The sequence below is a fragment of the Pedobacter westerhofensis genome (assembly GCF_900182595.1).
GTDB lineage: Bacteria > Bacteroidota > Bacteroidia > Sphingobacteriales > Sphingobacteriaceae > Pedobacter > Pedobacter westerhofensis.
The window spans coordinates 1-57,671 of record NZ_FXTN01000016.1; the positions used below are offsets into that span (position 1 = coordinate 1).

Consider the following 57,671-nt stretch of genomic DNA (forward strand, 5'->3'; position numbering starts at 1 on the left):
AACGACTTAAAGCCTTCGGCGACTTCTTCCTAGGTGGAGGCTGACCGCCTCCACCTAGGAAGAAGTGGTGTTGACACAGTTCGCTTTACACTCCCCCGTGTTCTCTTAAAACAGGATCTTTCAAGTACATACCACCATGTCTAGACTGAAAAATGTAGTTACTTAATGTCAAACTATCAACTGCAGACACTTCAGAATAGGTTGGAACTTGTGGGTACAATCTCTTCTCATCTTCGTGATGACAATTTTTACACCCTGTTTTGAATATAAGATCTGAACCCATATCACTTTCAGGCAGGTATCTTTTGTACTTTTTACAGTTGACTCATGTCTAGCGATCTTACTATTATGATTTGTACATGAATTAAAAATGAAAATTATTAGTATGCTACCTAAACTTAACTTTATTATATTTAATTCCATTAGTTGGGGTATTTCAAAACGTTCGTAATTTATTCGGAGTATTGAGACTCTGATTAGAATATGAACCGGAAGACATTTTCTCTAACTCGTGCATAATATAAACATTCATTTTGGTCCGTTCTTGTTGTGATATTTCCGTTCTATTACTGCCACCAATATTATACATTAGACTTTTAGTTTGATTTTTGTTGTAAAGATCAGCTAAACCTGGTGTATGAAAAAATTCATGCGCACCTATATTCGGCTATGCATTACAATTAGGATATACTACTGTGGCCGGGCTTCATCAATTACCATTTCACCTGCATATAATTCACATTATTTTCCTTCGAAGAAGTGACAGCAATACCCGCTCCTGAACTTCCGGTAAAAGCAAATCCTTCCAGTTCATCAGCCCTATCAGTATCTGCCTCGGCAATTACTACCTGCTTGCCGGAGGCTATTGATTTTTTCAGGTCGACATAGGTAAAGTGCCATTTACGGCCTTCTACCTGATTTTGGATCAGTACGATAATTCCTTTATCAGCAATCCAATGAAGGTTCTGGACCCACGGTGTACAGCTAAACTTTTTATATAACACCCCTTTTTCACTCGTTTTAGATGCTTTACTTAAAGCTTCCGGATCATATAGCCTTACCTCGTTCCCGTTATTTCCATAATCTGCAGTAGCTACATACCACTTTTTATTATACTCTACATATTCCGGTCTTGTCCCCTGGATACAGGCATCATCTTCAATGGTACGGATCAGATTACCGTCAAGGGTACCTGTTTTTAAAAGCCCTTCCCAGTTTAAACAATAAATTATCGCTTTCCATTTACCGCCCGGTACATCTGGCTTTACTGAATTACCTATAAAGCTGGGCTTGCCGGCATGCTGTGCAATACCAGTTGGATGATTGATTACATCTTTCCCCTCAATGGTCAACCTGAATTCTTTATGCAGATCTACCAGGGTGTCCCGCTTCATAGCGTACTCCCTGATCATTCCTACCTCCCGGTCTCCATACAAAAAAACACGTCCATTCTGATAAGAGATCCCCTGACATGCACCCAGTGAATCTACTGTCGTAGCCCTGGATAAGCTCATCATGATGTGTTCAGATACGTAAGCAGACAGGAATATGGGCAGTGCGAGCAGCACAATAATCGTTTTTCTCATATACAAAAAACACCTTTATATATGAGATGAAGATTAACAGCATATTATTTAATATGTATATCCTTCTGAAAAGGAACCGCTATACCTCCGTCCTGTCCCCATGCGATTTTGGTTCAGAAACCACCAAAAACTCCAGATCTGCTGTACCCTGATTTGCAATGCAATGCTTTTTACCCTTCTCCACATGGATGCTCTCCCCTGAATTCAATAAAAACATCTTATCCTCTATTTCAAAATTCGCCGTCCCCGACAGCACATAAAACAACTGCTGCGCTGTGCTATGGAAATGCCGCTTTTCTGCAGTACCAGCAGGCATCCTCTCCTGAATCACACTTAAGCTGTCACTCTTCAGCAAATGCCAGCCATCGCAGCCCTCGCCCCATAGATAATGCTCAGCATTCTTAATCGATTTTATCATGATCACCTGTTTTAAAAACCAAAGATGATAAAAACAACGCTTAAGAATAAAATTACAACAGCTATTGTGGGCTAAGTGATTATTTCTTAATTTGTTACCACCAAATTAACTCCCCCCTCTCAAATGAAAACTCTCAAACTACTTACCATCTCGGTACTGCTATCGGTTTTGTTAACCAACTGTAAAAACGAACCTTCAGCTGATGACCTCCGGCTGGAAACAGCCGACAAGCAATTAAAAGCAAACCTGAAAATGTACACCTCCACCTGGGACGAAATCATAAACAAAAGAAAAATAGACCTTATCAATGATACTAATTTTGATCACAATATAACCCTCGTCAGCAACCCCAAAAACATCGTTGGGATCAAAGAATTTAAAGCTTACTATCAAAACTATCTTACTGGGTTCTCACACGTTACATTTACCATCACAGATGTTTTTGGTCAGGGCGACAAAATCGTAAAACACTGGAACTTCAAGGGGCAGCATACGGGCGATTTTTTTGGAATACCTGCTACCGGAAAGGAAGTAAACATTGACGGCGTTACACTTGTAAAAATGAAAAATGGGAAAATCGCACAGGAGCAAGACTTTATGGATAACCTGGAATTTATGCAACAGCTCGGTATGATTCCGAAATAATCCCAAAACAACACCTCTTCATGTCACGACATTTATACGTAAAAAAAATCACTCCTTAATAATGTCTTAATTCTTAAAAATATTCGTTTTAGCGAGCATAAGGATGCTTTTGTCAAAACTTGGCGTTGTATTCCAAATTAAATACAAGCAGCAATTCAGTAATTTTGTAATATTATACTCCGTTATGTAATCAGCCATACTTAAAAAGCTATTCCAGACGAAGGAAAAGTATATCCTGGCCTCAGTTTTTGATATTTAAAATATTATATTAGTTAATGCAGCAAATGAATCGTGCAGTCTCCCCGGGAGGCAAAGTAAACCATGATAAACTCCCCAAACAGCCCAGTATCACCACTTCCTACTGGAATGTAGGGGTATTGCTTCATTTCTCTGTAATCCTGTTTGTCATGGAGTCCTGGTTTTACTGGACAAAATTCAGGGATGCTTACGTCGAAGAGTCTCCGTTTTTTATCATCTTCTGGTTCGGATGCGTATTGTTTGCCTTTACCCACATCTTCCTGGTCATCATGGATGCATGGTCCCGCTTCCAAAACTATAAAAGGATAAAAGATAACCTGTACCTGCACGGCTTCAGTCCCAAGCTGGCCAACCCTTATACAGGCTCAAAATGTCAGCGCACTGCTTTTATGGTTGCAGCAAAAGAACTGGGGATGGAACAGGAAGTGACCAACTATTACCACAGGATCGGTATCAAATGGTACCACTTCATCCCTAAATTTATGATTCAGGACCCCTTGTTCCTCTTCAGAAAATCATTTGTTTCACGTACCTTTCTGGAGAAATATTACAAGCCGAGATTCAACTTCCGCGAACAGGGCATCAATTATAAAATAGCTGAATAATGCTTACAGGAACTAATTTAAGTAAAAGCTATCCTTCCGGAAAAGCATTGAACAGCGTATCAATTCATATCCCGCCCGGACAAATCTGCGGGCTGCTGGGGAGAAACGGCGCCGGCAAAACCACGCTGTTCAAGATCTTATGCGGGCTCGTAAAGCCTGATCATGGACAAGTGATCATCAATTCCAAACGTTCTAAACCTGTGGGCGGGATCATCGAACGCCCGGGGCTCTATAATTATCTGAACGCATATGATAATATCAAAATCTTCGCGGGCATACAGGGAGCGCCAACAGATAAACAGGCCATTGAACAAACATTATTAAAAGTAGGCTTGCCGCTGGACCGTAAAGACCCTGTCAGGAATTTTTCCCTCGGTATGAAACAACGCTTAGGCATCGCTATCGCACTGATCAATGATCCGGAATGCCTGGTGCTCGACGAACCCTTTTCGGGGCTCGATCCTATCGGTGTTGCTTCACTGATCGCCCTGATCAGAAAACTGGCAGAGGAAGAAAATATTGCGATTCTGCTGTCTTCACATATGATGGGCGAGATCAGCAAATGCTGTCATTTCCTCTATGTAATCGAAAAGGGCGAAATTGTCAACTCAGGAACAACCAATGAACTGATCAATGCACATATTACCAGTTTCAGCATCACAGCATCCAACCTCAGGCGCTCAGAAACCTTAAAAAATTATGAGGTAGAAATGGGCACCAATGATGCCAGGGTGGTCTGCGATGCCAGGGACATCCCCTCTCTATTGACAGCGCTTCTCAGCGAAGGAATCCAGGTAACCGCCTGCACACCTGTCTTAACACTGGAACAACTAATTCAAAAGGCCCATTCATGAGATTACTGCTGTCAGCCGAACTTTTAAAGCTTGTTAAACAAAGCAAAACCTACTATGCACTGGGCTCGATCATGGTGATCGAAACGCTGATCCTGATCACCGCCTATTTTCAGGGAAGCACCATCCTTGATCTGCTGCTCGACAACCTTAAACAGTCCTTTTATTTTGAAGGCAGCCTGTTAAACGGAAACCTGATCATGTACATTGTGCTCAATTCTCTCTGGTTTAACGTTCCTCTGATTTTGATGATCGTTACCTCAGGTATCGTAACCGATGAATATAAAGATGGCACAATGCAGACTGTCATGCTGCAGGCCGTTGATAAGTGGAAGTTCATCTTATCAAAATATATTATCGCCGTACTGTTTACTTTGCTGGTGATCGGCTTTATGATGTTAAGTACCTTTATTTTATCATATTCTATCTTCGGAACCGGAGATCTGGTGGTGTACCTTAATACACTTAACTTCTTTGAAGCTGAGGATGCTTTCCACCGGATCTGCTGGGCTTTTGCTTCAGGGGCACTGACGATGGTGTTCTATTGTGTTGCCAGTCTTACCCTCGCCATTTTTATCAAGGAAGCAGCAAAAACATGGATTGCGGCAGCCGTTTTCCTGATTATCACTACACTCCTGTTAAAGGTTGATTTCGTAGTTCCCCTGATCAACACTTACTTTTTTCCAAAGCTGATCGATACCTGGCAGCAGCTTTTCTACTACCAGCTGGACTGGAACCAGATTTTTATTAATAATGCTATACTCATACTATATACCATTGCTTTTGCAGCAGCAGGTACATATGTATTCCACAAAAAAGACATCGGATGATCAGGACGCTATTCATATTTTTAGTATTTGCCACACAGTTTGCCCATGCACAACAGATAGATCCGGATCTGCTCCGTATCAAAAAGCGTATGGACTCAGTGAAACAGTTTTCTGCATCACTGATACTGGATCTTGATGTGCCTTTTATCAAGATGCCAACCAAAACGGCGAACATCAGTTATGCCACAGGAAAGAAAATGATGTTCACGTCAAAAGATTTTGTAATGCTTCCGAAACGGGGACTTGATTTTTCATTGTCTGAAATTTTCAAATACCCCTTTATCACGGTAGACAGGGGCATTGAAAGGCTAAACGGCAGGCAGGTGAAGGTGATTAATATTATCCCTACCACCAATCAGTCTGATCTCGCCCTTGCTACGCTTTACATGGATACAAAGGCCGTCCGCATTGTACAGTCAGAAATTAACACCCGCAAGGAAGGATCTTACAGCCTGCTGATGAACTACGCATTACTGAAAGACATCCTTCCAAGTTACGTAGAAGCTACGTTTGCCATAGAGAAATTAAAGATTCCGCTTAATTTCATGGGAAAGGGCACCACGATCGACCGTAGGAAAATGCGCAGTATGGAAACCAAAACGGGTAAAATCAAAATGCAGATCAGGAATTATAACATCAAATATTAATAAACTTCCTGTACCTTTGCCGCTGCAAATTACCCGTTTAACAAGCTACTAATCAATCCATATAAACTACATACCTTCAATGAATTTTAATTCTACTCAAATCATCACAGCGATTGTGATCATCCTTGCTGTCCCTTACCTGATTATTGTACTTAGAAGAGCTTCCAGCCAAAATTTTCCTTTTATCAAAGCGCTAAATCCTTTTTACACAAAGGAGATGCAGGAAGCAGATGAACTGAAAAAAAGCATCAGCCCTATCATGGATGAAATAGAAACACAACGTGTTGCTAAATTCATCAAATACTGGGCAGACAAATTCGAGAATAACAGCCTTACCGTACAGGATGTTGAAGCCTTAAATGCTAAACTGGCCAATGGCGAAGCCGATCAGGTAAATGGTATCCTGACTGTTCACCCGGAGGGAAAAGCCATGTTCAACAGGATCAATCACGACCTTAAATTAAGAGCAGCAGCTGTAGTTGTGCCAGCTGAGGCTGAAGAAGCAACTTCACTGGTTTAATACTTTAGTGTGTAAAGTATAATTTGAATTTTTTGGTTTTAAATTTACTTTTATGCCAACTAAATAAAAACCTCATGAAACTGACAAAATTAAAAGCCGGGCTACTGACTGTTGCCTTGCTGGTAATCTCTTACGCGATATGGGCAAAACAAAATCAGCCCAGCCCCGCAGCAACAGCTAAAGGTACTGTCAACGGTGCAAACATCACAATTGAATACAGCAGCCCTGGTGTGAAAGGACGCAAAATCTGGGGCGAATTGGTACCCTACGATTCTGTATGGCGGGCGGGCGCAAATAAAGCTACAACGTTTACAACAGACAAAAAGATTACGGTTGAAGGTAAATCACTTGATGCGGGCTCTTACAGTATCTATACCATTCCGGGAGCAAAAACCTGGAGGATTATTTTCAATTCTGAAACCGGTCAGTGGGGAACCACGCACGACGGAGTAACAACCCGTGTACCTGCCAAAGATGTGCTTACTGTTACTGTTACTCCCACGCAATCATCCGCACTGGAAGAACGCCTGAAATACCTGGTTACGCCTAAAGGTTTCGAACTGGTTTGGGAAAACCTGTCTGTACCTGTTGCCATAAAATAACTCCCGGGATATTGCCTGTGAACTTTCACAGGCAGTACCTGCAATCTAATAAAGACCGTCCTGCCGATGTCAAGTCCCAATGCAAAGTTCTATTCCGATCTCAGGGAAAATCAGATTCCCCTGCAGGAACTGCTGTCGCGCGACAGCCTTTTTCATCAGGTCCCCGAGAACTGGCATGTGATCATCACAGACATCAGAAATTCTACCGCTTCTGTTCAAAACGGGCAACATGAAACGGTAAACCTGATCGCTACCGGAAGTATCGTAACCGTACTCAATGTTACTTTCAGGGCAAATATTACCATCCCGTTTTTCTTTGGTGGCGATGGCGCTACTTTTATCGTTCCGCCTGCAATCATTGACAGCGCGATGAGCGCACTTTTGTTATTCAGAGAGAATACCCTGAAAAACTTTAATATCGACCTTCGTGCAGGTACGATACCGGTAAACAGGATCTATGAGGAGGGGCATGAACTGCGCATCAGTAAGTTTAAAAGTTCCAAAACATTGTATATCCCGGTTGTACTCGGCACAGGTTTAAGCTATGCTGAAAAACTGATTAAGGGCGACGACTACCTGTATCCTGACCGGGCCGTTCAGCAGACGCAACTGGACCTCACGGGGATGTCCTGCCGATGGGATAAGATTGCTCCGCCTGAAAACCATAATGAAGTAGTCACGCTGCTGGCCGTAGCGGGAGAAAATGTAAAACAGGCCGAAGCATTTCGGAAAGTAATCTTATTGCTCGACCAGATTTACGGGAAACCCGAAAAACGGCAGCCGATATCTATCAATAAACTTAAACTGAAAACCACCTTTAACCGGATTGAACTTGAGATGCGCGCGACCTTAAAGGAAGGTAACTTCTTCAAAAAGTTTTATGAATGGTTCACCCATTTGTTAGGCCATCTTTATTTTAAGACAAGAAGAGGAAAAGACTATCTCACACGTTTGGTCAACATGTCTGACACGCTTGTGATCGATGGAAGAATCAACACGGTCATCTCAGGAACGGAAAAACAAAGGTTGCAGCTGCAGGGAAATTTAGATGAGCTGGAACAGCAGGGCATCATTAAGTTTGGTATGTATGTAAGCACAGATGCTGTCATGTCCTGTTATGTGCGCGATCTGCAGGATGACCATATACATTTTGTAGATGGCTCAGAAGGCGGTTATACCAATGCAGCAAGTGTGCTCAAAGTAAAACTACGTGGGTAAGGTTTCTTGTATTGCCGGAGCTGCAACTTTCTTTTCCGGAACCTGAACTGTTCCTGCATACCGGGTATTGGATACAGATTTCCCGTCAGGACTGACAAAGAAAATCCAGGCATGGAGTGTATGGCCAAGAAACAACTGACTAAAGTTCGCACGCATTTCAAAATCGCCGCGATAAGCTGTTTCTCCAGTCAGAGTCACCAACTTTTGCTTTTTTTCACTGTATAACATACAACAGGCTTCATCCCTGCCGGTAAGCTTTATTTTGGATGTTTCGGGCACTTCCCAGGTTATGCGTAAAGCCATAGGCCCAGTCAGTTCAAGTGTAGTCCCCCAGGCCATATCAAGATCCCCCTCACTAAAAATAGCTTTTTGATAGTTAATTGTGAAATTCGGATACTTCCCCAGAACAGCCTTCTTTAAATTCCGTTCAACCGCAGTTTGAAAAGCAGGATTTTTTCTCGTTTTTCTTTCCAGTCCAATCCTGATATATTCCTTGAACGGAGACAAAAAGTGTGTAACAAGTCCCAGTCTGAGACTTTGTTCCTGCTTTGGCGGAGTCTCACCCTTTACTTTCCTTTTCTTTTTCCGCTTACCAGGCGGATCTTTCGCAACTGTCTTATCCCGCCATTTGCTGACAACAAGGCTCCCAACCCGTCCTGAGAAAGTCCCTAATGATCCTTTTTTTATTAAAATTCCCATGGTTCCTACTCCTCATCCCAGATTATCTGCCCCAGATAGATATTGTTTGAAACCCTTTTCCCGTCATCAGACACGAAACACATATAAGTTTCAATGTTCATCTTTTCAGTGAACGATGGTAATTTGATGATCTGCTGCTCTTCTTCCCTTCTGGCTCCATTTCTAATAACATTGAAGGCCTGAAAGCTTTCAGGGAAATAAGCAACGCACATTACCCGGTCATCTTCATCAGTACCATCTGTCTCCAGATCTGCTTCCCAGCTAAATGTTATACGGCCATCTTTCAGTTCTGCCTTTGCATTCAACGGAACAGGTATATCGCCAATTGAAAGTATTACCTTTTCATAATTGATCTCCAGCTTAGGATACTCGCCCATAATCGCTCCGGGATTATTTGAAGAAGTAGCCATTGTATAGGCTGTCCAGGTTTTCTTGGGCTTCGGACTGTACTTCATACCAATGCGGATGACATCCTTAACTGGTTTTAAGAGCGCCGTGATCAACGCCGTTCTCATTTGTACGGCGTATTGTGCCTCAGACCAGTGATCTACTACACCGATCATTCTTGTCACCCACTGTCCATTCAACTGATAAGTGACCACGCCACCTAATTTTCCAACGCTTGTGCCCATGGGCCCATTTATTAGCTTTCCCATAACATATAATATTAAGTTTAACAATATGATTAATTGTATACAAGTTCATAATTCCTTTTTAAAGAAACAATAGTAAAGTTATTTTAAACATATATAGATGAAATTATTAATAAGTAATTGGTAAGCAGTTATTAAGCTGTTGATAAGCTAATATTGCTTATCAACACCTTATCAAAGCCTTACCAACCCCTTATCAATGGTTTAACAACTATAGTTGTTTCATACGTTTGTTATGATTTTAGTATGCATTCTTACAAAAGCATGCATGACTCAGATAACTGCCATATACGCTGCAGTAGGGCTCTTCAAATCATTCACCATGAATAAGGGTTATAGAGGCGATAATGATAATATTGCTTTGATATGAATGCCCTAAATAATAGCTTTGGGTTTTCTATTTAACTCCAACCATGCTTCAATACAGAGACGCTCAATTGTCAGACCTCAATAAAATCGTTGAAATCTATAATTCAACTGTTGCCTCCAGAATGGTTACTGCGGATACAGAGCCGGTAACTCCTGAAAGCAAAATGAAATGGTTTGAAGATCACTCCGCGGATAAACGCCCATTATGGGTAATCGAAGATGAAGCTGATCAGATTATCGGATGGCTGAGCTTTCAGTCGTTCTACGGAAGGCCTGCCTATAATTCTACCGTAGAAATGAGCGTATATCTGGATGAACAGCAGAGAGGTAAAGGCTATGGCAAAGCGGTATTGGCTTACGCGATAGATCAGGCCCGCGAAATCGGTATTAAAACATTGTTGGGATTCATCTTCGCACATAATGAGCCCAGTATCAGATTATTCAGGCATTTTGGATTTGAGGACTGGGCTACATTACCGGATATTGCGGTGCTGGACGGTGAAGAGAGAAGCCTTAAAATACTTGGGAAACGCATCGCATAATCAGGGATATTGCTCTGTTTTTTAGCACAATGCAAAAAACTGTCTGTTAAAATTAAAACTAAACATAAGCAAACATTAGTTATTTTAGCAGAACAAACTCAATGCTAATGGAACGCTCCCACTCATCCAATAGTTTCGAACATCGGTTAACTAATATTAAAAAGATTGCTGATGATCTGCCTGCAGCCCTGATTATCCACCGGGCAGATACACTTGAAATTGTATACATGAACAGTACCGGACTGGAGACCCTGGGCACCACCCTCGAAAAACTACAGGAATTAGGGCCTGAGCAGTATTATGTAAAATACTTCAATACCGAAGACAGCGATGAATACGTGCCAAAACTCATGCACATTATCAAGACGAATACCAATGAGCAAATATCCTACTTTCAGCAGGTGAAGACTCCGCTAAATGAGGAATGGCAGTTATATGTGAGCAATACAAAGGTATTTGCCAGCAATGATGCAGGTGAAGTTACACATGTAATTACTGTTGCAGGGATGTTGGATCCGGTACATCACATCACAAAAAAGGTAAGCCGTTTAATGGATGAAATCAGCTTTTTACGCCAGAATAATCTCTTGTTCTCCAGGCTCACCAAAAGAGAAGTTCAGGTGTTAAAATGTATGGCAATGGCGATGAATTCCGGAGAAATATCCGAAAAGCTTTTCATTTCTGTAGCAACCGCTGATACGCACAGGAGAAATGTGCGCAATAAACTGGGGCTTAAGAACAACTATGATGCGGTCAGGTTTGCCCAGGCTTATAATCTGGTATAAAATAGCTGTGCCTCAATCAGACACAGCTATTTTTGCTCCCGGTGACGAGGGATCATTATCCTCTCAGTAGTGCTACCTGCATTGCAGTACCACAATCGATTCTCCGTCAAGTTTATAAACTAAGCGGTGTTCGGGATTAATTCTGCGCGACCAACAGTCATTGAGATTATATTTTAATAGTTCAGGCTTACCAGTACCCTCAAATGGAGTTCTTCCAATTTCCTTTAACAAGGAATTGATTTTATTCAGGATTGACTTATCCGTTTTCTGCCAATACAATAATCTTCCCAGGACTGACCCAGAAAAATTAGCTTCATTCTTCAATAAGCTTTTTTTCAATTCCTTTACCCTTCTCATAATCGCTTAAGGCCTCCAGCAGTCTTGCCGCATTTTTAGGGCTTTTCAGCAGATAAAATGTTTCTTGCATACTGTCGTATTCTGCTTTAGACATCACTACTACATCTTCACCATTTGTCCTTGTAACAAATAATGGCGAACGGCTTAAGAGGACTTTATCCAGAAATGACTTTAAGTGTTGCCTAAAGGCGGTATAAGTAGTGATTTCCATCATTAAACTATTTCCCATAAAGAGAATATTAAGAGTTGACCTGTACAACTTCTTGTACATAAAAATCTGTTAATTAATCAAATATAGCAATTATACAGATTTAAACAAACTTATGTTTCTTTATATGATATTATTTAAACAGATCATTTACGCATGTCAGATACCCAGGTATTTTTTACACCTGTTTCAGAAGGCTTTTCTGAAGCGGTAATGACCAGCTGCCCTCCTTTCATGATCTCTTCATGCGTAATCCAGGTCCTGTCGAGTATCTTGCCATTCAGCATTACCTTTGAGATATAAGGATGCTGGTCACTATAGTTTTTGGTAGCGATATGAAATACCTTACCGTCTGGCCATGCAAATGAGACCGTAGGAAACAGTGGCACATTCAAATAATAAACCGGCGAGCCCACACAAGCCGGAGAGAACCCACATGCAGCAAATACAAACCAGGCAGAGTTTGCCCCGGCATCATCGTCCATCGTGCGGATATACGCATCGGGTTTGTTCTTATAGATTCTGTCTATGAATGGATCTATACCTCTGCTATTATCATTAAAATAATACTGCACTACAGTATCTACGGCCAGTTTATGTACCAGTGCCTGCGATTTAAAAGGTTGGGACGAGGCGTTATACATATAAGGTGCCTGAATATCGGGTTCATTGGCATGGTTGTACTGATCATTTTCAAAAAAATGATCCAACTGTCTGATATAGGCAGCATCACCACCCATCAGCTCAATTAATCCCTTTAAATCAAATGGGGCAAACCAGCGGTACTGCAGGATAGTACCCTGATACAAACCTCTGGCAGAAACCTGGTCCACATCTCTTCTGGTCACATCTTCAAAGTCCTTCTTCCAGTATGTCTTGTACTCCGCAGCCTTTTTCAGGTATCTAGCACTCAGATCATCCTTCTTCAGCACTTTCAGGATCTGTGACAGCGCCCAGGCATCGTAGCTCGATTCTAAAGCTTTCTCTGGATGACTGTAATCCAAACGGTCCACATCTTTAATCAGGGAATCACATATGCCTTTAAAATCCACTTTAAATCCTTTCCGGTACGCATCCAGAAGCACAACAATCGCATGTTCCGTTCTTACCGTATTTGAGGGTTCATGCTGCGTCGCATAATCTTTTTTTCCAAAGGCATACAGATTGGAAATAGAAGCAGTAATTCCTTTGTACCGTTCAGGTAGGGCTATTGCCAGCAAAGGCAGTTGCGTACGGTAATTATCCCAGATCGCCCAGCCATTATACATGGTCTCTTTTGAATGCTGCAGACTGCCGTCTGTTGCGCGGTAGCTGCCGTCCTTCTCAGAGATTACATAGGGAGATTGCATGGTACGGTACAGCAAAGAATAAAAAAGTTTTTCACGTTCTGCGTCACCTTTCACATAGATATGATTAAGCACTTCATCCCATCCACGCGTACTGGCTGTTTGCATCTGGACAAATTCCCTTTTGTCCAGGGCTGATTTAGCATGCGCCACATCCACTGACGAAAATGACACCCTGATTTCAGCATTGCTCTCTGATGCATCCAGCGTAGCGGTTAACTTATGGTTCGCACTGTCAGCCCATTTTACGGGTTTATCAATAGTGATATAATAGTAAATTTTGTATGTGCCCACATTGCATGTAGTTTTTGCTTCTATATAACCACTGATACTTTGTCCGCCAACTTCATGCTGTTCGCTTACAAACTGATTGGCCAGCGTATGTTTCAGATCGAAATAAAACCCCTTCTCTCCTGCCGGAAAATCATAATGTTCCAGTCCCTGTTTTTCCACTACCGTAAAAGCTGCTTTGATTTTATTGGAAAAGGACACCTGATAATTACCGGGAGCAGCAGATTCTGCAGTCTTGACTAAGGCAGAAGCCGATGGATTATTACCGAGGTAAGGTTTGATCAGTATATTTCCGCCGCTGCCCTGACAGCCCACACCTTCAAACCTGTTATGTGTAAAACCAAGGAAGGTTTTTGCCTTATATTCATACCCTGCATGCAGCTTGGGATAGGTCTGGGGACCTATACTCAGCATACTGAAAGGGTAAGTAGCAGCAGGTGTCATTTGTCCGTGATCTCCTGATGAGCCCAGAAACACATTGACCTTTTCGGAGACAGTGTGTTTGGGACTGGCAGACTGGGCGATTGAAATGAGCGGCAAAAATAACAGGGCAATAAGAAAATGCTTCATAATGTTTGAACTAACGGGAATTATGGCTGAAACCTGCATAAGATTACATTTGACAAAAGATATAAAAAATCTTATGCAGGCGTCATAACCAATAAAATACAAATATAGTCTGATGAAATTTAAAAAATAAAAGGAGAAGAACGCGGGTTTCTTCTCCTTTTAAAGCTCCTGATAGGATTAGTAACCAGGATTCTGGTACATTCTTGCAGGATCAAGCTTATATTCATCCAGAGGTATAGGATAATACCTGTCTTTGGTTGTAAAGTTAGCCAGCTTTGCCAACCCAAATGTAGATTGTGATTTTGCTTTAAAGAAAGCTACCAGTTCAGCTGTTGTAAATGTTCTGATCAGGTCAAACCAGCGTGTGTGCTCAAATGCCAGCTCTACCCTGCGCTCATGTAAGATCGCCAGTTTTAAAGTTGGGTACTTTGAGCTGTATGCTGGATTTGCACTTGCTACTGCGTATGGCGGCACTCCGGCACGGGCACGTACCATATCTAAATATTGGATAGCCAAAGCTGTATTGCCCTGATTGGCATTACATTCTGCCAGCAGCAGGATGATATCTGCGTAACGCATGATCGGCGTGTTGTTTCCGCCATAACCGTTGACAGTTGCAGTTGCAGTGGCGTCGCGGTATTTAGTCACAAAATAATCCAGAACTGCTGTTGCAGCAGCATATTTCACAGAGAATGTTTGACGGGGATCATTGGTTTCATAGTCGTTAACCAAATCTCTTGTTACGTTTCCGCCTACGCCTGGAGTTACCTTCAGCGAGTTGATCGTTTCGCCCAAAGGTTGGTTGTTGGCTGCAATACTGGAACTATACGTCACATTTCCCTGAAGGTTTACAATTTCGAAGATAGCTTCACCATTGGTTGCAGTTTTCTTATTTACATCAAACACATCTGCATATGGAATAGCAGACAGTGTAGTGAACGGGCGCATGTTGTAGCAGGCAGTAAGATAAGTATTTGCATTGGTCAGATTATCTGCTTTACCATCAGTAAGTGTAGAAGCCATGGTTAAATAAACCTGGCCCAGCAAGCCATTGATGGCAGCCTTACCAACGCGGCCTGCATTTGCACCTGTTTGCAGGTTGGGAAGATCACTTGTTAATGCATCTTTTAAATCTGCTACGATTTGTGCATATACCGCAGCTTCTGATTGCCTGTAAGTATAGGTAGAAACGTCAGCAGCAGAAATAAGGGGAACTGTTACTATTGGTACCGGACCCCATTTTCTAACCAGCTGGAAGTACATCAGTGCCCTTAAGAACTTCACCTGAGCCAGGTATTGTCCTTTGGTTGAAGCACTTGCAAATGTAACTTTATCAATATAAAAAGTAACATTATTACATCTTGTAATGGCCTGGTACAGGTTTAGCCAGTGTGATTTTAAATAAGTATTGCCCGGAAGAAGGCTAAAGTCTCCGAACTGGAAAGGCTCACCGGCATTTGACTGTGCATCATCTCTGCCGGTATCGTCAGAACGCTCATCAGTATACAGGCCGCTGCCCTCTCCAATGTTATCTGAAGATCTTAGTGCCGCATATGCTCCATTCACTGCCAGGAGCACATCGCTCTCAGTTTTGAATGAATCAGACACCGGTACTGCATTGGGGTCTGTCTGCTCTACAAAGCTCTTCTTGCAGGAAGTGAATGTCATCAGCGCGACAAGGAATATGATTGTAAATTTTTGTGTTTTCATTGTTATATATTTTTATACCGATGATTAGAATGTTACTTTAAGTCCCAGGGTGAAAGTTCTTGCCAAAGGATAGTTTCCGTAATCAACACCTGGTGCTAAATTCGCTGTACTGGTTTTTGTGCTGCTGTTTGTTGCTGCAATATTGTAGTCTACATCAGGGTTATAACCTTTATATTTTGTCAGTGTAAAAGCATTGTCTACTGAACCATAAACCCTGATATTCTGGACTTTCAAACGGTCGCTCAGGCTTTTAGGAATGTTATAGCCCAATGTAGCGTTGGTCATTCTCAGATAAGAGCCGTCCTGCAGGTAGAAAGAAGAAAGCCTTGTACTGTTACTTTGCGTACCGCCACGTGACGGACGATAATTCAAACCGCTTCCAGGCTGTGCTTCAGAAACATACCTGTCAGCAACTTCAACGTACTGGTTTCCTGACCCTTCAAAGTTGTACAGGTAATAATCCTGTCCGTCTAACACTTTGTTACCGTACGAACCATTGAATGAAGTACGGAGGTCGAATGATTTGTAAGAGAATGACAAGGCAAAACCATAAGTAAATTTAGCGTATGGACTACCAATTACCTGTTTATCAGAATCATTTACCACACCATCTTTGTTTACGTCTTCAAAATATAAGTCGCCTATTTTTGCCGGGTTGGTTGAAGCAGATGAAGATGCTACTTTACCCACATTGTCTGCAGTTAATCTTCCCAGCACCTTGTAACCGTAGAACATACCAATTGGTTGTCCCTCTGCAGTTACGTGAGTGAGGTAAGAACGTTCAGCACCTGTAGTATATATCGTGCTGGCACCTCCAAGGTCTAACACTTTATTTTTGTTAAATGAGATATTACCGCTGGCACCAAAAGTAAAGTCCCTGCCTTTAATGATAGTTCCGTCCAGCTGGAAGTCGAGACCTTTGTTCTGAACCTTACTGTCATTTAAGTTTGTAAGGATACTTGAATAACCGGATACTCCAGAGATTGGCTGAAGGAACAACAGGTTATAAGATCTGCTCAGGTAATAGTTAACACTGAAGGACAAGCGGTTTTTGAGTACTGAAATATCAGTTCCCAGGTTATATTGCTGGGTAGATTCCCAACCGATATTGGCATCTTTGATCGTGTTTGGATAAACCGCAGAAGATACTCCCGAACCAAATACTACACCGGTTGGTGATCCCTGCGTTTGCACTGAGTTGTATTGTCCGATATTGTTATTTCCACTTAAGCCCCATGAAGCCCTGATTTTAACAGAAGATTGCTGACCAAGGAAATCATTGTACCAGTCTTCCTGAGACAATGTCCAGCCTGCTGCCACTGAAGGGAAACTACCCCATTTGTTTAAAGCACCGAACCTTGATGAACCATCTTTACGGAATGAGCCCGTCAGGAAATACTTACCGTTGTAGTTATAGCTGAAACGGCCAAAATAAGAAAGTAAAGTAGATTTGTCTTTGTAAGCATCCGATAATGTAAACAGCGAAGGATCAGCACCCTTGGCCGTAATCTCAGGAACGTTATCATTTGTAAAACCTTTGGCTGTTAACCAGATGAAATCGTTGCTGGTTTCCTGGGCAGAATAACCTCCCAATACATTGAAGTGATGTTTACCTATAGTCTTGTCGTAGTTCAGCGTGAACTCAGCAAGCCTGTCTAACTGTGTAAGTGTTTTTGCCTGCGCATTTGCCGCAGCAATAGATGATGCAGAATATGGGGGATTGCTACCGCCGTTACTTAAACTTGTTGGCAGGTAATAATCATATTTTTCATTGTAAAGCTGCGTACCCAGGTTTGCTTTGAATGTTAAACCATCCATGATATCATACGTTGCATAGGCATTGTAGTTATTTCTGTAGCCCTGTCTTGTGATCTGTGTCTGTTCTGCAGAAGCAATCGGGTTTTCAATTCCCTGGTAACCATATTGTGTTGCAAGGGCATTCTGTGCATATTGAATAGGAACGCCATTTGCATCACGCGCCGGCAAATAAGGCAGATAAAGCAAGGCAGACATCATCGGGCTGAAACGGCCTTCACCAACTTCATGTCCGTTAGTTTGCGTGTATGCAATGTTTGCGCCCACTTTCATGCGTTTGCTCACATTCGCTTCAACGTTAGTCCTAAAATTTACTACTCTATTGGACGTGGCGGTAACAATACCGTCCTGATCCTGGTAGCCGCTGCTCACAAAATACTTGATGTCTTTAGATCCGCCGGAGAATGACAGGTTATGACGTTGAAAGAATGCATTCCTGTATAACTCATCCTGCCAGTCTGTGTTGGTAGTTGGTGCGATCAGTGATTGGGTAGCAAAGTTATAAAGGGCAGGATCAATACTTACAGATCCGCTGTTACCTACAAGCGCAACCCTTGTAGCGTTGGGATCTGAGTACATGGCATCTGTCCATGTTTTTCCTGAATTGACTACTAAATCTTTATAGGCGTTATTATGTGAATTTATTGTCAGTTCGGCAAACTGGGTAGCGTTTAACAATTTAATTTTCTTCGCTAACTGAGATACGCCCATCTGAACATCATATTCAAATTTGCCTTTACCGTCTTTTCCTTTTTTAGTAGTAATCAATACTACACCACTGGCGCCTCTTGATCCGTAGATCGCAGCCGAAGCCGCATCTTTAAGGATATCGATCGTCTCGATATCTTCAGGATTTACGAATACGTTATTTCCTGCAGGATATCCGTCGATTACATACAAAGGATCTGAACTTGCGTTTAGCGATCCGATACCACGAACACGGATTTTTGTACTTGCATATGGAGCACCACTGGTTTGGGAAACCTGTACACCGGCAACTTTACCTACCAATGCCTGTCCTACAGTTGGGGCCGACAAGTTCAGTTCCGAAGCTTTTACGCTGCTGATTGCACCTGTTACATCGGCTCTTCTCACTTTCTGATAACCGATCGCTACAACTTCCTGAAGAGAGTTGCTCGCTTCCTTCATTCTGACGTTTACTACTCTCTGATCATTGATCAGCACATCTTCCCTGTCATAACCAACATAGTTAAAGCTCAGTTTAGCACCTGAAGTGGCGTTGATTGCAAACTTACCGTTTACATCAGTACCTACTTTTCTGCCCGAGGCAATGTCAATAATAGTTACGCCCGGAAGCGGGATACCGTTCATGTCCGTTACCGTACCTGAAACTGGTACATCTACTGCAGGCTTAGTGCTTTTCACAGGGGCTACAGCAACTTTGATTTGCTTCTCTACATTGATGAGCACATGGTTATTGTCCACTTGTGTTACACTGCCTTTGTAGTCTTTCAAAAGTGATCTCAAAACAGCATAGACCGACTGGTCTTTAACAGTTACTGAAACTCTTTTTTTAGTATCAATTACATTATCGTAACCGATCAGGAAACTTGATTTTTGTTCGATCAGCTTAAAAACCTCTTTTAGTGTCAGGTTTTTTGCAGTGAAAGAAACATTGGTATTGTTCATCGTTTGTGCTTCTGCTGCAAAACCCGGAAGGCTAAACTGGATGAAAAAGATGGAAGCTAAGAGTAGTTTAGCCCACCTCGAAAAAGGGATCAGATAAAATTTTCGCATTTTTTGATTTAAGATTACAAGGAGTTTTAAAATTGATTTTTTGGATTAATTATTACTTTTCTTCCGTTCATAGTATAAGTCATGCCCGTCAGTGCAGACAGCACATTCAGCACCTTATCAGGCCGTTCATTGAAGAAACTTAAGGTATACCGTTTGGTGTCCCGGTGATTTGCGTTGAGTGTAACATCAAGATTGTACCAGCGGCTGAGCATCCTGGCAATTTCTTCATAAGAAGCATTATCAAAATTCAGATGATTGGTACGCCAGGCACTGATAGAATCGATATTCACGGTAGTTAATCGGTGACTGTCTTTCACTTTATCATAAACCAGCGCCTGGTTATGTGTAAGTGCTTTTGCATATAATTTTGCTGCGTCTGGTTTCTCTACTTTTACCCTGCCCGTGGCTACACTTACTTTTACATGTTCGTCTTCCGGATAGGCCTTGATATCAAATGATGTGCCCAGCACAGTGGTCTGCAGTTTGCCGGAATGAATGATAAAAGGTTTACTGGCATTGTGGTGTACCTGGAAAAAAGCTTCACCACTTAATTTCACTTCTCTCTTTTGTGCATCAAAACGCGAAGAGATGAACACACTTGAACCTGAGTTAAGGAATACTGTAGTTCCGTCTTTTAAGGTGACTTCTTTCTTTTCACCTTTCAGCGACCTGATTTCGGTAAAAGTTTCGGGCTGTATTGTTTTTTTGCTGAACTTATTCCTGATGAAAAGGCCTGATCCCAGCAGTGCAATGAACATCGCAGCCACCTGCATCCAGCGGAAGTTCAGCTTCCGTGTGATTACAGGCTCATCAGCCAGCATCGCCGAGATCCTTGCATCTAAGTCTTCGAATACCGAAGTTTCCTCGTTGCGGCTTAGCATCCTGCCTTTTTGCCCATAGTGGCTTTCAAACCAGGTTTCTACCAACTGCCGTTCTGCTGCAGTTGCCGTCCCTTCCTGGTAACGTTTAAATAAAGATTTGATATGATCGTCCAAAACTGTGCTTTATTAGAGCTCGCGTTCAAACACAGAATGTCCTTTAAGGAATTGTTAAGTTTAGATTAGGTTTTTGTGCACCCAGGATGATATAGGGAAACCTGCAATCAGTATTATAGAAATGGTGGCCTGCAATTACAGCGAAAAAAGAATTTCAACTGTCAAAGTGTAAGTAAATTGATTTTAATTAAAATAAAAGTACATTTGTTTTCAACAATTTCGCAAAAGGTATATGTTTCAGGAAGATAGTTATAACAAACATAGTGCGTGGTATAATACGCATTTCCCGACTGAAGAATTAAAAAAGGATTATTTTCAAAAATTTAAGGGCTCAGACCAGAATACCATTAATAACTGGCTGCAGAAAATACTATTTTCCTGTGTTGATCCTTTGCTTTCAGCTTCTGTGGCAAGCTGGCTGACCGTGGGCGATGCATACGGACTGGACGCGCATTATATTTGCAATAACAGTTCAGATCACAGTGCGCATGCAAGTGACCTCAACAGTGATTTTCTTGAAGTATCCCAAAAAGAAGGTTTTGTAAACAGCTATTCTGCTGAAAATGCCGAAAAACTATCATTTGAGAACAACTCTTTTGATTACGTTTTATGCAAAGAATCTTATCATCACTTTCCACGACCATATATGGCCGTTTACGAAATGTTGCGGGTAGCAAAAAAAGGTGTTGTAATTATTGAACCGCAGGATCCCATTTCAAAGATGCCCGCATTATTGTTTATGAAAAATATTCTTTCTGCAATTGGCGATAAGACTGCAGGGAAAATCTGGAAAAACAGATTTTCCTATGAGCCGGTTGGAAATTTTGTATACAAAGTTTCTGAGAGGGAGTTTGAAAAATTAGCCGCCGGCATAAATTTACCCTTTGTGGCATTCAAAAAAATCAATCCTAATTTCTATTTCAAGGGAGCTGAAACTGCTCCCGCAAAAAGTAGTAATCCACAGTTTCGTAAATTAAAATTCAGGAAGAGCATATTTGATACACTTGTTAAACTTGGGCTGATCTGCAGCCAGGCCTTAGGTACGATTATTTATAAAGAAATGCCTTCCGAAGAAGAAATTCTGCAATTGGAAGCGGCAGGATTTCATACGGTAAAAATTCCGGCCAATCCATATCTTTAGGACGATTATGTTCAACCCATTCATAAAACACCTACAGGCAACTTTTTTAGTTTGTTTGCTGGCTGCTGTTCATGTATCAGCGCAAGTTGCCGATTATGGGCACAGTATCGTTAAGAAACTGGCATCGCCTGAGTTTAAAGGACGTGGTTATGTAGAAGACGGAGCAAAAAAAGCTTCGGTATTTATTGCCGGAGAATTTGCGAAGGACGGCCTGATCCCTTTCAATTCAGGATCTTATTTCCAGGACTACCACCTTTCGGTAAATACTTTTCCGGGAAAAGTATTTGTTCAGCTGGACCGGAATACGCTCAAAACTGCAGTGGACTATCTGGTGAGTGCCTCCAGTCCTTCTGTAAAAGGAAAGTTTAACGTTATCACGGCAGGCAGGCATGAACTGCTCTCCGCTGAATCAGCAGCTATATTAGCTTTAAGAGCTAAAGACGCCTTTATTTTACTGGACAACAGGCCAGGCGTAAATGAAACACCAGAAGAAACTTCGCGTATTAAAGAAAATGTGCAGCGCCTGGAATACGATGAGCAGCTTGTTTTTAAAGGATTGCTGATCTTTACCAGCGACAAGCTCACATGGACTACAGAAACCTACCAAAGCAGCAGGCCGGTAATCACCATCAATAAAACGGGCCTCGACCTGAAAAGTATTCATGAGCTCAATATAGAGGTTGAGGCCAACCTGGTTCCTGATTACCAGCCGAGGAATGTAGGAGGAATAGTTAAAGGTACTGCGGTGCCGGATTCTATGCTTGTGATAACCGCGCATTACGACCATCTGGGCATGATGGGCAAGAAGGTTTATTTTCCGGGGGCGAACGACAATGCCAGCGGTACTGCGCTTATGTTAAGCATGGCCCGGTATTACAGCAAACATCCAGGCAAATATACGATGGTATTTATTGCCTTTTCAGGTGAGGAGATTGGTATGCTGGGCTCACAGGCCTTTGTTGACCAGCCATTGATTGATCTGAAAAAGATCAGGTTCCTGACAAACTTCGACATGGCCGGGACTGGCGAAGAGGGAATCAGGGTGGTTAACGGCAGCATCTACAAAAACAGGTTTGATCAGCTCGTGAAACTCAATGACAGCTACAAACTACTGCCTAAGGTGGATATCCGCGGAGAATCCTGCAACAGCGACCATTGCCGGTTCTATCAGCGCGGCGTTCCCAGTTTCTTTATTTATACCCAGGGAGGCATCAGGGCATATCATGACATATATGACCGGGCAGAAACGCTTCCGCTAACTGCATTTGAGAATTATTTTAAACTGATGCAGAAATTCTTTGATCAGCTATAAAGCTTTGATCAGCGTTAAGGACTGCAGGTTTTTATTTCAGCAGAAAAAGGAATAATGCGAATATCTCAGGGTGGTTCTCCTTTAAGATGATCCTTAATCGTTTTAGCGCTTCGGAAATATTATTGCGTACTGTTTTCTCTGAAATATTAAGCAGGTCAGCGATTTCCCCGTTTTTCTTCCCCTCATTTTTGCTCAGCTGGTAACACTGGCGGGTAGTATCCGGAAGACGGTCTACGATCACATTGATCTGCTGGTGCAGTTCACGTGCCATTGTATTTTCTTCAGCAGAATGATCAAGCTGATTTAATCCTTCGAGCAGGATGCCTTCGTTCTTTAGCTGGATATTCTTTTTTCTGAAAGCAGAGATCACCTGGTTCCTGGCGAGCACATACAGGTAGGGCTGCATATCGCGGATCGTATGGAGCATATCCCTTTTGAGCCATAACTCGATAAATATCTCCTGCACCACATCCTTCGCATCTTCCAGATCAGGAAGACGGAGGTTCACAATTGCAAAAACACTTTTCTTATGTTCCTGGTAGAATTCCTGAAATAAGTCTTTGTCCATCATGATATTTGTTCAACCTCCCCTTTGCGGTCAAAAGTAGGCTTATCGTATATTCATGAGATTACCCTAATGTTAAGAATAGGTTAAACACCACTGACAGACATATCGATTCCGCTCAGGGATCCATTGGCTCATCGAAATCGATTTGCAGCGATACCGGAAGCGGATAAAATTCTGCTTCAGTGTCTGACAGTCTCTTTCCATTGAGATAAGGGCTATAACCGAGTTCTTTTTTGGATCGTGCCGGCACCACATCTGTGATATAGTAGCTCTGTGATTTTGCGGTAGAGGTGATACATGGTTTATCCATAGGGAAACCATATCTGAAAACCAGTCGCGCACAATTACGCAGGTTTGTAGTGGTATGACGGGCATGCGGTTCCGCTAGTATTGCATATTCCGGTATATGAAGTACCTCCATCAGGAATTTCTTCATTTCCAGCGCTTCGTTAAATTTGGTTTTAAAAGGATGCACACATCCTCCCGAAACCATAATAAAAGGTGCAGCGCCATTATTGTACTGTAATGCCGCAAGCCGGCATCTTAGCATTCCGCCAGCACTAAGAGCGACATCTTTTTCCTCCGGTCCCTCTCCGGGAACAAGGATGAGGGTATATTTATACCGCGACCATTTTAATTTTTTCGCATACTCCAGCGCTGCCTTGTTTACCGTTTCTGTCATCGGCTCGGCATCAGCTACCTGGTTACGCTCGTTCATTTCCAGACCATGTAAAGCAAACAATAGCCCGGGCGAAAAAAACAGGTTATCCTTTTTAGCTTCGCTTAACGAGAGCGCAGCATTTAGAGCAATCAGCTCCGGATAGCTTTTATCCCTGATATTGAAATTAATGGAATCGATCGCAGGATAGTTTGGCTTTTGTCCGCCGTTATAGACACCATTGGTGTGATTAACTGCTTTTGCATCCTGCTCCCAGGCTTTGATCAGCAGTTGGCGGTTATCCATATCCGCATATAAGCTGTAGCAGCCCGATGGAACCAGATGCATGCTAACCAGTTTGCCTAATTCATTATCTGCCCGGTACAGTTCCCCCAGTCTTGTGCCTACCTGTTTGATGTCGTCGTCAGAGAACTCTGCTGCCCTGATATAACAGCCAATATCTTCACCACAGTTTTTGACAGCCTCCGCCAGTTCAACCTGTTTATCGTTTCCAATTTTTGATAATACCTGATCAGCTGACAACAATTTCTTCAGTTCGGGAATATGGCCAAACAACGTGAGCAAATAGTAATTTTTGGAAGCCACATAATCGCCTCCGCTAATTAATTTATACTGAGGGTCTGCTTGCGGTTTCTGGGCAAAACAAGTGATGGAGGAGTAAAAGCAGATCAGGAAAAGGGCAATAGATTTCATGCGCTAAAAATAGCAAATGAGAATATAAAAAGATGTTAATTCCGGATGAACGTAAGATTAAGATTTTATTGTGCATCAGCCCTGATTTTACAAAAAAATGCGTTTGGTTCATCATAAATTAACATCAAAATACAGCGTTACAACACCAAAAATTTTATAAATCATCAAAAAATAAGATTTAAAATCAAAATGAAATATTGCTATTGACTGAAAACAAGCAACTTATAATAATTTTTATTTCTAAAAAAAATATTTTAAAAACTAACCTAAAAATTTTAAAGTGTCAATTTTGTTTTCTAGTTTTAGAAAAAAATTAACGATGTCGACTCTCACTCTCACATTATCCGACGCACATCTGTCTATCATTAAAGCGATATACTTTAATAGGTTAGTCAGTTCTTTGGAGATCAGCAAAGTCACCGGAGCGAGTATTCCTACGATCACCAAACATATTGAAGAACTGATTTCAGGAGGATGGATTGTTGAGAAAGGTTTTGCGCAATCTACCAGTGGCAGAAGGCCGGTGGTGTATTCACTGGTGTCCGACAGGAACTACATTCTTTCGGTAGCGATGGACCAGTTCTATACCCGAATGGTGATCGCAGACCTGAGCGGAACTTTTGTTACAGAGATCGCTGAAACAGAAATCAACCTGAATGATGATCCCTCTGCTTTAGAGAAGTTGATTGCAGACACAAACACATTTATCGAAAATTCCGGGATCCAGCGGGGTAAGATCTTTGCGGCCGGAATATCCATGCCAGGTTTTGTAGACGTACAGGACGGTAACAACCGCAGCTTTTTACACACCGAAGAGATCACCCTGCGGGATAAATTAACTCAGGATCTTGGTTTACCGGTTTTTATCGACAATGACTCCAGCGTAATTGCCCTTGCGGAACTGAAATTTGGTATCGGTAAAACCAACAGCGAGGCTATGGTGATTAACCTGAGCTGGGGTATCGGATTGGGGATGATTATCAATAACAAGATCTACCGGGGCTTCAAAGGATATGCAGGTGAGTTTAGTCATATTCCGATCTTTGATAATGATAAGATCTGCAGTTGCGGCAAAAGAGGCTGCCTGGAAACACAGGCTTCACTGATCACCATCGAAGACAGTGCACTGGAGGAGATCAATAACGGCGCATTTACCAGCCTTAAGATTGAGAACGGCAAGGTTGAGATTACCGCGGTGATTGCAGAAGCAATGAAAGGAGATTCATTGTCTATCAAACTCTTATCCTATGCAGGATATCAGATCGGCAGGGCAATCGCTATTTTGATCCATATCTTAAACCCGGAGAAGATTGTTTTGAGCGGTCGCGCCAGCAAGGCAGGCAAGTTCCTGTTGCCCCCTGTTCAGCAGGCCATCAACGACTACAGTATTCCAACAATCACTGAAGGTACCGAAATCATTATATCTAAAATGGGCTTCGATGCCCAGCTGGTTGGCTCCGCAGCTCTTGCTATTGAACATATCAGTAAAGAGTTTTTCGTATAAACCGCAGTTCACTTAGCAATTACATTAGTCAGAATACCCCTTCAGCCCCCTCATTGCCAATACATTACCCAAATAATAAATAACCAATCAACACAATCCTTTAACTAAATCAATTTATCTAAACAATCAAAAAGTATGCAAAAATTTTACATGTTTTTTAAGTGTACATTAGTGCTGACGCTGGTTTTTCTGGCAAATGCTGCTTTTGCACAAATCACTGTTACCGGAACGGTAACTGATGACGTTGGTCCCCTACCCAATGTAAGCGTTATCATTGTAGGAAAGTCTGCCGGCACACAAACCAATGCCAGCGGAAAGTTTACCGTCAGCGCAGGAAAAGGTGATGTACTGAGATTCAGCGCGGTAGGTTTTGCAGCCAGACAGGTTACTGTAGGCGATCAAACTACCATTAATGTCAAACTGGCTGAAGACAACAGTCAGTTAAATGAGGTTGTAGTAACAGCTTTCGGTATCAAAAGAGAAGCTAAAGCTTTAGGTTATGCATCAAGCACAGTTAGTGCAAAGGAACTGACTGAAGCGGGTAACACTAACTTTGCTTCCGCATTGTATGGTAAGGCGGCTGGTGTGAAGATCAACACCTCTCCAGGTGGTGCCAGTAGTGCGGTAAACGTACAAATTCGTGGTATCAACTCCATTAACTTTAACGCACAGCCATTATATGTTGTGGACGGGGTTATTTTGAGAAATGGCACAAATGGTAGTGCGGCAGGTCCTAATAATGGTGGTTTCTATGATGATCAGCGCGTTAGGGGAAATGGTATCCTGGATGTAAATCCTGAGGACATTGAGAGCCTGACAGTACTTAAAGGTGCAAGTGCAACAGCGCTTTACGGATCTGACGCAACTGCAGGTGTAATCGTAATTACAACTAAAAAAGGTGTTAAAGGCAAAGGGCTTGGAATTGATTTCAATTATTATGGAACAATTGAAAACGCTGCATTTTTACCTGATTACCAGAATGTTTACGGCCAGGGTTATGACAGAGCGACAAATCTTTCAGTTGGCGCACTTGAAGATGGTACTTTTGCAGATGCAGCATCACCAGCTGGGTTCCGTCCAAATTTCAGAGCCTATAACAACTTTGGACCTAAAATGGAAGGCCAGCAGGTAAGATGGTGGGACGGTTCAATTCGTGCATACTCTCCACAACCGGACAATTACAAAAACATCTTCAGACAGGGTTATAGCTCTTTAGCCAATGTTTCAATCTCAAGCCAGTCTGATAAAGTTGATTACCGTTTATCAGCTTCGCGTTTGGACTACAATGGTATCCAACGTGAATCTAACCAAAAGAAAAACACTTTTGCTTTAAACAGTACGATTCACATCTCTCCTAAAGTGAGTATTGACCTGATCGCGAATTACGTGAATACCATTACGCATAACAGGCCATATCTGACAAACAGACTTGCTGCCTCTTATGATGGTTTCTTTGGAAGGGAAGAAGATACAAATCTGATCCTCGAAAAATTCCAGACATCAGCAGGTTACAAATGGGTGCCTTTTAATCAAACGAACAGAAACCCGGCTGAAGCTTTCACTTTTAACGTAAGGCCAAACCTGTATGACTATTTCTGGAGTACTCAAAAAAACACTTACGATGAAAACGAAAACCGTTTATACACCAGTGCCTCGCTAAACTGGTCAGTGGTTAAAAACCTGAAATTCAGAGGCCGTATCGGTAATGATTATACAGGCAAAAACATCGAAGACAGACAGTACAACGAATATCCTGTTGCGTTCAACAATGGAGTAAGTACTGGTTCTTATGGTGTTACAAAAGGAATCTATTCCATTGTATATGCAGATGCATTACTTACTTATGAAAATAAAATTGCTAAAGACCTTAACTTTTCTGCAAGCGGTGGTTTCACAACACGAAAAGAGCGTTACAATGATCAGTCTTCAAGCACCAGCAACGGATTGGTTATTGAGAACTTCTTCTCATTAAGTAACTCAACGGGTATCCTGAATACATCATCTTCCAGAAAAGAGCTGACTAAATATGGTTATTTCGGTATTTTGAACTTCAATTACAAAGATTACCTGTTTTTAGAAGGTACGGCACGTAACGAATCCGCTTCAACTCTTCCAACAGAGAACAACACATATTTCTACCCTTCTGTAAATGCAGGATTTGTGTGGTCTGACGCTTTTAAAACAAGTATGCCATCCTTCCTTAGCTTTGGTAAGCTGAGAGCCTCTTACGGTGTCGTTGGTAATCCAGCAGACATTTATTCTTCCAACGTTCTCTATTCGTTGCGATCGTTACAGACGGTTACCGGTTCCGTTCCTCAATCGCAAATTGACGCTTCCTATGGAAACAGTACTTTAAAGCCTGAGAAAAAATATGAAAAAGAATTTGGTATCGAAACCAGAATGTTTAAAAACAGGTTTGGATTTGATCTGACATATTACAATAACAGGATCAAAAACATCATTCTGGATTTAACAGTTGCACCTAGTACTGGTGCTGGTTCACAAATTGTAAACATTGGTGAAATCGGGAATAAGGGATGGGAACTTGCGCTGAATGGAACGCCTTTAACAGGTGCCTTTAAATGGGATGTAAGAGCAAATGTTGCATTAAATACGACTAAAGCTTACTCATTAGGTAATGGCATTACCGAGATTGGTGTATATTCTGCAGAAAGTAACGCAATTAAAGTTGTGGTTACCCCTGGTGAAAAATTAGGTACAATCCTGGTTAATCCGTTACAAACTGATGCCAGCGGCAGAAACGTGATCAGCTCTGATGGTTTCCATGTGGTTGATGCGTCACGCTATGTCAAAGCGGGACAGGTACAACCTGGTGTAACCGGTGGTGTTGCAAATACATTTGGTTACAAAAACTTCTCCCTGAACGTGATGGTAGATTATCGCTTTGGAGGTCAGTTGGTGTCGTCTCCGCAGAAATATGCATTGGGAGCAGGTATGTATAAGAGCACACTGAAGTACCGTGATACAGAACATGGTGGCTTAACTTACTATGTAAATACTGCTGGTACCTATGCTCAGATTCCTGTTACACAAACTGCTGGTCCTAATGGCGAAAAAGTATACCATGATGGTCTGATCCTTCCGGGAGTATATGCTAACGGACAGCCAAACACGACAATCATCGATGCAGCAAACTACTATGAAAATGAATTTGCTGCCTCAGCAACCTCAAACAATCAGGAAGGAGCTATTTATGATAACAGCTTTATCAAATTGAGAGAAGTAACTTTAGGTTATACTTTACCTAACAGCATTTCTAAAAAAATGGGTATGTCTAACCTGAGAATTTCATTAGTAGGAAGGAACCTGTTGTATTTCTGGAAAACCCTGAAAAATCTTGATCCTGAAACTGTGGTTGGTAACCAATGGTACAAACAGGGTGTGGATGAAGGATCTTTACCAGCAACACGCAGTTATGGTTTCTCTATCAACGCTAAGTTTTAATTCACGATCTTAAAATTATCAAAATGAAAAAAGTATTCTTAAACATATTTCTCCTGCTTTTCATTGCAGCTACCTTTAGTGCCTGTAAGAAAACCCTGGAAGAACAATATAATAACCCTGAGCAATCGTCGGTACAAAGTATCCCGACCTTTTTTACCGCATTACTGAACAATGACCGGATCAGACCGGCATACTGGAATGTACGTACTTTCCTTTTGGTACAACCAGCTGTTTATTCACAAACAGCTTCATACTACAATTCAAATGATTCATACAAACAAAGCGACAGTTATATTAACCAATACTGGAGTGATTTCTATTACAGCGCTGGAAATGGCAGTGGCCCAATGGCTTTATATCGCCAGATGGAAACAACCTACAAAGCACTTTCGGCTGCTGATCAGGCAAGTCAAAGGGTATTTATGGAAGCTGCAAAAATTCAGTTGATTGATCAGGCAGCACAAATGGTAGATCTTTGGGGCGACATTCCTTACTCTGAAACAGGTAGCCTTGAAACATCAAGTACCATCGTTAATCCAAATTTTGACGATCAAAAGGCTTTGTATACTTCTTTCATCAGTGATTTGGATGCATCTGCTACATTTTTCGCTTCAGCAACCACCAATGCTTCATTTACAAAACAGGACATTCTGCTTGCCGGAAGTACAGACAAATGGAGAAGGTATGCAAACTCACTTCGCTTACGTCTATTGATGCGTATCTCCAATGTTGACGAAGCAACGGCGAAAGCTGCTGTAGGTACCATGCTGGCCAACAGTGCGCAATATCCACTGCTTGATGGTGGAAATGTGGCTGCGTACAGCCCGGCTACAAGTGACGTGTTGTTAACACCATTGACTACGAATAACGACAACCTGAACAGTGCATTAACCGAAATCAATAGCTTTTATGCAACTGATTTCCTGTTAAACAAGGTATTGCTTCCTGCAAATGACCCAAGGATTCCGGTAATGTATGATAAGTACGGAAAAACTGTGAATGGTACATTTGTGCCAAACAAAACTTTCAGGGCTATGCCTATCACTTATACAACTGGTCAGACTGACACGGCCTACACATCGTATTCAATCCTGGATTCAGCAACATTCCTTCAGAATAAAAATCTGCCCGGAATAGTTTTCACAGCAGCTGAAACCAACTTCCTGAAAGCTGAGGCTTTTGAAAGATGGGGCGGTGGTGTAGCACAGACTGCTTACGAAACAGCAGTTAAGCAATCTGTATATTTCTATTATTACCTGAACAGCCTGGGCAAAGGATCAACTGTTACACCTACTGATGTAACGACTTTCCTGACTGCTGCGAACGTAGCGTACACAGGTTCAAGTGCGGATAAACTGACTAAAATTTACACCCAGAAATGGGCAAGTTTCAGCTTCCTGCAAAGCAAACAGGCCTGGGCGGAAGTGAGAAGAACAAAAATCCCTGCACTTACCTTCCCTTCTGCCGGTAAACTGAACGGATTTGAAACTCCGCCTGCAAGGTTATTATACCCAACTTCGGAGATTCTTAACAACAGCAATTACTCTAAAGTGAGACCAAAAGACACCAGATTAACCAAAATATTCTGGGACGTAAAATAAATATCCTTCTGGATTTTATTAAAAAGGAGGGGTTGCCGCAAGGCAATCCCTCTTTTGTTTTTACGCTCAATTGGCCCTAAAGAAGAATAAACAAAACTATTTTTTCTTCTTTCCGTTGTCTTTCATGAACTGATAATCAAAAGAAATGAAGAAATACATACATGTAGTGGAGGACAATGAAGATATCAGGTATATCGTAGAATTTTTTCTAATGGATTTTGATTATGAAGTTCGGTTGTCTGCTAATGTAAAACAGTTCGCCGCCAGCCTCAAAGAGCCCCTTCCAGATCTCTACCTGGTTGATGTAATGCTCCCGGATGGCAATGGCCTGGAAATTTGCAGCCACATCAAAAACAACGAAGAGACCAAACACATACCCGTGATTATTATGTCTGCGCATTCAAACGAAGCTGAGATCAGAAGAGAATCACTGGCAGATGATTTTATCAGTAAGCCATTTGACCTCAACGATTTAGTTGCGAGTATTGAAAAACAGCTGCAGGCCACTTAGATAAGAGCAGGCACTAAACCCAACCATATGTACACTGATAGATGTTTAATAATTATTCAATAATACCTACATTTGAAACATGTCCAAATTGATACAGATCATAGAAGATGATGAAGCTATCCGTGATGTGATAGAGTATATTTTACAGCAGTCGGACTACGATGTCCATGTCGCTGCGAATGCCAAGGAATTCAAAATCAATTTACTAAACCTGTTGCCAGACCTGATCCTGATGGATGTAAGGTTACCAGATGGCAATGGTTTACAGTTGTGCCGTAAGCTCAAACAGAGTATTGAGACCAGGGACATACCGGTGATTATCATGTCGGCACATGCAACTGCCAGAGAAAGCAGTATTGAAGCACTTGCCGACGATTTTATTGCCAAGCCCTTTGATCTGAATGATCTGTTAAAGCTTTGTGAGAAACACCTGGCTTAAAAGGGTAAAACTGGAAAGCCCTCGAAATAGAAGTACCCAAAAGGTAGAGACTATTCAGGGGCTTTCCAATATAATTCTACTACTGCTTTCCTGCCCAGTTATCCATTTTGGATTCAAAGACACTCAGGGGCAGTGAGCCATCTTTAAGTACCTGCGTATGAAATTCTGCCAGGTTAAATTTGGCACCCAGCTTTTTCTCATACCTGTTTCTCAGTTCCCTGATCTTCATCGCACCTGTTTTATAACCTAGCGCCTGTCCGGGAATGGCCATATAACGTTCAATCTCTGCAGTGGCATACTGCTCACTGGCAGGCTCATTAGCCATCATATACTTAATTGCTTCTTCCCTGCTCATGTTTTTCGTGTGGATGGCAACATCTACCACCAGCCTGATTGCACGGTGCATCTCGTCACCCAGTGCGCCCATGTACTGATATGGATCAGTGTATAAGCCGAGCTCTTTTCCCAGCGATTCACAATACAATGCCCAACCTTCTACATAGGCATTATGCCCCCCAAATCGGCGGAACTTTGGCAAACTTGTATTTTCCTGGGTCAGTGAAATTTGATAATGGTGCCCCGGAATAGCCTCATGGAGAAACAACGATTCCATACCGGACGTGGTATTGAATGTCTTGGCATCCAGGATCGGTACATAAAAAATTCCCGGGCGCTTGCCATCCGCAGAACCCTGGTTATATTCTGCACTGGCCGATGCCGCACGGAAAGCCTCGGTCTGGCGGATTTCAAATGGCGTTTTTGGCGTTACATTGAACATCTTTTTCAGATTGGGCTCCATGCGTTTATGAATATCGTCGAACGCAGCAAGAACTTGTGCAGGGGTTTTATAGGGCATAAACCTGGGATCAGTTTTCATGTACTCAAAAAAAGCATTGAGATCGCCCTTAAAGCCTGTTTTATTTTTAATGCTGTCCATGATCGAGCGTATCCTCGCCACCTCTTTCAGTCCGGTCTGGTAAATCTCTTCGGGGGTCCTTGTGGTTGTAGTCTGCTGTTTAACAAGATAAGTATACATGTCTGTTCCGCCGGGCATTGACGAATAACCAGATGTAGTACGGGCTTTTGGAAGATATTCGTTTTGAAGGAATTCCCCAAGTTTTTTATAGGTGGGCACAATAACGTTTAGGATAGCGCTTTCATACTCGCCGGTGATTTTCTTTTTATCCGCAGCAGAAAATTCTTTTGGCAGCAAATTTACAGGGCCATAGAACAAGCTCTTTTTAGGATCCTTAACCACCATGCTGAGCAACTGCGGATACATTTTTACCACCAGGGCCTTCGGCAAAACCAGACCCGCAGCCATTCCCTTTCTGAAATTGGCGGTAGCAGTGTCAGCCCAAACTGAAAATGCGGTAACGCGTTTCAGCCAGTTGTCATAATCCTTTACGGTTTTAAAGGGCTGTGCCCCCGTGCCGGAACCAAGCTGACCGATGGTAAGCGGCAAGGCATAAAACTGGTTAAAAGGAAGGTATTCAAAATGATATTTCAGACCTTCCATGTTCATATCGAGCTGATCTTTCAATACATCATATGACAAGGCATCATTTTCATTAAGGGCTGTCCTGTCGTAATTTTTTAAACTGTCTGAATATTGCTGGCTGAATTTCTTCACCGTACTGATATAGGCCGCGGAACCATCATTGGGCAACTGGTCATTATAGCGGTTATCACCAATATAAGTGGCTCCCAGCGGATAGAGTTTAAGCGATCCTTCATAATACTGATCCAGCATTCTGGCAAATTGTGGGTTAGCCGCAACAGTTTCTGTCTTTTGTTTTTGATTGCAGGCCGAGAGTGCGCCGGCAGCAAAAAGGACGAGAGCAATTTTCTTCATTATTCTTAAATTTTATAATAAATCTAAAAAATAATCGCGAGGTATTGCTAATCCACCAGTGTATTTAATTTGGATTCGATATGGTTCCTGGCCTGCTTCTGAAAATCTTCGGGCGAAGAGCCTGTTTGCTTTTTAAAAAACCTGCTGAAATACGGGCGGTCGCTGAACCCCAGATCGTACGCTATCTCCTTTAATGTATTTTCACTGTGGATAATCTGGCGCTTTGCTTCGAGGATAATGCGGTCATGGATCAGCTGCATACCTGTCTTGTCAAGTTTCTCCTTCAATATCTGGTTGAGGCGTTTGGAACTGATTCCCAGCAACGAGGCATAAAAATCAGCGTTGCGCTCCTGCTGGTAGTTTTCTTCCAGCAGCATCATAAACTCATATACCCTTTTCTGATTTACATCCTGCGCTGTAAATACGTGTTCCTTGATTCTGATGAGCTTTAGCAGGAATACTTTAAGCAGGGCTTTCAGGATCAGGAAACTGCCCGACTGCACCAGATACTCTTCCTCCAGCAACAGATAAACCTTGTTCAGCTCTGCTGCGCTGGCAACGGCCAGGGGCAGACAGGAAAATTCACCCTGAATGTTAAACATCTTAAAAAGATCAAGGTAAAATTCTTTATCTTCTTCTTCGAGAAAATCGCGTTTGAAAGAAAGCAGTATCCCATTTTTACCGGCTTTATTCAGCTGATGCACACGGTAGGGCGGAATGAGATAGATCCAGTCTCCCCTGCCGGCTTCTTCCCCCTCCCTTACAGTATGCAGTGGCAGTTCATTCTGAAGCCAGACAATCTCAAAAAAATCTTTTCTGCCGGGATCATTCAGATAACTGGGAGGGCAATTTTCCAGGTTCCTGATATAGATCAATGATTTTTCCAGTGAGGGTGCTTCCGTATTCATTATCCAAAGATACTTTATCCCGTGAGCTTACATTGGACTATCCGGAAATTGAGGTGTACTTATTTCCAAAAGCCTTTTTATTATGGCATTAGGATGATTCGAAAAGGAAGATGTTTCCTGATAGTCCCACATAATGCGCATATAGTATAACGTGAAGGGCCCGGGGCAGAGCTACCTTTGGCGCAGCTGGAGCAAAGGCTATCATCATACAAACGAATATGAGTAAAACCATTCAACAGGAAAACGCCACAGGAATTAAGGAAAATCTGAGGATGATCCTGGAAGAGAACTTTAAACTGGCGGAGCAAATTGATTTTGAGCAGATTGCGCTTCTGATCCCCTATATTGAGAATGCCGACCGTATATTTTTGATCGGCGCGGGCCGCTCTGGCCTGGCTCTGCGCTCGGCTGCTATGCGGCTGATGCACTTTGGACTTACCGTATTTGTAGCTGGCGAAACCACAACTCCAGCAATCAGGGAGGGAGATCTCCTCATCGCTGCTTCGGGCTCAGGAACTACGAGTACAATTGTCAAAGCTGCAGAAAAAGCTGCTGCTACAGGGGCAGTCGTAGCCGCGATATCTACCACTAACACATCGCCACTGGCAACCTTGTCATCCCTGGTGCTGATCCTTCCTGCCGCGCAGAAACAGGATCATGGAAAAACAATCTCCGCGCAATATGCAGGTAGCTTATTTGAACAGGCTGTGCTCTTATTGACAGATGCCATTTTCCAGACACTATGGGCGGCCGACGGCACGCCTGCCGAAGAATTATGGAAAAGGCACGCAAATCTCGAATAACCATACAATTATTAACACATATAAAAACAATCATCATGGCAAAATTACAAGTCGCAATAGATTTATTAACAACGAAAGACGCATTAGAACTGGCTGCAAAAATTGCTCCTTATATTGATATTATTGAACTGGGCACTCCCCTGATCAAAAATGAAGGTATTGCAGTAGTGACTGCAATGAAAGCTGCACATCCGGATAAACTGGTATTTGCCGATTTAAAAACTATGGATGCAGGTGAGCTGGAAGCAGATATCGCTTTCAAAGCAGGAGCAGATTTAGTTACTGTACTTGGAGCTGCAGGTGATGCAACAATCGCGGGCGCAATCAAAGCAGGTAAAGCACATGGAAAAGGTGTTGTAGTGGACACGATCGGTGTAGCAGATCGCGTAAAACGCGCACAGGAAGTAACTGCCCTGGGAGCGGAGTTTGTTGAACTTCACGCAGGTTTGGATGAGCAATGGACTGAAGGATATTCTATTCAGGTATTGATCGACGAAGCAGCGCGTGCTGGTGTACCGGTTTCGATCGCAGGTGGTGTTAACATCAGTAATGTTGCTGATGTAATTAAAGCAGGTGCAATCGTTGCAGTTGCCGGAGCAGCAATTTATGGAGCAGAAGACCCTGCTGCTGCTGCAAAAGCTTTGCGCGAAGCAATTGACGCAGTATAAGCTTAGAATTTTATAAATACAGGGCTGGCAGAGAAATCTGACCAGCCTTTGTTTTGCTTTCTGCTTTCCGGAAATACGCTCTTGCAAAGATTATCCTTCGTGTAACCTGACAGTATCGCCGTTCATTTCAAGTCCGTACTGGAACAACCATTATATTTTGTGCGTTCCGGAAATGCCTTGTCGCAAAGAGCTAATCTTTCATCAATGTAACATCGCAGTATCGTCATTCATTTTAAGCCTGTATTGGAACAATGTTTGATAGCAATTTAGCTTTGGAAAAATATAGGATCAAATATGACTAAGCGGATACACGTACTTGAAGATGATGGCGACATCAGGTATATTATCGAATATTTATTGAAAAATGAAGGATATGAACTGCAGCTTTCTTCATCTGTGAGTGAACTAAAAAGTAAACTCAGGGATGCACTGCCCGACCTGTTCATTATCGATGTGATGCTGCCGGATGGAAATGGCATTGAGATCTGTGACGACCTGAAAAGTGATATGTTTACCAAACATATTCCGGTGATCGTGATGTCTGCAAATCCGAGAAGCAAACAGATGAGTTCACAGGTATGCGCAGACGATTACATCAGTAAACCATTTGATCTGGAAGATGTACTGACCCGGATCAATAACCTGCTCCTGAAAAAGTCGGCCTGATCAGCTTTGGTTTGACCGCCAGTCGGGACCTCTAGCAATCTGATAAACATCTGCCCGGCGGAATACCTGTTCTGATCATACCTTTGCGATCATCAGGACTTTCTCAGGTATTTAGTAATGAGCCTGGCCGTTCTGCCAGAGGCACCGGGATCCCCCATAATTTTAGCTAAATCCATATAGCTTTCCAACATATCCGCTCGTTCGGGCCCATTGAGCAAGCTTTTAAGTTCTGCAGTGACGTTTTCAGTATTGCAGTCATTCTGAATCAGTTCAGTAACCACTTTTTTATCCATGATCAGGTTCACAAGTGAAATAAATCTGATTTTCACCAGCATCCTGGCAATTGCAATTGAAATTGCCCCCCCTTTGTAAACCACTACCTGCGGAACTTTAAACAACGCCGTTTCTAAAGTGGCTGTTCCCGAGGCAACAACAGCAGCTTTTGCCACCTGCAGCAAATCATAGGTTTGCCCGAATACAAGCTTCACATTTTCAGCGCCGTTGAACTGCTCGTAATAAGCAGGCTGGAAACTGGGCGCTGCGGCCACCACAAATTGCTGATCCGGAAAATTACTGATCACGCTAAGCATTACCGGGAGTAATCTTTCGATCTCCTGTTTACGGCTTCCCGGGAGCAGTGCAATAATCTCCGTGTTGTTCAGCCCATTCCTGCTGAGGAAACTGGCATCCGGCACAAATGCCGACTTCTCATCAAGCAAAGGATTACCTACATAGTCTACCTTCATCCCCCATTGCTGATAAAAATCAACCTCAAAAGGCAGGATGCAAAACATCTTGTCGACAACCTTTTTAATTTTTAATACCCGCTTCTGGTTCCATGCCCATACTTTTGGGGATATATAATAACACACCTTAATATGGTGCTCCTTTGCAAAAGCAGCAATTTTGAGATTGAAGCCAGGAAAGTCAATGAGTACCAGTACATCAGGAGCATATGCTTTGATATCTTCCTTGCAGGTTTTCATATTCCTGAGGATAGTCTGAAGATTCAGGACAACTTCGGTAAAGCCCATGAAGGCCATATCGGCATAGTGCTTTACCAGCTTACCACCTTCGGCCTCCATTTTGTCACCGCCAAAGTATCTGAAATCCGCCCCAGCATCCTCTTCTTTCAGCGCCTTCATCAGGTTGGCGCCGTGCAGATCGCCTGATGCCTCACCGGCTACAAGATAATACTTCATGACTGCGATATTTTATAGAAAAAGAAAAGAAAGCCCCAGATAAATGTGGCACTCAGAATTCCTCTTCCCGTGTTTTCTTTATTGATTTTGAAAAAATATTTGAGCAGCAGGGCATTCACTGCAATGCAGCCGATCAGCAGCAGGTCTGCCTTTGCCAGCATCGCCACGCGGTGCATAACAAACCATACAATGGAAATCAGCAGGCCAGGTACAACAAGGCCGATCCCAAAGCCGGCCCATACGCTATTGCGGATGCGGTTAATCATTAAATGTCCATGAGTTTAGCAAAGGGATCGCATGGTGCGCGGTAAGATCAAACTGTACAGGCACAACGGAAACATAACCGTGGTCAAGGGCCCATACATCGGTATCTTCTCCCTTATCATTATTCTGGAACACACCCGTTAACCAGTAATAAGGACGGCCATAGGGATCCTGGCGCTCATCAAATTCTTCTGCCCATTTCGCATTCGCCTGACGGCAGATTTTAATCCCTTTGATTCCGTTTCCTTTAGGAAAGTTCACATTCAGCAATGTAGCCTGCGGCAAACCATTGTCCAGTACCTGCTGTGCAATGCTTTTTACATATTTGAGACAGTGACTGAAATCTGCTTCCTCAGCGTAATCATCCAGGGAGAACCCAATAGATGGAATACCCTCGATCGCCCCTTCTACGGCAGCAGACATCGTGCCCGAATAAATGACATTGATCGAGTTGTTTAGTCCGTGGTTAATACCAGATACACACAGATCGGGCTTTTTGCCCTTAAAGATTTTATTTACGGCAAGCTTGACGCAATCTACCGGCGTGCCTGAACATTTGTACATTTCTACCCCTTCATACAGATCTACCTTATTGAAACGCATTGGCTTCCCTATGGTGATCGCATGTCCCATGCCCGATTGAGGGCCATCGGGCGCAACAACAACTACATTTCCCAATTCTTTTACTGCTTCAATCAGATTTTTAATCCCCGGCGCAGTAATACCGTCATCATTTACTACTAAAATATTGGGTCTGGAATGCTGTTTCTTCATGAGGGTAAAAGTACAAGATTATAGTATAAAACTGTGATAATTTCATTTTCAAAAGTATATTTGAGTAAACTTGTTAAAGACTAACCCAACATCATCTATCAATTTCTGTAACTAAATGAACAATAGAACGTCATAGCCTAATAACCGTTCAATACCGGGCAAAAGCGTTCCTGATGAGGACAAAGAAAGACAAAAAATTAACTGACCAAAAATGAAACCTCATGAGCTTACCATTTATAAAAAAATGCGGTACCTCATGAAAGCTTCATCACAACTAAAAAACAAACTAACTGAAAATGAAAAAAAACTTATTAATGCTCCTGTGCCTCCTGATCTGCGGGACTGGCCTGATGGCACAAACCCTATACCAGTGGAAAACCGCCTCCTCCGCCGGATATACCTACAGGTACGTGACCAACGATCCTACAAAATCCCGCTTTTACACGCTGAAGAACGGATTAACAGTGATCCTCTCTGAGAACACGAAAGAACCAAACATCCAGTACAGAATGGCCGTAAGAGCCGGCAGCAATACCGACCCAAGGACTGCAACCGGACTTGCACATTACCTTGAACATCTTTTGTTCAAAGGAACCGATCGCTTTGGCACCATGGACTACGCTAAAGAGAAGCCGCTGCTGGATAAAGTATCAGCCTTGTATGAAAAGTACCACGCTACTACCGACCCTGCAAAACGCAAAGAAATCTACGCAGAAATAGATAAAACTTCCGGAGAAGCATCAAATTATTCTATTGCCAATGAGTATGATAAGATGATGAAATCTATTGGCGGACAGATTACAAACGCCCATACCTGGTATGAGGAAACGGTTTACGAAGAAGATTTCCCTTCCAATGCTACCGATAAATTCCTTGCCCTGCAGGCCGAGCGTTTCCGTGCACCGGTATTCAGGATTTTCCACACTGAGCTGGAAGCCGTATACGAAGAGAAAAACCGCGGACTGGACAATGACAGCTGGAAGATCAATGAGAAATTAAATGCGCTGCTCTATCCTACGCATAATTACGGACAACAAACTACCATCGGTACGGTAGAACATCTTAAAAACCCTTCACTGGTAGAAATCCGCAAGTTCTATGACAAATACTATGTACCGAACAATATGGCACTGGTACTGTCGGGCGATTTCAAACCGGACGAGATGATCAAAAAGGTTGATGCAGCTTTCTCTTTTATGCAATCCAAACCTGTGGCGGCCTATGCCCCGGCACCGGAAAAACCACTGATCAAAATCCAGACTGCCGATATTTATGGCCCAAGCGCCGAGGTAGTGCGGATTGGCTACAGGGGTTACGCAGAAAATACCAGACAGAGCATGTTGCTTGACCTGATTGGCAGTATCCTTTCAAATGATAAAGCAGGCCTGCTGGATATCAACCTGAATAAAAAACAAAGGGTATTGAGCTCTGGCGCGGGATATCAGCAGATGAAAGACTATGGTACATTTATCTTACTGGCACAGCCTAAACAGGGACAAACGCTTGAAGAAGCGAAAGCGCTGCTGCTTGGCCAGATCGCCCTGCTCAAAAAGGGAGCGTTTGATGAAAGCCTGATCAAAGCTACTGTAGCAAACAGCAAACTGGCCCTGTTACAGTCTTTCGATAAAAACGATTTCCGCGCTGAAACGATCACGAATGAGTTTATCATGAACCGCGCAACCAAATGGGACAAATCTTTGGGCAATCCTGACGCTATGGCTAAGGTGACCAAGAAAGAGGTTGTGGACTTTGCCAACCAGTTTTTCAAAGATAACTACGTGGTAATCCTGAAACACAAGGGTGAAGATAAAACCATACAGAAAGTGGAGAAACCGGCAATCACTGCGGTTAAAACAAATACCAATGAAACGTCAGATTTCACTAAAAACCTGCTAGCGGCAACATCAAAACCAATAGAGGCACGTTTCCTGGATTACAGCAAAGACCTTAACTTTGGTAAGGCCGGCATTGCCGATGTGGTAGCTGTCCAAAATAAGGAAAACAGTATTTTTACCCTGAGCTACCGTTTTGATATGGGCACCTGGAACAATAAGATGACTCCTTTTGCGGCCAAATATCTGACATATCTGAGCACTGATAAATATACTGCTGAGGAGATTAGCAAGCAGTTTTATAACATCGCCTGCAATTACTCTTTCAATGTGACCAATGATGTAACTACGATCACCATCAGCGGCCTGCAGGAGAATTTTGACCAGGCGGTAAACCTTGTAGAACATGTATTTGCAAACTGCAAGGCCAATGAAAATGCCTTAACTGAACTAAAAAGCAGCATCCTTAAATCAAGGGAAAACACGAAACTGAATAAGGCGGCAATTCTTTCAGGCCTGATGAGCTACGCCCAGTACGGGCCGCAGAACCCTACAAACTTTGCGCTGACCAATGACGAGGTGAAACAAATGACCTCTGCGCAGCTGCTGGACATCATCCATCACCTGAAAAACTACAAACACAGCATCAATTATTACGGACCTGAAACGCTTGACGTATTTACCAAAAACATTGAAAAGGTACATACCCTGCCTTCAGCATTTACTGAACCCGCAGCGGCACAAAAATTCAGCTATACCAACAGCACAGACAACCAGGTATACTTTGCCAACTACGATATGGTACAATCTGAAATCCGCTGGGTAAGGAACAACGGCAAGTATGATCCGTCACAAGCTGCAAAAATCTCGTTATTCAACAGTTATTTTGGTGGTGGAATGGGATCAATTGTATTCCAGACGATCCGCGAATCCAAAGCCCTGGCGTACTCAACCTTTGCTTACTACGCCACTCCTGATAAAAACACGAAGGATTATTCAATGGTGGCCTATGTAGGGAGCCAGGCTGATAAAATGCCGGATGCCGTGGCTGCAATGAATGAGTTGCTGAATGTGATGCCTGAATCGGATAAAAACTTTGAATCTTCAAAATACAGTGCGCTCAATGCCATTGAAACTTCGAGAGTCACAAAAGACGATATCATCACGCATTACTATGCCGACAAGAGATTGGGCCTTGATCACGATTCCAGGATCGATGAATACAATGGCCTGAAGCCTTTAACCTTTGCAGACATCAAAACCTTTCATCAAAGCAACGTGGCCAATAAGCCATACAGTTATTGTATCGTTGCCTCTGATAAAAAGGTAAAAGCTGAAGATATGCAAAAGTTTGGTAAGCTGAATACGCTGACTTTAGAGCAAATATTTGGATACTAATCTCAGATCAAAAAAAAATGGTATATGAAAAATCATATACCATTTTTTTTTGCTTGCCGGAATCAATTGATATGATTCGGACTTCTTTTATCCATTATAAAGATTTCAGCCAATCAATGACCTCATCGCGTGTCTTACCTGTTTTCTGCTGAATCCTTCCATAAAGCTCATCATCTTTCCCTTCTTCATGTTTCAGGTCATCATCAGTAAGATCGCCATAAGCCTGTTTCACTTTACCTTTTAATTCGTTCCACTTTCCTTTTAATTCTAACTTATCCATGGTAGTATGTTTTTAGTTTACTATTGAACTACACTAACAACACCTGGGACAAGTATTTGTTTTATGGCAGAGCCTGCATAAACACAGGCTCAGGAACTTTGTGGGTTTACAGCTTTTTAGCAGCCTCAATGATCTCCTCTACTACAGCAGGATCAAGCAAGGTGCTTGTATCACCAAGATTGGAAGTTTCACCTTCAGCGATCTTTCTCAAAATCCTGCGCATGATCTTACCGGAGCGCGTTTTCGGCAGACCGGTAACGAATAAAATCTTGTCAGGTTTAGCTATTGCACCAATCACACGGGTTACCGTTTGCAGGATATCCTTTTTGGTGAGGTCAGACTCATTATGCAGTTTAGGATAGATGACAAAAGCAAAGATACCCTGGCCCTTGATCTCATGGGGATAACCCACAACCGCGCTTTCTACTACACCGGCATGCATATTAATCGCATTTTCTACCTCTGCGGTACCAATTCTGTGTCCTGATACATTGATCACATCATCCACCCTTCCGGTGATCTTGTAATAGCCGTCCTCATCCCTCATACAACCGTCACCTGTAAAATACAGATCAGGATAAGTAGAGAAATAGGTTTGCTTGCAGCGCTCATGATCACCATAGGTAGTGCGCAGCATACCCGGCCATGGGAACTTGATACAGAGGTTACCGTTTACACCATTGCCTTCAATCTCATTTCCCTGCTCATCTACCAGGATCGGCTGTATGCCCGGCAGAGGCAAAGTAGCGCAGGCCGGTTTCAGCGGTGTCACAAAGGCAATAGGCGAAATCATCAGTCCACCGGTTTCCGTTTGCCACCAGGTATCCACAATCGGGCAGTTCTTGTGCCCTACCTCTTCATCAAACCAGTGCCATGCCTCTTCATTGATGGGCTCACCAACAGATCCCAGTACGCGCAGGCTGCTCAGGTCTATTTCGTTTAAAGGTTCAGTACCATAGCTCATCAGCGAGCGGATAGCCGTAGGTGCAGTATATAAAATATTTACTTTGTGTTTTTCTATCACTTCCCATAACCTTGATGGTGTAGGGTGCGTAGGCACACCTTCAAACATCAGCGTAGTTGCTCCCTGCGAAAGCGGGCCGTATACAATGTAGGAGTGACCGGTGATCCAGCCGATATCTGCAGTACAGAAGAAAACTTCATCCGGCTGGTAGTTGAAGGCATTGCTAAACGTATAACCTGCATATACCATATAACCGCCAACGGTGTGTACCACACCTTTGGGCTTGCCGGTAGAACCAGAAGTATATAGGATAAAGAGCATATCCTCGGCATCCATTTCTTCCGCCGGACAATCTGTATCCACCTGTTTGATCTCATCTTCGAACCAGAGGTCGCGCCCTTTCAGCATCGACACGGGTGTGCGGGTATGGGTAAGTACGATCACCTTCTCCACTGTAGGGCATCCGATCAGTGCATCATCGATCACCTCTTTCAGCTGGATCTGTTTGCTGCCACGGAAAGATCCGTCAGCAGTAATTACCAGTTTACAGGCAGAATCATTGATCCTGTCAGCAATTGATTTAGCGGAAAAACCACCAAAGATCACCGAATGCACGGCACCGATACGTGCACAGGCCAGTACGGCCACGGCAAGTTCAGGTACCATCGGCATATAGATACAGATCCGGTCACCTTTTACGACGCCGTTTTTTTTCAGGACGTTTGCAAAACGGCAAACCTGTTCGTGCAGCACTTTATAAGTAAGGGTAATACTTGATTTTTCAGGGTCGTTAGACTCCCAGATAATGGCAGGCTTATCCCCGTTCTTCGCCAGATGGCGGTCCAGGCAGTTTTCAGTAATGTTCAACTTTGCGCCCTCAAACCATTTGATATTTGGTTCAGAGAAATTCCAGGACAAAACTTTATCCCATTTCTTTCTCCAGAGGAAGTTTTCAGCTATTCCGGCCCAGAATTTTTCGGGCCATTCCACGCTAAACCTATACGTTTCTTCGTATTCGGCAAAAGATTTGATTTGCATAAAATGATTATTTGGTTGTGCTAGTTATGATTTGGTTGTGCAATTATTCGTGTGCTAAAACTATTATTCGTGTACGTGTACAATTATTAGTGTGCTATATTACTCAAATATAATTTATTCGAAAGGTATATAAATATTTATTAATGGAAATTTTACCTGATCAGAGGCTTCGCTGTATGGTGTAGCCTGCTCAGAATAAGCAGCAACGTTTATTTACAGGAATTTGTATACCTTTATAGCCGGAGAGCGCACAAATTCTGCATTATTTTCAAAAATAATCTCGTGTAGTATTGGTTGTTACAATTATTTTTGTGATATTTGCACACTCTTAAAAAATTAAGCGAAGAACAATTTAAATATATATATATTAAAGGCATGTCTAGAGTTTGTGATTTAACCGGAAAAAAGGCAATGAGTGGTTTTAATGTTTCTCACTCAAACGTTAAAACTAAACGTAAGTTTTATCCCAACTTACAACTTCAGAAATTTTATATTCCTGATGAAGACCGTTGGATAACACTGAAAGTTTCTACTTCAGCTATCAAAACCATCAATAAAATTGGTATTACTGAAGCGATCAACCGTTTCGTTAAAAAAGGATTTTTGTAAAAAACATTGTTGATGTGAAATCAACTAAAACAATAAAAAAAATGGCAAAAAAAGGTAACAGAGTACAAGTTATTCTAGAGTGTACAGAGCATAAAACTAGCGGCATGCCAGGTATGTCTAGATATATCTCTACAAAAAACCGTAAAAACACTACTGAGAGATTAGAATTGAAAAAATTCAATCCAGTGTTGAAAAAAGTAACGGTTCACAAAGAAATTAAGTAATAACCATTTCCAATCTTTTAGATCATGGCAAAAAAAGTAGTTGCAACCCTGAAAACAGGTAAAGGTAAAGAATATTCAAAAGTTGTTACGATGACTAAATCACCAAAAAGTGGTGCTTATTCTTTCAAAGAAGTTATCGTTCACAACGATCACGTTAAAGATGCTATTGCTGGAACAAGCAAGTAATTTTAATATTTAATCATATTAAAGCCGTCCCTTCATTCTGATGGGAGGGCTTTTTTTGTTTTCATCTATATTTCTATGGGATTATTTGATTTCTTCAAGAAAAAAGAAACCGCCCCTGAAGCTCAGGAGGCACTTAATAAAGGTTTAGAGAAAACTAAAGAAGGGTTCCTTAGCAAAATCACCAAGGCCGTTGCCGGAAAATCTACTGTAGATGACGACGTACTGGATAACCTTGAAGAGGTTCTCGTAACTTCTGACGTGGGCGTAACCACTACACTGAAAATTATAGAGCGTATTCAGGAAAGGGTAGCAAAGGACAAGTACCTTTCTACATCTGAGCTGAACCTGCTGCTGCGTGATGAAATCCAGCTCCTGCTGGCAGAAAATAACAGCAATGATTTCCGCAGTTTTGAATACGGAGACCATAAACCCTATGTGATCATGGTGGTTGGTGTAAATGGCGTGGGTAAAACTACTACCATCGGCAAGCTTGCCCATAAACTGAAAGCCGAAGGGCTGAAAGTAGTACTGGGCGCAGCAGATACCTTCAGGGCTGCAGCGGTTGAGCAGATCAAGTTATGGGGCGAAAGGATTGATGTAAGAGTGGTAGCACAGGCCATGGGTTCAGACCCGGCATCTGTAGCGTACGACACGATACAGTCGGCCGTAGCCAATGGCGAGGATGTGGTGATTATTGATACTGCGGGACGCTTGCACAACAAGATCGGGCTGATGAACGAGCTTGGCAAGATCAAAAAGGTAATGGAGAAAGTAATTCCCGGTGCCCCGCATGAGATCTTACTGGTACTGGACGGTTCTACCGGACAGAACGCTTTTGAGCAATGCAAACAGTTTACCGAGGCCACAGATGTAAATGCACTGGCCATTACAAAACTCGACGGAACGGCCAAAGGCGGCGTGGTGATCGGCATCTCCGATCAGTTTAAGATCCCGGTGAAATACATCGGGGTTGGTGAAGGTGTAAATGACCTTCAGTTATTTGATAAAAAGGCTTTTGTTGACGGACTATTTAAATAGTTTTCCCGACGATAAAAGCGACAATATATACATACAATGAACACAAAAACTGCTTCTAAAATTATACCTCTTAAACAACCTAAGATCAATGTAATTACATTGGGCTGCTCCAAGAATTTATATGATTCGGAGGTGTTGATGGGACAATTGAAAGGAAATAGCCTCAATGTGGTTCATGAGTCGAACAATATCAATAAAGACGATATCGTTGTGATCAATACCTGTGGTTTTATTGATAATGCAAAACAGGAGTCTATTGATACGATTCTTCAGTACAGTCAGCTGAAAGAAGAAGGCAAAGTGAGCAAAGTAATCGTTACCGGATGTCTTTCTGAACGGTACAAACCTGAACTTGAATCTGAGATTACCAATGTAGATGCCTTTTTTGGCACCAATGATCTCCAGAATATATTACATTCCCTGGGTGCAAATTATAAGCATGAGCTCATCGGCGAAAGGTTACTGACCACGCCATCACATTTTGCCTATTTCAAAATTGCAGAAGGCTGTAACCGTCCCTGCTCTTTCTGCGCCATCCCGCTGATGCGTGGTAAGCACGTTTCTACCGAGATGGAAGCACTGGTGCATGAGGCAAAGATCTTAGCGGCCAACGGTACAAAAGAACTGATCCTGATTGCACAGGACCTTACCTATTACGGCCTGGATATCTACGGTAAACGTAATCTTGATGAATTGCTGAGACGTTTATCTGATATCAACGGCATCGAGTGGATCCGTTTACAATATGCTTATCCATCAGGTTTCCCTATGGAGATCCTGGATGCCATGAACGAACGTGAGAATATCTGCAAATACCTGGATATGCCGTTACAGCACATCACAGATAATATGCTGAAATCAATGCGACGCGGTATTACCAAACAGAAAACAATTGATATCGTAAACCAGATCCGCGATAAAGTTCCAAACATCGCGATGCGTACTACATTGATTTGCGGTTATCCCGGCGAAACCGAAAGAGATTTTGAAGAGATGCTGCGCTGGGTTGAGGATACCCGTTTTGACAGACTGGGCTGTTTCACCTACTCTCATGAAGAGAAAACACATGCCCATAATTTGGTAGACGATGTGCCTGATGAAGTAAAACAGGAGCGTGTGGATGCGATTATGGAATTACAGCAGGGTATTTCATTTGATATCAACCAGGAAAAAGTTGGCAATACCTACAAAGTCCTGGTAGACAGAAAAGAAGGTGATTTCTTTATCGGACGGACGGAATATGACTCTCCGGAGGTTGATAATGAGGTTTTAATTGATGCCAGCACAGGATACGCTGCCAACGGAACTTTTGTAAATGTGCATATCGAGCGTGCGGAAGACTTCGATCTATATGGACAGATTGTAAAATAATTTTGGCAGATATTGAATTGTAGTTTATTAGCGTAATTTCGTGGCAATGCAGGCCAAGTACATCACGTATCAACAAACAAATTCCTTTTCATCTGTTGTATTAGATTACATCGGTGGAAAAGAAAATCTGGAGTCTTTTTATAAATACTCCCCTACTCTTCAGGGCTTTGAAAAGGCAATAGAAGACCGCAAATTTTCGGGCGACCGCAATTTGCTGGTTGATACCCTCAAAAGGCAATACAGCCAGCTGAACCCTTCGGCTTTGGTAGCTCAAAATATCAACTTATTAGCTGATGACCGTACGTTTACGATTACAACGGGTCATCAGCTCAATATATTCACAGGCCCACTTTATTTTATTTATAAGATTGTTACGGCAATTAAGCTTGCAGCAGATCTGAAAAAGGAATATCCGGCTTATAATTTTGTTCCTGTTTACTGGATGGCTACTGAAGACCATGATTTCGAAGAGATCAATAACGTCAAAGTAGAGGACAAAAGGATCACCTGGCAAACAAAAGTTGCCGGTGCTACCGGCAGGATCAATACGAAATCCATTACTGAAGCACTGGTGGCTTATAAAGGCTATCTGGGCATCAGCGAAAACGGGCACAAACTGGCGCAGCTGGTAGAGAAAGCCTATACCGGCAATCAAACGCTGGCAAATGCCACACGCGAGCTTGTAGACGCGCTGTTTGGCGCCAAAGGCCTGGTCTGTACCGATGCTGATGATGCAGCATTGAAAGCACAGTTCTCAGACATCGTTTACCGTGACATCACCGAACAAAACAGCTTTAAACTGATTAACGAAAGCAGTGAAGCCTTAGAAAAAGCAGGTTACAAACCTCAGGTAAATCCAAGAGAGATCAATTTCTTTTACATGGACGAGCAGCTCCGTGAACGTATTGTAGAAGAAAACAACGAATATAAAGTCCTCAATACTTCCATCAGCTTCAGCAAAGAAACATTAAAGGATGAAATAGCGCAGCATCCTGAGCGCTTTAGCCCTAATGTGGTGATGCGTCCCGTGTACCAGGAGGTGATTCTTCCAAACCTAGCCTATATCGGGGGCGGCGCAGAAGTAACCTACTGGCTGCAGTTAAAGGCAAACTTTGATTTCTATGGCGTATTCTATCCAATATTAATGCTGCGGAATTCTGCCCAGGTCGTGGATGAGAGAAGTTCCAAAAAAATGGAAAGCCTGGGGATCAACTCTGTTAGCTTATTTGATACCGATGAGCATTTGAAAAATCAGTGGATCAGGGCAAATGTAGTGGACGACCTGCTTACGCTTGAAAAGGAACAGCAACAGATCATTGCAATCTTTGAACAGATCAAAGTCAACTCCTACAAAGTGGACAAAGGACTCTCATTATCTGCTGAAGCCGCAAAGGTAAGGACACTGAGACTGGTAACCAATCTGGAGAAAAAACTGATGCGTGCGGAAAAACGCAAACACAGCACTGCACTGCAGCAAATCGAGAACCTGAAAGATAAACTGTTCCCCAATGGTGTATTGCAGGAAAGGGTACTGAATATTGCTCCGATGTATGTGCTGTACGGAGATGACTTTATTGACAGCCTTTTTGCTGCATTTCAACCACTCGACTATAAATTCACTATTTTGTACGCTTAACACTCGCCCATGACCTCATATACTTTCACAGAAGAAAAACTCAGGAATTTCACCAGGAACGTATTTTTGAAAATGGGATGCCCTCCGGCAGATGGTGATCTGGCAACAGATGTTTTATTAAGTTCTGACCTCCGCGGGATCGACTCACATGGTGTAGCCCGTTTAAGCGGCTATATCCGCCTCTGGGAAAAACAGCGTATCAACGCGACACCAAACATTCGTGTAGTGCATGAAACACCAACGACAGCTACTGTAGACGGTGACGCGGGATTGGGATTGGTGGTTGCGCCTTTTGCAATGAAAGTAGCGATAGAAAAAGCGGCCATCTATGGTACAGGATGGGTAGCTGTAAAAAATTCCAACCATTTTGGCATTGCCGGCTATCACGCCTTAATGGCAGTAGAAAAAGAAATGATCGGCATCAGCATGACCAATGCGAGTCCGCTGGTTGCTCCCACTTATGCCAATGAAAGGTTATTGGGCACCAACCCTATGTGTTATGCCTTCCCGGCAGGGAAATATCCTCCGGTAGTGGTAGATATGGCCACAGCAGCTGCAGCAAATGGCAAACTTGAAATTGCCCAGCGTGCAAACCTGCCAATTCCTGAAGGATGGGCACAGGATAAAAATGGTAAAATCTCTACTGATCCGAATGAACTGAAAGCCGGCGGATCGTTGCTCCCGCTGGGAAGTGACAAAGACCATGGCAGCCACAAAGGCTATGGATTAAGTGCTACTGTAGATATCCTTACGGCAGTACTCTCAGGCGCCAACTACGGCCCATGGGTACCACCTTTTGTGGCATTCCTGGAACCATCAGCTAATCCTGTAGGTGAAGGCCTTGGCCACTTCTTTGGGGCAATGCGTGTAGATGGCTTCCGCCCTGCGGCAGACTTTAAACAGCATCTTGACAACTGGATTGAGCGCTTTAAAAGTGCGAAGACTGTAGACCCTTCTAAAAAGGTAATCATCCCGGGAGAACCGGAATATGCCTTTGAACAGGAACGCAGGGTATCAGGTATTCCACTGGTAGAACCTGTAGTGCTTGACCTGAACGAGCTTGCGGATAAACTCGGTATCGAAAGACTGTCCGTTTAGATAACTTAAATGATTGAATTTCGCTCTACATCATTCCCTCATCTGCCAAAGAGAGATATCCTTCTTTTGTTACGATGATATGATCGTACACAAAAAGGTCTAGCAACTGAGCACCGTCCTTAATCTTCTTTGTTGACCTGATATCTTCATCCGAAGCTACTAAATTGCCACTAGGATGATTGTGAGCCAATATTATAGCAAATGCTCCAGCTTTTAGAGCAGTCGCAAAAATAATTTTTGGATCGGCAATAGTACCGGTAGTTCCCCCAGATGATAAGTCTGCAATTCCTATTAATTGAGCAGAACTATTTAGCAATACAATTTTAAATTGTTCCTGTAATTCTATTAGATTAGAATCCCATTTTTTTCTTAGCAAGGCATAAACATCCTTTGAATCGCGTAATGTCAAGCGTTCGGATGCTCTCACCTTTGGGCGGTATTTTAAAGTAATCTCAGGAATCTGTGACAATGAAATTGGCCTCATAGTTCGAATTGATTATGTAATTTTATAAAATAAATTTCCAATACTGGAAATAAGCAAACAAATTTTACCAAAGGCTCACTAACATAATTATTTAAATAGATATCTAATTAGTTAATCAGTCGTTACAATTGATTTATTTACGTACTCAAATGTAAAAAATAAAACCTATGGTATAAAGTTTTATACCAATTATTTTTACTACAAAGTGCATATTTCGTGATATAAAATAACCGGACATGGATTCCTTACAATTGAAGTTGGGTGCACGTATAAAAATGATGCGCGAGAAAAATGGTTATAGCATCAGGTCTTTCGCTTTAATTGCCGATATGGAACACCCTCAACTAATTAATATCGAGAAAGGGAGGGTTGATCTGCGCCTTTCAACTATGAAAAAAATCGCAGATGCGCTGGTGATTGAGGTTGATGAACTACTACGGTTTAATGACTAAAATCCTTATTAATGATTATCGCTGCTGTTCATTTTCCAGGCAGGATTCTTTTCCCAGTCCGCTGGAAAACCCATGTAGGAAATATTGATTTTCGGGTATTCTTTCAGCAGTTCGCTGAACTTTTTTATCATGCTGTTCTCAGGATTGATAGCATTAAGTAGCCTTATCATAACCGAAATCGTTCCGTAAAGACTGGAATTGAAAGAAGGTAATAGTTCCCCGGCAAATTTTATTGATTTTTTTGCCGGGATGATAAACCTGTCTGCGCTGGTTCCTCTATTCCATAGCCGGGCATGATGTGCACAGATATTGCGGATGTTAGTTAGATAGGTGAGCCAGGAGATTAATATAATTTCAGGAATGCCAAATGCTGATGCTATTCCGGTCTTCTCCTTGCATGATTTAAGCGCTTCATAAAGCCTCGCCAGTTTTCCCATTGACAGTATCTCCAATGCCATATTTGATGGCGGCAACGGATCTGAGTACTTTTCCTTAAATTTAGTAATAAACAACTCTGTGGCTTTGTCGAAATTTTCTTTCACACAATTATTAATATAATTATGCGAATCTATGTACCTCCGGGGAATAGGCTTATTCCCCTTTTTAAGTTTATCTAAAAGATCCTGATCAATTTCTTCTGGCTTGTTAAAGTGCTTTCTATCGGTATACCAAAAAAGGCCATATGCCAACGAATAATTGTTTGTCAATAAAGCGCGCGTAGCAACTTCAATTCTTTCAAGATAAGCAGCAATTAAATAGCGTAATTTTTTATCAAAGTTGTAAGTGTCAATGATGTCTTCAAAGGTAGTGCCTTTTTTGAATTTGTGCCTGCCATCATCCAACTGAAAATGATACATATATCCCGTTAGCCGATAGTAACCTACTGTTATAAGGTATTTTTCCGCGCGCCTGTCATCTGTGATCTCAAGGCCCCTTTCTTTAAGTAACGCGATCTGCTCAGCAATAGTGGTAGCGGTTTTTTCGTAAAGCATGGAAATCTTGGGCAAAAAAAAGCCTCGCAAAGTGTGCTTATATCAGAGGCATGCGAGGGGTTATTGAGACAAATATAAGAATTATATAAATTAAAATAAAAAATATATTGTTGATTTTAATAATCTAAATGCTTCCGCTTTCACAAAAAGTAGCAAAAATTAGTTTTGGATCAGCAATGCATAAACCCACACTCTCATGCCACCGTTTCAGGCAAGCCTAGTACAACCCTAGTCCCACCCTAGCCCTGGCCTAATCCCACCTTATCTGCTGAGTACATTAGTACACCGCTTCAGTAAAGGAAGCAAACCAGCAGTCATATTGCTTCCCAAAAGCGACACATGCTCGCTGCGACATATCACGACAAATAGGACAAGTGCCTGATTTTGATTGAATTGAATAATTCTATTTTCTATTTTTGTTTAAACTAAAAGCATAAATTATGGCAATACAAACAAATGGGCCATTAGGGCCCTTCTCGGGAAAACTTGGAAAAGTAATAGGTTATGTTGACAAAAAATCAGGAAAGCAAAGATTACGTTCAATTGGCAAATATCGTGACCGGGAGCCGAGCGATGCTGAACTGGCAACACGAGTGAAAACCACTATTACTGCAGATTTCCTGTCCTTCACTAAGGGGTTTACTGATATAGGTTTTGGACAATATGCAGAATTACAGCGTATGACAAGTCCATGGCATGCAGCCTCATCTTTTACAAGAAAGGCAATTACTGGTAAATATCCAGACCTTAAGATCGATTTCGCTAAATTGTTGGTCTCCACAGGAGAGATGCCTGTTGTGCATCATCCAGAGGTGGTTGCTGTAGAGGATGCGCTAATGTTTTCCTTGGATACTAGCTATGACGAGAGCACCGGAACGGCAGCCAATGACCGGGTTATGCTCCTCGCTTATTTCCCTGATTTCCTGCGTAGTGTTTATACGATAAGCGGAGCCCGCAGAAGCGAGGGATATGATTTGCTAGCATTACCACGAATGACAGCCGGAAAAACTGTAGAAACCTTTATTGCATTCATGTCTGCAGACCACAAAAGAATTTCCAATAGTATTTATACAGGTCAGATTATCAATTTGCACAAATATTAATGATCTAAATAGATTCAATTGGATTTCAAATGGCGTCATGCGGCTAAATAAGCTCGAAAAAGAACTCCCCTCTTTTGGACTATTGTTGAAGCGCAACAGTAGTTTAAACTCGGTATCGAAAGATTATAAAAAAAAGAGCGTTGTTATTTCGATGCCTAGCGTTTTTTTGCGTAGCAAAATCATGCAGCATCGAAATAACAACACTGTTTTTTTAGTGTATTCCTCTGAATATCCTGCTCCACCTGATCTTGCTGAAGAAAGATCCGTTGGTATCATAACTCATCCAGATGAACAAGGCTTTCCCTACGACATGGTCTTCAGGAACAAAGCCCCAGTACCGTGAATCCAGTGAATTGTGCCTGTTATCACCCATCATCCAGAAGTAGTTCATTTTGAAAGTATAACTGTCAGTTTTAACCCCGTTGATTATCCAGCCTGTACCTGATTTTTCCAGTTTATTACCTTCATAAATCTCGATAGCACGTTTATACAAAGGCATCGTATTACTGTCCAGTTTAACTGTCCATCCTTTTTTAGGGATCTGGATCGGCCCCCAGTTATCAGCATTCCATTTTCTGTTAGGATCCTGCGGGAACACGCTCGGTTCAGCAGCGCCGGGCGCAGCAGTTCGCTGAGTTACAGCAGCCACAAAATCCAGTTTTTTCACCTCTTCCATCTGATCAGGAGTACCGATAAAGTTATAGCTGTCCTGCGAAATCGCCATGATATCCCTTTCGATGATAAAGCCCATATCCTCAAAAACCTGGAAATTCACATCGCTGCTTTTAAACTTCACCGTATAATCAATCTGGCCTGTTCGTTTCATCGGCTCGGCTTTACCGTTTACTGACACCAGTCCGTTTGACATGCTCAGCACATCGCCGCTGATTCCTATACAGCGCTTAATATAGTTCTCGCGCTTATCTACCGGCCTGCTTACAATCGTGTACTGACTGCGGACAGCCTCGCGGCCTACAGCACGTACCATTTCATAGTAATCACGGTCCTGCGCCTCTAAGGCTACCGTATCTCCATCAGGGAAGTTAAACACAACTACATCATTTCTTTTGATGTCCTGAATTCCCGGAAGCCTTCTGTATTTCCACTGTACGCCATCCCAGTACGCCTTAGTACCTGTGATTGGCATCGTATGATGCGCAAAAGGAAAAGCAACAGGCGTCATCGGGATCCTGGCGCCATAATTCACCTTACTTACAAACAGAAAATCGCCAATCAGCAGCGATTTCTCCATTGAACCCGTAGGGATTGTATACGCTTCTATAAAAAATACGCGGATGACAGTCGCGGCAATTACAGCGAAAATGATGGCGTCAAACCATTCCTTACTTTTAGTTTTTTTCTTTTTTGGCGCAGTATCATTCTTCTTTTGCCAGAACTTCAAATTCATATTTTTTGCTATTTAAAATTAAATATATCAGATATATTATAAAATCCCTGTTTGTTTTTTAACCACTCCGCAGCAACGACGGCGCCGAGTGCAAAACCAGCACGGTTATGTGCCGTATGTTTGATCTCAATCTCATCTACTTCAGAGCTGTACAGTACAGTATGTGTGCCCGGAATATTCTCAATTCTTTGTGAAGCAATCAGCACCTGGTCCTGCTTTACCACTTCAATTTCGTTCTGGCCTTCCAGTTCATTTACCCATTCCGTTTTACGGTCAAGGTTTTCGATAATACCCTCAGCGATGGTCATTGCCGTGCCGCTTGGTGCATCCAGTTTTTGCGTATGGTGTATTTCTTCTACCTGAACATCATAGACGGGATAGTCGTTCATGATTTTTGCCAGCACTTGGTTGATATGGAAAAACAGGTTCACCCCGATACTAAAGTTTGACCCGTACAAAAGTGAATTGTTATTGCTCAGGCATTCATTTTTTATTTCCTGCAGCTGCCCGTACCAGCCTGTGGTACCCACTACCAGCGGCACATTGGCTTCAAAGCAGGTATAAATATTTTTAATCGCAGCATCAGGAAGACTGAAATCGATGGCTACATCTGCTTTCCTTAAGTTTGAGACAGTAAGTTCATCCAGGTTTTTACTACCGATCCTGAGGACGATCTCATGTCCCCTTTCTGTGGCAAAACGCTCAATAATCTGACCCATTTTACCGTAACCGATTAAAGCTATATTCATTGTTTTTATATTTAAAATTTAGATGGTGTATTTTTTTTACAGCCTGAAGCCAATCTTCAGTGCCGGAGCGAAAGAATTAAATCCGTATTTCACGTTTGAATTGATCATGGTGGGAGTAATGTGTATGGCCATGTTATCACCTACATCAAAATATTTAAGGCGTGCATCAACATAAGCTTCGATAATATTTACCGCATACAAAGCCACGAAGGAGAACATCACGACCTCCCTGTTCCTGCGGTATACATCCTTGGCAGTGATTAATCCATCAGTGTTTTGGTACTGAGCTAAAGAGCTTCCCGGCTGAGACTGCCCGCCATTGGCTTCGCGGTATTGAATTTCTTTAAGAAACTTATGATAATTGTTATTATTCTGGATATAAGACATGGCCAGTAAAGTACCGCCAACATAGATTGCAGAAACCTTTATCCCCCGGTAAACCGTCAGTCCGTTGCCGATCTGTCCCCATCCGGGAATCATAGCAGATCGTATAGCAGCCTTTCTGGCGGCGATCTTGCCAAGGTTCACATACTTTGCCGTATCCGCTCTCTGAGGTGTACGCCTGATGCTGTCACCCTTAACTGCAAACTCTTCCTGTCCCCTGACTAACAATGCAGTGCAGCATAACAGGACCGATAACAATAGGATTTTTGACATTACCAGTCTAATAATTCTAATATTCTGCTCAGGTCGTCATTGGAAACGAAAGGGATTTCAATAGCGCCCTTGCCATTCTCGCCTACCTTCAGTTTCACTTTAGTAGCAAACCTCGAGGCCAGGTCTCTTTGCAGCTTCTGGTATTCAAAAGAAACACCTGCCGGCTGTTTTGCAGCTTTGGGCTTCATCTGAAGGCTGTTGATGCTCCGTACCAGTTCTTCAACCTTACGTACAGAAAGACCTTTGTCAATAATTTCCTGGTGAATAAACAGTTGTTTTTCAGGCTCTTCAACGTTAATCAGCGCACGGGCATGGCCCATTGTGATTTTCTGGTCACGGATAGAGATCTGTATAGCTGGAGGCAGTTTCAGCAAACGCAGGTAGTTGGTCACAGTAGACCTGTTTTTTCCTACACGTTCGCCCAGTTGCTCCTGTTTAAGGCTGCACTCGTCCAGCATACGCTGAAAGCTCAGTGCTACCTCTATTGCATTCAAATTTTCGCGCTGGATGTTTTCGATCAGGGCCATTTCCAGCATCTGCTGATCATTGGCCTGACGTACATAAGCAGGAATTTCGGTGAGTCCTGCCAGCTTGGAAGCCCTTAAACGGCGTTCTCCGGAAATCAGCTGGTATTTACCACCTTCAGCACCCCTAACGGTGATCGGCTGTATCAATCCCTGCACCCTGATCGATTCTGCCAGTTCGTTTAGCGCAACCTGGTCAAATTCCGTTCTTGGCTGATATGGATTGGTAGCAATATCACTGATCTTAATCGTACCTATATTGTTAGGTTGGGCCCTCTGTTCAGTTTCACTGATCGG

General features: G+C 42.5%; 55 protein-coding genes (1 of these 55 running past the window's edge). 30 read left to right on the forward strand and 25 right to left on the reverse strand.

Features of this window, described 5'->3' with window-relative positions:
- Positions 1-713 precede the first annotated feature (713 nt).
- Both FN831_RS24965 and FN831_RS24970 read right to left on the reverse strand, forming a co-directional pair.
- Entirely contained in the window at positions 714-1,586 is an 873-nt protein-coding gene (locus FN831_RS24965; protein ID WP_142530946.1) for a hypothetical protein, read from the reverse strand.
- A 79-nt stretch (positions 1,587-1,665) separates the two neighbouring features.
- Entirely contained in the window at positions 1,666-2,004 is a 339-nt protein-coding gene (locus tag FN831_RS24970) for a cupin domain-containing protein (protein WP_185960600.1), read from the reverse strand.
- Positions 2,005-2,127: 123 nt separating this feature from the next.
- Here FN831_RS24970 and FN831_RS24975 point away from each other — a divergent pair, with 123 nt between their 5' ends.
- From FN831_RS24975 to FN831_RS25010, 8 genes are all read left to right on the forward strand, one after another.
- Positions 2,128-2,649 carry an ester cyclase gene (locus FN831_RS24975; protein WP_142530947.1) on the forward strand — a complete coding sequence of 174 codons (522 nt, stop codon included), beginning with the start codon at positions 2,128-2,130 and terminating at the stop codon, positions 2,647-2,649.
- Positions 2,650-2,924: 275 nt separating this feature from the next.
- Positions 2,925-3,512, forward strand: coding sequence for a hypothetical protein (locus tag FN831_RS24980; RefSeq protein WP_246101753.1), 588 nt, complete (start codon positions 2,925-2,927; stop codon positions 3,510-3,512).
- On the forward strand, positions 3,512-4,366 hold the full coding sequence (locus tag FN831_RS24985) for an ABC transporter ATP-binding protein (protein ID WP_142530948.1): 855 nt from the start codon (positions 3,512-3,514) through the stop codon (positions 4,364-4,366). Before FN831_RS24980 ends, FN831_RS24985 begins: the two co-directional genes overlap by 1 nt.
- Positions 4,363-5,193, forward strand: coding sequence for an ABC transporter permease (locus FN831_RS24990; protein ID WP_142530949.1), 831 nt, complete (start codon positions 4,363-4,365; stop codon positions 5,191-5,193). The genes FN831_RS24985 and FN831_RS24990 overlap by 4 nt, the downstream gene beginning before the upstream one ends.
- Complete coding sequence (locus tag FN831_RS24995) at positions 5,190-5,840, forward strand: hypothetical protein (RefSeq protein WP_142530950.1); 651 nt, start codon at positions 5,190-5,192, stop codon at positions 5,838-5,840. The genes FN831_RS24990 and FN831_RS24995 overlap by 4 nt, the downstream gene beginning before the upstream one ends.
- Before the next feature lie 79 nt (positions 5,841-5,919).
- Positions 5,920-6,360 (forward strand): hypothetical protein, encoded by a 441-nt coding sequence (locus FN831_RS25000; RefSeq protein ID WP_142530951.1) that lies wholly within the window; start codon positions 5,920-5,922, stop codon positions 6,358-6,360.
- A gap of 74 nt (positions 6,361-6,434) precedes the next feature.
- Positions 6,435-6,962 carry a DUF2911 domain-containing protein gene (locus FN831_RS25005; RefSeq protein ID WP_142530952.1) on the forward strand — a complete coding sequence of 176 codons (528 nt, stop codon included), beginning with the start codon at positions 6,435-6,437 and terminating at the stop codon, positions 6,960-6,962.
- Between the two features lie 66 nt (positions 6,963-7,028).
- On the forward strand, positions 7,029-8,180 hold the full coding sequence (locus FN831_RS25010) for a DUF3095 domain-containing protein (protein WP_142530953.1): 1,152 nt from the start codon (positions 7,029-7,031) through the stop codon (positions 8,178-8,180).
- On the opposite strand, the gene FN831_RS25015 is transcribed toward FN831_RS25010, so the two are convergent.
- Positions 8,169-8,879 (reverse strand): DUF6266 family protein, encoded by a 711-nt coding sequence (locus FN831_RS25015; protein WP_142530954.1) that lies wholly within the window; start codon positions 8,877-8,879, stop codon positions 8,169-8,171. The two genes, FN831_RS25010 and FN831_RS25015, sit on opposite strands and share 12 nt — an antisense overlap.
- A gap of 5 nt (positions 8,880-8,884) precedes the next feature.
- A complete protein-coding gene (locus FN831_RS25020) occupies positions 8,885-9,535 on the reverse strand; it encodes a DUF6266 family protein (protein WP_142530955.1) in 651 nt (216 codons plus the stop codon).
- Between the two features lie 410 nt (positions 9,536-9,945).
- On the opposite strand from FN831_RS25020, the gene FN831_RS25025 reads away from it, so the two are divergent.
- Both FN831_RS25025 and FN831_RS25030 read left to right on the forward strand, forming a co-directional pair.
- Positions 9,946-10,443 carry a GNAT family N-acetyltransferase gene (locus FN831_RS25025; RefSeq protein WP_142530956.1) on the forward strand — a complete coding sequence of 166 codons (498 nt, stop codon included), beginning with the start codon at positions 9,946-9,948 and terminating at the stop codon, positions 10,441-10,443.
- A gap of 107 nt (positions 10,444-10,550) precedes the next feature.
- Positions 10,551-11,228, forward strand: a complete 678-nt coding sequence (locus tag FN831_RS25030; RefSeq protein ID WP_185960601.1) for a response regulator transcription factor — start codon at positions 10,551-10,553, stop codon at positions 11,226-11,228.
- Positions 11,229-11,300: 72 nt separating this feature from the next.
- Here the strand turns inward: FN831_RS25030 and FN831_RS25035 are convergent, their stop codons facing one another.
- The 6 genes from FN831_RS25035 to FN831_RS25060 all read right to left on the reverse strand — a co-directional run bounded on the left by FN831_RS25035 (position 11,301) and on the right by FN831_RS25060 (position 20,278).
- Entirely contained in the window at positions 11,301-11,585 is a 285-nt protein-coding gene (locus tag FN831_RS25035) for a Txe/YoeB family addiction module toxin (RefSeq protein ID WP_317132115.1), read from the reverse strand.
- Entirely contained in the window at positions 11,542-11,814 is a 273-nt protein-coding gene (locus tag FN831_RS25040) for a type II toxin-antitoxin system Phd/YefM family antitoxin (protein ID WP_246101755.1), read from the reverse strand. The genes FN831_RS25035 and FN831_RS25040 overlap by 44 nt, the downstream gene beginning before the upstream one ends.
- Before the next feature lie 125 nt (positions 11,815-11,939).
- Positions 11,940-14,000, reverse strand: coding sequence for a glycoside hydrolase domain-containing protein (locus tag FN831_RS25045; protein WP_142530958.1), 2,061 nt, complete (start codon positions 13,998-14,000; stop codon positions 11,940-11,942).
- 177 nt (positions 14,001-14,177) lie between these two features.
- Positions 14,178-15,710, reverse strand: a complete 1,533-nt coding sequence (locus tag FN831_RS25050) for a RagB/SusD family nutrient uptake outer membrane protein (protein WP_142530959.1) — start codon at positions 15,708-15,710, stop codon at positions 14,178-14,180.
- Positions 15,711-15,734: 24 nt separating this feature from the next.
- The gene (locus FN831_RS25055; RefSeq protein WP_221931407.1) at positions 15,735-19,283 is read right to left on the reverse strand and encodes a SusC/RagA family TonB-linked outer membrane protein; all 3,549 of its coding nucleotides are present in this window, start codon (positions 19,281-19,283) and stop codon (positions 15,735-15,737) included.
- 26 nt (positions 19,284-19,309) lie between these two features.
- The gene (locus FN831_RS25060; protein ID WP_142530960.1) at positions 19,310-20,278 is read right to left on the reverse strand and encodes a FecR family protein; all 969 of its coding nucleotides are present in this window, start codon (positions 20,276-20,278) and stop codon (positions 19,310-19,312) included.
- Positions 20,279-20,510: 232 nt separating this feature from the next.
- On the opposite strand from FN831_RS25060, the gene FN831_RS25065 reads away from it, so the two are divergent.
- Both FN831_RS25065 and FN831_RS25070 read left to right on the forward strand, forming a co-directional pair.
- Entirely contained in the window at positions 20,511-21,419 is a 909-nt protein-coding gene (locus FN831_RS25065; protein ID WP_142530961.1) for a class I SAM-dependent methyltransferase, read from the forward strand.
- Positions 21,420-21,426: 7 nt separating this feature from the next.
- On the forward strand, positions 21,427-22,731 hold the full coding sequence (locus FN831_RS25070) for a M28 family metallopeptidase (protein ID WP_142530962.1): 1,305 nt from the start codon (positions 21,427-21,429) through the stop codon (positions 22,729-22,731).
- 31 nt (positions 22,732-22,762) lie between these two features.
- Here FN831_RS25070 and FN831_RS25075 read toward each other — a convergent pair whose 3' ends face one another.
- Together FN831_RS25075 and FN831_RS25080 are read right to left on the reverse strand one after the other, a co-directional pair.
- Complete coding sequence (locus tag FN831_RS25075) at positions 22,763-23,302, reverse strand: RNA polymerase sigma factor (RefSeq protein ID WP_142530963.1); 540 nt, start codon at positions 23,300-23,302, stop codon at positions 22,763-22,765.
- Between the two features lie 112 nt (positions 23,303-23,414).
- Positions 23,415-24,671 (reverse strand): YdcF family protein, encoded by a 1,257-nt coding sequence (locus FN831_RS25080; protein WP_142530964.1) that lies wholly within the window; start codon positions 24,669-24,671, stop codon positions 23,415-23,417.
- A 319-nt stretch (positions 24,672-24,990) separates the two neighbouring features.
- Here FN831_RS25080 and FN831_RS25085 point away from each other — a divergent pair, with 319 nt between their 5' ends.
- The 5 genes from FN831_RS25085 (at position 24,991) to FN831_RS25105 (ending at position 32,191) form a co-directional block, all read left to right on the forward strand.
- Positions 24,991-26,175 carry an ROK family transcriptional regulator gene (locus FN831_RS25085; RefSeq protein ID WP_142530965.1) on the forward strand — a complete coding sequence of 395 codons (1,185 nt, stop codon included), beginning with the start codon at positions 24,991-24,993 and terminating at the stop codon, positions 26,173-26,175.
- Between the two features lie 135 nt (positions 26,176-26,310).
- Positions 26,311-29,640 (forward strand): SusC/RagA family TonB-linked outer membrane protein, encoded by a 3,330-nt coding sequence (locus FN831_RS25090; protein ID WP_142530966.1) that lies wholly within the window; start codon positions 26,311-26,313, stop codon positions 29,638-29,640.
- Between the two features lie 23 nt (positions 29,641-29,663).
- Positions 29,664-31,241 carry a SusD/RagB family nutrient-binding outer membrane lipoprotein gene (locus tag FN831_RS25095; RefSeq protein WP_142530967.1) on the forward strand — a complete coding sequence of 526 codons (1,578 nt, stop codon included), beginning with the start codon at positions 29,664-29,666 and terminating at the stop codon, positions 31,239-31,241.
- Between the two features lie 145 nt (positions 31,242-31,386).
- Positions 31,387-31,752: a response regulator gene (locus FN831_RS25100; protein ID WP_142530968.1), complete on the forward strand. Its 366-nt coding sequence runs from the start codon at positions 31,387-31,389 to the stop codon at positions 31,750-31,752.
- A 79-nt stretch (positions 31,753-31,831) separates the two neighbouring features.
- On the forward strand, positions 31,832-32,191 hold the full coding sequence (locus FN831_RS25105) for a response regulator transcription factor (RefSeq protein ID WP_142530969.1): 360 nt from the start codon (positions 31,832-31,834) through the stop codon (positions 32,189-32,191).
- A gap of 79 nt (positions 32,192-32,270) precedes the next feature.
- Here FN831_RS25105 and FN831_RS25110 read toward each other — a convergent pair whose 3' ends face one another.
- Both FN831_RS25110 and FN831_RS25115 read right to left on the reverse strand, forming a co-directional pair.
- Positions 32,271-34,046, reverse strand: a complete 1,776-nt coding sequence (locus FN831_RS25110) for a DUF885 domain-containing protein (protein WP_142530970.1) — start codon at positions 34,044-34,046, stop codon at positions 32,271-32,273.
- Between the two features lie 47 nt (positions 34,047-34,093).
- Positions 34,094-34,954, reverse strand: a complete 861-nt coding sequence (locus FN831_RS25115) for a helix-turn-helix domain-containing protein (RefSeq protein ID WP_142530971.1) — start codon at positions 34,952-34,954, stop codon at positions 34,094-34,096.
- A gap of 218 nt (positions 34,955-35,172) precedes the next feature.
- On the opposite strand from FN831_RS25115, the gene hxlB reads away from it, so the two are divergent.
- The 3 genes from hxlB to FN831_RS25130 all read left to right on the forward strand — a co-directional run bounded on the left by hxlB (position 35,173) and on the right by FN831_RS25130 (position 37,091).
- Positions 35,173-35,757 carry a 6-phospho-3-hexuloisomerase gene (gene hxlB / locus FN831_RS25120; protein WP_142530972.1) on the forward strand — a complete coding sequence of 195 codons (585 nt, stop codon included), beginning with the start codon at positions 35,173-35,175 and terminating at the stop codon, positions 35,755-35,757.
- 35 nt (positions 35,758-35,792) lie between these two features.
- Positions 35,793-36,425, forward strand: coding sequence for a 3-hexulose-6-phosphate synthase (gene hxlA / locus FN831_RS25125; RefSeq protein ID WP_142530973.1), 633 nt, complete (start codon positions 35,793-35,795; stop codon positions 36,423-36,425).
- A 294-nt stretch (positions 36,426-36,719) separates the two neighbouring features.
- The gene (locus tag FN831_RS25130; protein ID WP_142530974.1) at positions 36,720-37,091 is read left to right on the forward strand and encodes a response regulator transcription factor; all 372 of its coding nucleotides are present in this window, start codon (positions 36,720-36,722) and stop codon (positions 37,089-37,091) included.
- Between the two features lie 92 nt (positions 37,092-37,183).
- Here FN831_RS25130 and lpxB read toward each other — a convergent pair whose 3' ends face one another.
- The 3 genes from lpxB to surE are packed head-to-tail and all read right to left on the reverse strand — an operon-like array spanning position 37,184 to position 39,331.
- Positions 37,184-38,293, reverse strand: coding sequence for a lipid-A-disaccharide synthase (gene lpxB / locus FN831_RS25135; protein ID WP_142530975.1), 1,110 nt, complete (start codon positions 38,291-38,293; stop codon positions 37,184-37,186).
- Positions 38,290-38,559: a stationary phase survival protein SurE gene (locus FN831_RS25140; RefSeq protein WP_142530976.1), complete on the reverse strand. Its 270-nt coding sequence runs from the start codon at positions 38,557-38,559 to the stop codon at positions 38,290-38,292. Before FN831_RS25140 ends, lpxB begins: the two co-directional genes overlap by 4 nt.
- Positions 38,552-39,331 (reverse strand): 5'/3'-nucleotidase SurE, encoded by a 780-nt coding sequence (surE, locus tag FN831_RS25145; protein ID WP_142530977.1) that lies wholly within the window; start codon positions 39,329-39,331, stop codon positions 38,552-38,554. The genes FN831_RS25140 and surE overlap by 8 nt, the downstream gene beginning before the upstream one ends.
- Positions 39,332-39,627: 296 nt before the next feature.
- Between surE and FN831_RS25150 the strand changes: the two genes are divergently transcribed.
- Positions 39,628-42,561, forward strand: coding sequence for a M16 family metallopeptidase (locus FN831_RS25150; protein ID WP_142530978.1), 2,934 nt, complete (start codon positions 39,628-39,630; stop codon positions 42,559-42,561).
- A 94-nt stretch (positions 42,562-42,655) separates the two neighbouring features.
- Here FN831_RS25150 and FN831_RS25155 read toward each other — a convergent pair whose 3' ends face one another.
- Positions 42,656-42,841: a CsbD family protein gene (locus FN831_RS25155; RefSeq protein WP_142530979.1), complete on the reverse strand. Its 186-nt coding sequence runs from the start codon at positions 42,839-42,841 to the stop codon at positions 42,656-42,658.
- Positions 42,842-42,947: 106 nt separating this feature from the next.
- Positions 42,948-44,843 carry an acetate--CoA ligase gene (gene acs, locus FN831_RS25160; RefSeq protein WP_142530980.1) on the reverse strand — a complete coding sequence of 632 codons (1,896 nt, stop codon included), beginning with the start codon at positions 44,841-44,843 and terminating at the stop codon, positions 42,948-42,950.
- 375 nt (positions 44,844-45,218) lie between these two features.
- Between acs and rpmB the strand changes: the two genes are divergently transcribed.
- From rpmB to FN831_RS25195, 7 genes are all read left to right on the forward strand, one after another.
- Positions 45,219-45,452: a 50S ribosomal protein L28 gene (gene rpmB, locus FN831_RS25165; RefSeq protein ID WP_037437638.1), complete on the forward strand. Its 234-nt coding sequence runs from the start codon at positions 45,219-45,221 to the stop codon at positions 45,450-45,452.
- Positions 45,453-45,493: 41 nt separating this feature from the next.
- Positions 45,494-45,676, forward strand: a complete 183-nt coding sequence (gene rpmG / locus FN831_RS25170) for a 50S ribosomal protein L33 (protein WP_008242799.1) — start codon at positions 45,494-45,496, stop codon at positions 45,674-45,676.
- A gap of 24 nt (positions 45,677-45,700) precedes the next feature.
- Positions 45,701-45,862, forward strand: a complete 162-nt coding sequence (locus FN831_RS25175) for a DUF4295 domain-containing protein (RefSeq protein ID WP_090556573.1) — start codon at positions 45,701-45,703, stop codon at positions 45,860-45,862.
- Positions 45,863-45,937: 75 nt separating this feature from the next.
- On the forward strand, positions 45,938-46,900 hold the full coding sequence (ftsY, locus tag FN831_RS25180) for a signal recognition particle-docking protein FtsY (protein WP_142530981.1): 963 nt from the start codon (positions 45,938-45,940) through the stop codon (positions 46,898-46,900).
- Positions 46,901-46,936: 36 nt separating this feature from the next.
- Positions 46,937-48,271 carry a 30S ribosomal protein S12 methylthiotransferase RimO gene (rimO, locus tag FN831_RS25185; protein ID WP_142530982.1) on the forward strand — a complete coding sequence of 445 codons (1,335 nt, stop codon included), beginning with the start codon at positions 46,937-46,939 and terminating at the stop codon, positions 48,269-48,271.
- Positions 48,272-48,317: 46 nt separating this feature from the next.
- Complete coding sequence (gene bshC / locus FN831_RS25190; RefSeq protein WP_142530983.1) at positions 48,318-49,907, forward strand: bacillithiol biosynthesis cysteine-adding enzyme BshC; 1,590 nt, start codon at positions 48,318-48,320, stop codon at positions 49,905-49,907.
- 9 nt (positions 49,908-49,916) lie between these two features.
- Entirely contained in the window at positions 49,917-51,005 is a 1,089-nt protein-coding gene (locus FN831_RS25195) for an Ldh family oxidoreductase (RefSeq protein WP_142530984.1), read from the forward strand.
- Between the two features lie 25 nt (positions 51,006-51,030).
- Here the strand turns inward: FN831_RS25195 and FN831_RS25200 are convergent, their stop codons facing one another.
- Complete coding sequence (locus FN831_RS25200) at positions 51,031-51,489, reverse strand: JAB domain-containing protein (protein ID WP_142530985.1); 459 nt, start codon at positions 51,487-51,489, stop codon at positions 51,031-51,033.
- 236 nt (positions 51,490-51,725) lie between these two features.
- Between FN831_RS25200 and FN831_RS25205 the strand changes: the two genes are divergently transcribed.
- Positions 51,726-51,941: a helix-turn-helix domain-containing protein gene (locus FN831_RS25205; protein WP_142530986.1), complete on the forward strand. Its 216-nt coding sequence runs from the start codon at positions 51,726-51,728 to the stop codon at positions 51,939-51,941.
- 8 nt (positions 51,942-51,949) lie between these two features.
- Here FN831_RS25205 and FN831_RS25210 read toward each other — a convergent pair whose 3' ends face one another.
- Positions 51,950-52,933 carry an Abi family protein gene (locus FN831_RS25210; protein WP_142530987.1) on the reverse strand — a complete coding sequence of 328 codons (984 nt, stop codon included), beginning with the start codon at positions 52,931-52,933 and terminating at the stop codon, positions 51,950-51,952.
- A gap of 440 nt (positions 52,934-53,373) precedes the next feature.
- Here FN831_RS25210 and FN831_RS25215 point away from each other — a divergent pair, with 440 nt between their 5' ends.
- Positions 53,374-54,036 carry a DUF6266 family protein gene (locus FN831_RS25215; RefSeq protein WP_142530988.1) on the forward strand — a complete coding sequence of 221 codons (663 nt, stop codon included), beginning with the start codon at positions 53,374-53,376 and terminating at the stop codon, positions 54,034-54,036.
- A 211-nt stretch (positions 54,037-54,247) separates the two neighbouring features.
- Here FN831_RS25215 and lepB read toward each other — a convergent pair whose 3' ends face one another.
- The 4 genes in view from lepB to FN831_RS25235 are tightly spaced (at most 36 nt apart) and all read right to left on the reverse strand, a layout consistent with a single transcriptional unit that may run on beyond the window.
- Positions 54,248-55,444, reverse strand: coding sequence for a signal peptidase I (lepB, locus tag FN831_RS25220; protein ID WP_142530989.1), 1,197 nt, complete (start codon positions 55,442-55,444; stop codon positions 54,248-54,250).
- An 8-nt stretch (positions 55,445-55,452) separates the two neighbouring features.
- Positions 55,453-56,193 (reverse strand): 4-hydroxy-tetrahydrodipicolinate reductase, encoded by a 741-nt coding sequence (gene dapB, locus FN831_RS25225; RefSeq protein ID WP_142530990.1) that lies wholly within the window; start codon positions 56,191-56,193, stop codon positions 55,453-55,455.
- Between the two features lie 36 nt (positions 56,194-56,229).
- Positions 56,230-56,850: a DUF5683 domain-containing protein gene (locus FN831_RS25230; protein ID WP_142530991.1), complete on the reverse strand. Its 621-nt coding sequence runs from the start codon at positions 56,848-56,850 to the stop codon at positions 56,230-56,232.
- Positions 56,850-57,671: the 3' portion of a ParB/RepB/Spo0J family partition protein gene (locus FN831_RS25235; protein ID WP_142530992.1), read on the reverse strand. Its footprint extends 96 nt past the window's final position; the window shows 822 of its 918 coding nt (coding positions 97-918); the start codon falls outside the window, past its right edge; it ends in the stop codon at positions 56,850-56,852. Before FN831_RS25235 ends, FN831_RS25230 begins: the two co-directional genes overlap by 1 nt.

Coding starts and splice junctions, on each gene's coding strand:
- FN831_RS24965 (WP_142530946.1), bottom strand. CDS start 1,586: ATGAGAAAAACGATTATTGTGCTGCTCGCACTGCCCATATTCCTGTCT.
- FN831_RS24970 (WP_185960600.1), bottom strand. CDS start 2,004: ATGATAAAATCGATTAAGAATGCTGAGCATTATCTATGGGGCGAGGGC.
- FN831_RS24975 (WP_142530947.1), top strand. CDS start 2,128: ATGAAAACTCTCAAACTACTTACCATCTCGGTACTGCTATCGGTTTTG.
- FN831_RS24980 (WP_246101753.1), top strand. CDS start 2,925: ATGCAGCAAATGAATCGTGCAGTCTCCCCGGGAGGCAAAGTAAACCAT.
- FN831_RS24985 (WP_142530948.1), top strand. CDS start 3,512: ATGCTTACAGGAACTAATTTAAGTAAAAGCTATCCTTCCGGAAAAGCA.
- FN831_RS24990 (WP_142530949.1), top strand. CDS start 4,363: ATGAGATTACTGCTGTCAGCCGAACTTTTAAAGCTTGTTAAACAAAGC.
- FN831_RS24995 (WP_142530950.1), top strand. CDS start 5,190: ATGATCAGGACGCTATTCATATTTTTAGTATTTGCCACACAGTTTGCC.
- FN831_RS25000 (WP_142530951.1), top strand. CDS start 5,920: ATGAATTTTAATTCTACTCAAATCATCACAGCGATTGTGATCATCCTT.
- FN831_RS25005 (WP_142530952.1), top strand. CDS start 6,435: ATGAAACTGACAAAATTAAAAGCCGGGCTACTGACTGTTGCCTTGCTG.
- FN831_RS25010 (WP_142530953.1), top strand. CDS start 7,029: ATGTCAAGTCCCAATGCAAAGTTCTATTCCGATCTCAGGGAAAATCAG.
- FN831_RS25015 (WP_142530954.1), bottom strand. CDS start 8,879: ATGGGAATTTTAATAAAAAAAGGATCATTAGGGACTTTCTCAGGACGG.
- FN831_RS25020 (WP_142530955.1), bottom strand. CDS start 9,535: ATGGGAAAGCTAATAAATGGGCCCATGGGCACAAGCGTTGGAAAATTA.
- FN831_RS25025 (WP_142530956.1), top strand. CDS start 9,946: ATGCTTCAATACAGAGACGCTCAATTGTCAGACCTCAATAAAATCGTT.
- FN831_RS25030 (WP_185960601.1), top strand. CDS start 10,551: ATGGAACGCTCCCACTCATCCAATAGTTTCGAACATCGGTTAACTAAT.
- FN831_RS25035 (WP_317132115.1), bottom strand. CDS start 11,585: ATGAGAAGGGTAAAGGAATTGAAAAAAAGCTTATTGAAGAATGAAGCT.
- FN831_RS25040 (WP_246101755.1), bottom strand. CDS start 11,814: ATGGGAAATAGTTTAATGATGGAAATCACTACTTATACCGCCTTTAGG.
- FN831_RS25045 (WP_142530958.1), bottom strand. CDS start 14,000: ATGAAGCATTTTCTTATTGCCCTGTTATTTTTGCCGCTCATTTCAATC.
- FN831_RS25050 (WP_142530959.1), bottom strand. CDS start 15,710: ATGAAAACACAAAAATTTACAATCATATTCCTTGTCGCGCTGATGACA.
- FN831_RS25055 (WP_221931407.1), bottom strand. CDS start 19,283: ATGCGAAAATTTTATCTGATCCCTTTTTCGAGGTGGGCTAAACTACTC.
- FN831_RS25065 (WP_142530961.1), top strand. CDS start 20,511: ATGTTTCAGGAAGATAGTTATAACAAACATAGTGCGTGGTATAATACG.
- FN831_RS25070 (WP_142530962.1), top strand. CDS start 21,427: ATGTTCAACCCATTCATAAAACACCTACAGGCAACTTTTTTAGTTTGT.
- FN831_RS25075 (WP_142530963.1), bottom strand. CDS start 23,302: ATGATGGACAAAGACTTATTTCAGGAATTCTACCAGGAACATAAGAAA.
- FN831_RS25080 (WP_142530964.1), bottom strand. CDS start 24,671: ATGAAATCTATTGCCCTTTTCCTGATCTGCTTTTACTCCTCCATCACT.
- FN831_RS25085 (WP_142530965.1), top strand. CDS start 24,991: ATGTCGACTCTCACTCTCACATTATCCGACGCACATCTGTCTATCATT.
- FN831_RS25090 (WP_142530966.1), top strand. CDS start 26,311: ATGCAAAAATTTTACATGTTTTTTAAGTGTACATTAGTGCTGACGCTG.
- FN831_RS25095 (WP_142530967.1), top strand. CDS start 29,664: ATGAAAAAAGTATTCTTAAACATATTTCTCCTGCTTTTCATTGCAGCT.
- FN831_RS25100 (WP_142530968.1), top strand. CDS start 31,387: ATGAAGAAATACATACATGTAGTGGAGGACAATGAAGATATCAGGTAT.
- FN831_RS25105 (WP_142530969.1), top strand. CDS start 31,832: ATGTCCAAATTGATACAGATCATAGAAGATGATGAAGCTATCCGTGAT.
- FN831_RS25110 (WP_142530970.1), bottom strand. CDS start 34,046: ATGAAGAAAATTGCTCTCGTCCTTTTTGCTGCCGGCGCACTCTCGGCC.
- FN831_RS25115 (WP_142530971.1), bottom strand. CDS start 34,954: ATGAATACGGAAGCACCCTCACTGGAAAAATCATTGATCTATATCAGG.
- hxlB (WP_142530972.1), top strand. CDS start 35,173: ATGAGTAAAACCATTCAACAGGAAAACGCCACAGGAATTAAGGAAAAT.
- hxlA (WP_142530973.1), top strand. CDS start 35,793: ATGGCAAAATTACAAGTCGCAATAGATTTATTAACAACGAAAGACGCA.
- FN831_RS25130 (WP_142530974.1), top strand. CDS start 36,720: ATGACTAAGCGGATACACGTACTTGAAGATGATGGCGACATCAGGTAT.
- lpxB (WP_142530975.1), bottom strand. CDS start 38,293: ATGAAGTATTATCTTGTAGCCGGTGAGGCATCAGGCGATCTGCACGGC.
- FN831_RS25140 (WP_142530976.1), bottom strand. CDS start 38,559: ATGATTAACCGCATCCGCAATAGCGTATGGGCCGGCTTTGGGATCGGC.
- surE (WP_142530977.1), bottom strand. CDS start 39,331: ATGAAGAAACAGCATTCCAGACCCAATATTTTAGTAGTAAATGATGAC.
- FN831_RS25150 (WP_142530978.1), top strand. CDS start 39,628: ATGAAAAAAAACTTATTAATGCTCCTGTGCCTCCTGATCTGCGGGACT.
- FN831_RS25155 (WP_142530979.1), bottom strand. CDS start 42,841: ATGGATAAGTTAGAATTAAAAGGAAAGTGGAACGAATTAAAAGGTAAA.
- acs (WP_142530980.1), bottom strand. CDS start 44,843: ATGCAAATCAAATCTTTTGCCGAATACGAAGAAACGTATAGGTTTAGC.
- rpmB (WP_037437638.1), top strand. CDS start 45,219: ATGTCTAGAGTTTGTGATTTAACCGGAAAAAAGGCAATGAGTGGTTTT.
- rpmG (WP_008242799.1), top strand. CDS start 45,494: ATGGCAAAAAAAGGTAACAGAGTACAAGTTATTCTAGAGTGTACAGAG.
- FN831_RS25175 (WP_090556573.1), top strand. CDS start 45,701: ATGGCAAAAAAAGTAGTTGCAACCCTGAAAACAGGTAAAGGTAAAGAA.
- ftsY (WP_142530981.1), top strand. CDS start 45,938: ATGGGATTATTTGATTTCTTCAAGAAAAAAGAAACCGCCCCTGAAGCT.
- rimO (WP_142530982.1), top strand. CDS start 46,937: ATGAACACAAAAACTGCTTCTAAAATTATACCTCTTAAACAACCTAAG.
- bshC (WP_142530983.1), top strand. CDS start 48,318: ATGCAGGCCAAGTACATCACGTATCAACAAACAAATTCCTTTTCATCT.
- FN831_RS25195 (WP_142530984.1), top strand. CDS start 49,917: ATGACCTCATATACTTTCACAGAAGAAAAACTCAGGAATTTCACCAGG.
- FN831_RS25200 (WP_142530985.1), bottom strand. CDS start 51,489: ATGAGGCCAATTTCATTGTCACAGATTCCTGAGATTACTTTAAAATAC.
- FN831_RS25205 (WP_142530986.1), top strand. CDS start 51,726: ATGGATTCCTTACAATTGAAGTTGGGTGCACGTATAAAAATGATGCGC.
- FN831_RS25210 (WP_142530987.1), bottom strand. CDS start 52,933: ATGCTTTACGAAAAAACCGCTACCACTATTGCTGAGCAGATCGCGTTA.
- FN831_RS25215 (WP_142530988.1), top strand. CDS start 53,374: ATGGCAATACAAACAAATGGGCCATTAGGGCCCTTCTCGGGAAAACTT.
- lepB (WP_142530989.1), bottom strand. CDS start 55,444: ATGAATTTGAAGTTCTGGCAAAAGAAGAATGATACTGCGCCAAAAAAG.
- dapB (WP_142530990.1), bottom strand. CDS start 56,193: ATGAATATAGCTTTAATCGGTTACGGTAAAATGGGTCAGATTATTGAG.
- FN831_RS25230 (WP_142530991.1), bottom strand. CDS start 56,850: ATGTCAAAAATCCTATTGTTATCGGTCCTGTTATGCTGCACTGCATTG.